Source organism: Streptomyces sp. T39 (assembly GCF_008042045.1).
GTDB lineage: Bacteria > Actinomycetota > Actinomycetes > Streptomycetales > Streptomycetaceae > Streptomyces.
On record NZ_RDBP01000040.1, the window covers coordinates 1 to 43,928 of the forward strand.

The following is a 43,928-nucleotide window of genomic DNA, read 5'->3' on the forward strand; positions in this document are numbered from 1 at the left end:
GGTTCGTTCGGCGCCGTCTACGGACCGCTCACCGCGTTCGTCGCCCTGCTGCTGTGGGCCAATGTGACCGGGGTCGCGCTGTTCCTCGGCATCGCCTTCGCCGCGCAGCTGGAGGCCGCGCGTGCGGGCCAGACGGAACCGGTCCGGCCGGACCGCGTCGCAGGGCCGCGGCGTGTCACGGACCGGCGCCCCCGTACCGGTCTGGAACGATCGGACGCGTGCAGGCGGACGGGGAGCGGCGAACCACACCCGACGGTCACTTCGTCGTCATCCGCGGCCGCAAGTGGCGGGCGACGGACCCCGCGATCCCCGAGGACCCCGCGGCCCGCCTGCGCAGCCACCTGATGGCCGCGCGCCGCGCGGTGCGTGCCGCCCTCGCCGACGGGGACCCGGGCGCGGAGCGTGCCGCACGGGCGCGGGTGCACCGCGCGAAGACCGCGCTCGGCGAGCGCGGAACGCCGTGGTGGGAGCAGTCGGACGAGGAGCGCCGGCGCCGATGGCGGGACGGGCTCTCGGCGCTCGACGACGGCTGACGGCGGGCTCCGGTCCCGCCGCCGGGCCTCATCCGCCGGGGTCCGGCCGGACCGGTTCCGTCTGGCCCGCACGCGCGGCCTCCAGCTGCGCGGCGAAGGCGATGCCGAGGAACAGCGCGACCCCGGTCACATTGGCCCACAGCAGCAGGGCGACGAACGCGGTGAGCGGTCCGTAGACGGCGCCGAACGAACCGCTGCGGCCCACGTAGAGCGCGAGGAGCCAGGTCGCGCACACCCACAGCACCAGATGGATGCCGGAGCCGAAGGCGAGCCAGGTGTAGCCGGGCTGGCGCCGGCGCGGCGCCCAGCGGAAGATCACGGCCGAGGCGACGCAGGCCAGTGCGACGCCGATCGGCACGTGCAGCGCCTCCCACCAGTCGAGCAGTGCCGGCGGCAGGCCGAGAGCGGTGACGACGGGCTCCCCCACCTCCCCGCCCGCGACGACGGCGAGGAAGCCGCCGCCGAGCGGCAGCCCCGCGCCGAGGGCGAGCAGCACGCCCCTGCCGTACTTCAGGGGGAAGGCGCGGTCGCGCTCGATGCCGTAGATGCGGTTGCAGCCGCGCTCGATCTGCCCCATCGCGGAGGCCAGATTGAGGACGGCGAAGGCGAGGCCCGTCCACATCGCCACCGCCCCGGCGATGTCCGCCCCCGCGCTGCGGCGCGTGTCCGCGAGGGCCTGCTCGACGAGCGGGGCGCTGGCGCCGGGCACGATGCGGGAGAGCACCTGGTCGACGACGCGCCCCACGGCCTCCGTGTGGAGGGTGGTGGCGACGCCGACGAGCGCGATGACGAACGGCACGATGCCGAGCACCACCTGGAACCCGAGGGAGCGGGCGGAGCTGAAGCCGTCCGCGTACCGGAAGCGGGCGAACGCGTCGAACAGGAGCCTGCGGCCGCCGTAGCGGCGCAGGGCGACGAGCGCCTCGTCACCGGAGAGCTCCTCGCCCACCATGTCCCGGGTCTGGGGTACATGCACCGCGGTTCCCATGGTCCCCCCTTCGTGCGTTGCCGCTCGTGTGCCCCGGTATCCGCCGGACAGACGTGCGCGAGGGGCCGCGGTCGCACCCGGCCCCCGCTCCCGGGCCGCGGACGGCACGGTACCCGTTCCGAGGTGTCACCTCCGCCAGAACAGGTGGTGCACCACACCGCTCGCACTGGGCACGACCTCGAGATGGAACCGGTCGAGCAGTTCGTCGGGTGACTCCCAGAGCCGGATGCCGGTACCGAGCTCCACCGGTGCGACGGCCACGTGCAGGGTGTCGACGAGATCGGCGTCGAGGAACTCCCGGACGGTGGTGACCCCGCCGCCGAGCCGGACGTCCTTGCCCCGGGCGGCCTCCCGCGCCCGGCCGAGGACCGTGAGCGGGTCGCCGTCGACGAAGTGGAACGTGGTGTCGGAGAGGGTGATCGGCGGACGTCCGTGGTGGGTCATGACGAACACCGGCGTGTGGAACGGGGGCTCGTCGCCCCACCAGCCCTGCCAGTCGTGGTCCTGCCAGGGCCCGCGCTGGGGGCCGAACTTGTTGCGGCCCATGATCTCCGCACCGATGTTGCGCGCGAAGTCCCGGGTGAAGTAGTCGTCGAGGCCGCGGCTTCCCCCGGCGTCGGTGCGCATGGGCCAGCTCGCCGTGGCGCCTGCCCAGGCGAACAGCCGCTCGGCACCGGCGAGGCCGAACGGGTTGTCGAGGCTCTGGTGCTCACCCGCCCCGATGCCGTCCCGCGAGACGTTGAAGTTCATGACTCTCAGCAGCTGCTGCACGTGTCTCTCCCCAGAAAACGATGTATCGATGTTTCGATGTGTCGCCCTGCCGCGCGGCGAGGTGCCCCGCATCCCTGCGTCGAACGGGACGCGGCCGGATCGACAGCGTCCCGCGGATTTCTCGCGACGCGGTCGTGGCAAGGGGACTGTCGGTGCCTGTTCGTACGATCGGCGCAGGCCCGACGCCTTCACCGCGCCGTGGTCCGCACCGGCCCGTCTCGTCGCGCGCCCGGCGGGGGCCGCCGCAGGTCCGCAGCCCTGCACCCCTTGATCCACAGCCCCGGCCGCCGTTGGATGGGCGGATGAGAGACACGGATGCCCGGGACCCCTTCGCCGCGCTCGCCGAGGGCCGTCCGCTCTCCCGCTTCCTGGCCGGGTCGTGGCTGGTGGGTCTCGGCACCAACCCGGCCGCCCCCGCGGAGGTCCTGCTCGGCCTGCTCGACGCCGGCCGCGGACCGCACCTCTACTTCCTCCACCGCATTGACCTTCCGCCGCAGGTCCTGGACGCCGCCGCCGTCCACCCGGCGAGGCATGTGCGCGGCTTCGCCGCCGAGAGCGGCAACCTGTCGGCCGCCCAGTGGTCCCGGCTCCTCGCCGCCACCCCGGAAGGGGCCTTCCGCACCGCCCTGGAGGAACTGGCGTCAGAGAGCACGCGGCACCGGACCGGCCCGGCCGGCAGACGCGGTGTGGAACCCCCTCCCGGCCCGGCGCCCGTCCGCCGCGGGGCCGGGAGGAGATCGATGCCATGGCGGCCACCGTCGAGGACATCACCCCCGACGACCGCACCTACGCGGTGTGGTGGATCGCCGCCCTCCACGACGACGCCGAGGCGATGCGCCGGCTCGCGCGCTCGCCCAACCTCCGGATCCGGCGCAGCGTCGCCCGCGCCCGCCACCTGCCGCCCGACGTCGTCGACCTTCTCGCCCACGACGAGGACCGCGTGGTGCGCCTGTTCCTCACCGAGTCCTGCGAGGACGCCACGGCCGAGGTGCTCCTCGACGTGTGGAGCTGGTGGTACGGCAGCCTCTCGTTCCCCGGACGCCCCCGCAACCACCCGCACTTCCCCCGCCACGACCTGCTCCGCTTCGCCGGACACCACGAGCCCCGCCTGCGCCTGCTGGCACTCGACGACCCCGCCTCCGACGCCGGTCTCGTGGAGCGGTTCGGCCGGGACGCCGACACCGACGTACGGGCCGCCGCGGCCGGGGACCCCCGGCTGTCACCGCAGTCCGCGGCCCGCCTCGCGGCCGACCCCGAGTTCGCCGTCCGCCGCAGGGCCTGGCTCAACCCCGCGCTGCCGCCCCACGCCCTCGTGGCGCGTCTCCTCGACGAGGAGAGCGCCGAGGACGCGGCGCGGAACCCGGCCGTCCCCGCTGCGGTCATGCACCGCATGACCGCCCTGGCCGCCCCGCACACCGGGGCCGGGCACGGGTGAACGCTCCGGGGCCGGCGTCGGACGGGCCCCGACCCGGTGCCGGGGTCGGTGCCCCTCGGGCGATGAGTTCCGGACCGGATCCCGGTCTCCTCCTCCGTACGGCAGACCTACCGAGGAGAGACCATGGCCGAGCCCGAGACCCGCACCCTGGACGCGAACGGCGCCACGCTCCGCTACGACATCCGGACGGGGGCGGACGAAGCCCCGGGCGGCGAACCCGCCCTGCTGCTGATCGGCTCGCCGATGGACGCGAGCGGCTTCGTCACCCTGGCGTCGTTCTTCACGGACCGGACCGTGGTCACGTACGACCCCCGGGGCGTGGGCCGCAGCACGCGCACCGACGGCGCCACCCGGTCGACCCCCGAGGAGCACGCGGACGACGTGCGGCGGGTCATCGAGGCACTGGACGCCGGCCCGGTGGACGTGTTCGCCAGCAGCGGGGGAGCGGTCAACGCGCTGGCCCTCGTGGCCCGGCACGGGGAACTCGTCCGCACCCTGGTCGCGCACGAGCCGCCCGCGGCACCCGTCCTTCCGGACGGCGAGGCCGTGCTGGCCGCGTGCACGGACGTCCACACGACCTATCTGCGCGACGGCATGGGGCCCGCCATGGCGAAGTTCATCGCCCTGGCCGGCCGCAAGGGCCTGTTCCCCGACGACTGGGCCGGCGAGCCCGCCCCCGACCCCGCCTCCTTCGGCCTCCCCACCGAGGACGACGGTTCGCGCGACGACCCGCTGCTGGGCCAGAACATGACCAGCTGCACCGGCTTCCGGCCCGACGCCGACGCCCTGAGAGCGGCCACGACCCGCATCGTCGTCGCGGCCGGCAAGGAGTCCGCCGGCGAGTTCCCGGCACGCGCCGCCGCCGAGATCGCCACCGCCCTGGGCAGCGAGCTCACGCTCTTCCCCAGCCATCACGCGGGATTCCTGGGCGGCGAGTTCGGCCGGCACGGCGCCCCGGCGGAGTTCGCCCGGACGCTCCGGGAGGTTCTGGGCGCCGACGGGTGACAGGGGCGGAGCCCTCCCGGGCCGGCCGGGCGAGGGTCCCCGGCGGGACGCGCAGGACACCGCCCGCGGACGGCCGCCCGCCTCGCGCCGGCCCGGGCGCGGCCACCGGCCGGGGGGTACGTCATCAGGAGGCCGCCGGTGCGGCTCCCCGTGTCGCGCCCCGCAGCATCGCGGCGCCGACCGGCGTCAGCGTGTGCAGCACGGCCGGTCCGTGACGGACGGTCGTGACGAGTCCCGCGTCGCGCAGCGCGGTCGCGTGCCTGCTGGCGGACGACGCCGAGACCCCCGCGGCGCGGGCGATCTCCCCGGTCGTGGCACCGGCGGCCGCGGCGCGCAGGGCGGTCGCCCGCGCCCGGCCGAGCAGGACGGTCAGGGGCCTGCCGGGATCGTCGCCGCCGGCCGGGGGCGGTTCGTGGAGCATCGAGTACCAGAGCACGGGCGGCAGTTCGGGATCGGCGAAGGCGACCGGTTCCGCCCAGTTGAAGTACGAGGGCACGAGGGTGAGCCCCCGCCCGTGCAGATGGAGGTCCCGGTCCGCCGCCTGGGTGGGGTAGGTGACCTCCAGGACCGGAGGACGCCACCGCATCATCGGGCCGAGCCCGGCGAGCATGCCCTCGACCCCTCCGTCGAGCAGGCCGCGGCAGCGCGCCGCCCGCTCGGCCTCCAGTGTCGTCAGGGCCATGTCCTCGTACGGGACGACGACGGCCTCGTGGTACGCGCGCAGCAGTGCGACGAGTTCTCTGCGTGCCCCCGTCTCCGCCAGCCGTCCGACCCACGACGGCGCACCCACCGTCCGGTCGAGCAGGGTCACCTCCTCCAGGATCCGCCGCGGCGGCGTGGCCAGGATCGACTCCGCACCGGCCTCGAAGCCGTCCAGGGCGCCGGCGGGTGTCAGGAAGTCCGGAAAGTACTCGGCCCGCGGATACAGACGCAGGAGGACGTCCCGCACCTGTCGTTCCAGCTTCTTCTCCCGCAACCGCTGCCGCGCCATGCGGCTCCACCCGGCGAACGCCCACGCCCCCTTCCGCGACTGCAACCGGTGCAGACTCGCGGCGATCTCCCACAGCGGGTCCGGCCTGGCGGCGACGGTGGTCCGTCCCAGGTCTGCATCGTCGAAATGAATGCGGAGCATCGCGTTCTCCCCCGTTGCGCGCGGCTGTGCACTCAGCCGCACCAGCATGGCCCGGCACCGCAGGCGGCGGCAAAGCTGCTGCGGGGCGTGTCGGACGCCGGCAGGGGAGGGCGAGCACCGGCCTGATGCCGGTCCGCGGGGGTGAGGCCGGATTCCACGGCCGGCCGCCGCTGCACGCGGCGGCCGGACACCCGACGCCCCCGGCTGCGGCCCTCTTGCCGGGGTGGTCCCGGAGTTCTACCTTACTCCAAAGTAAGTTTACTTCGGAGTAAGGGAGTTGGCGTGGTGACCGTCTACCGGACTGTCATGGTGGGCACGGACGGATCGGCCTCGTCGTTCTCGGCGGTCGAGGCGGCGGCCCGTCTCGCCGCCGTCTGCCGGGCCGAACTCGTGATCGTCTGCGCGTTCGTGCCGATGCGCGGGCGTGAACTTGCGGTGGCGCAGGACCAGTTGGGGGCCGAGGCGTATCAGGTGGTGGGCTCCGCACCGGCCGAGGACACCCTGCGTGCCGCCGGTGACCTGGCCCGCGCGCAGGGCGCGCAGGACGTGCGCTCCGTCGCGGTGCAGGACGAGCCGGTCGCCGCCCTCGTGCGGACCGCCCGCGACTGCGCGGCCGATCTCCTGGTCGTCGGGAACCGGGGGCTGCGCTCGCTCGCCGGGCGCCTCCTGGGCTCCGTGCCCGCGGACATCGCCAGGAAGGCCGACCTCGACGTACTGATCGTGCACACCACATGAGTGCGCCGGAACCACCGGAGGCACCCGTGGCACCCTCCGCCCCCGACGAGGCGGGACGGGCGATCGAGGAGGTGCTCCTCGGCGGCCGCCGTGTCCGGACGAGGCAGGACATCGCCGAACGGGCCGGGGTGGCGCCCGAACGCACCGTGGAGATCTGGCACGCGCTCGGATTCCCGGAGGTCGACGACGACGCGCGGGCCTTCACCGACGCCGACGCCGAGGCGCTGCGCGCGGGGGAGCGGCTCATCGCGGCCGGGCTCATCACCGAGGCGAGCGAGACGCTGATGGCGCGCGCCCTGGGGCACCACCTGTCCCGTCTCGCCGAATGGCAGGTGCACACCCTCTGGGTCTGGATGAACCGTGACGCGGGCGCCCCTCCGGGCGCCGCGGCGCTCGCGGAACACGCCGCGGCGCTGCTGCCGGAGATGGAACTGCTGCAGCGCCACGTGTGGCGCAGGCACCTCGCCGCGTACGCCGAACGGATGCTCGTCGACGCGGAGGAGGCCGCGCGCGCCGGGAACCCGCCCCGGCCGGCGGAGGGGAAAGGCGGCACGGAGCCGTCCCGCGAGGCGGCCGGCGTCCGCGAACGCGCGGTGGGCTTCACCGACATGGTCGGGTACACCCGGCTGACCCGTGGGCTGGACAACGCCGAACTCGTCCGCGTGCTCGACCGGTTCGAGAGCCTGACCGGTGACACCGTCGCCGAGGGCGGGGGCCAGGTGGTGAAGACCATCGGCGACGAGGTGCTCTTCGTGTGCGACACGGCAGGCGCGGCCGCGGACATCGCCCTGGAGCTCACCGCCCGCGCGGAGGCGGAACAGGGGCTGCCCCAGGTGCGCTCCGGGCTGGCCCACGGCGCCGTGCTCAGCCGCTTCGGCGACGTCTACGGGGCGACGGTCAACGTCGCGGCCCGGCTCACGGCCGTCGCCCGCCCCGGCACCGTGCTGGTCGACACGGCGTTCGCGGGCGAGTTGGCGGGTGCGGCGGCCTATACGCTCAGGGCGCTCCGCCCGGTGTCGGTGCGCGGCTACAGCAGGCTGCGCCCGGTCCTGCTGCGGGCCGCCCGGCAGCGTGCGGGAGGGCGGGCCGCGTGAACCCGCCCCCGCACGCCCGCCGTCCGTGCCGGAGGGAGCCGGCACGGACGGCGGACGGGGCGACGGGCCGGATCACGCGGTGGCGGTTCCCTCGAGTTCGACCAGCTGGCCCGGGACCGCCAGCCGTGCCACCCCGAGCATGGTGGTGGTCGGCGCGACCCCGGCGGCGCCGAGCCGCGCGGCCAGCACGCCGTAGTGCACGAGCAGCAGGTCGACATCGGTCGTGTAGACGTTCAGGCGGACGAGGTCCGCGAGCGACATGCCGGCCCTGGTCAGCACGGCCTCCACGTTGTCGATGCTCAGCGCCAGCTGCTTCGCCATGTCGCCGTCGTGCTGGGGCGCCCCGTCCCCGTTCATCGCGGTCTGCCCCGAGATGTACAGCGTCCGTGTGTGCCCGGACACGACCTCGCCCTGGTTGAAGCCCAGAGCCGCCGACCACGTCACGGGGTTGACCGCTGTTCGTTCCACTGCCACATCAGCTCGATTCGCTCGGTTCGGTTCACGTCGAGGACGCACGCCCACCTGCCTGCCGGCGGCCGCGACGTCGTGTTCACGAGCCTGGCAACGAATCACGACACCCTCGGTCATGTATTCCGTTACCGTTCCCGCATGCGTGCCGACCGACTGGTCTCGCTGGTGCTGCTGCTGCGTCAACGCGGCCGGCTGACCGCGGAGACGCTCGCCCGTGAGCTGGAGGTGTCCACGCGCACCGTGCTGCGGGACATCGAGGCGTTGTCCGCGGCCGGCGTGCCGGTCTACGCCGAGCGCGGCCGGCACGGCGGCTTCGCGCTGCTGCCCGGTTTCCGGACCGATCTCGCCGGTCTGAACCACGACGAGGCCCTTGCCCTCCTGACCGCCGGATCGGGGCGCGGCGAGCTGGTGTTCGGCCTCGGCTCGGCGCTCGCCTCGGCGATGCGGAAGGTCGTCGACGCGCTGCCCGCGGGCCACCGGGCCACGGCGAGCGACGCGGCGCAGCGCTTCCTCGTCGACCCGCAGACCGATCTGCTCTCCCGCCGCCTGGTCACCGACGAGATCCCCGGCGCCACCATGGGCGAGGTCCGGCGCGCGGTGCTCGCCGGGCACAAACTGCGCATCCACTACGCGGCCACCGGCCGGGCGCCGCAGTGGCGCACGGTCGACCCCGTCGGCCTGGTCACCGTGCGGGACCGCGCCTACCTGCTGGCCACGAGGTCCGGCGAGGACCGTACCTATCGGCTGTCCCGGGTGCTCGCCGCCGAGGAGCTTCCCGAGCCGGCCCTGCGGCCGGACAGGGTCGACCTCGACCGCATCTGGCGGGAGCGCTCGGCCCGCTTCCTCGCCGGGGGCGACCACCTCACCGTGCTGCTGCGGGTGGAGCCGGCGCGGCGCGAGGAACTGCTGGACGCCGCGCTGGCCGTCCGCGCGGAAGCACCGGACGCGGACGGCCGGCTGCGGCTGGAGGTGACGTTCCAGGACACGCGGCATGCCGAATGGGCGCTGTGGCAGCTCGGCACGGACGCGGAGGCCCTGTCCCCGCCGTCGCTGCGCACCGCCCTGCGCGAGCGCGCCACCGCGATGGCCGACCGCTACCGGGACCCGCCCTGAGCGCCTGCGCCCCCCCGGGCGCAGCCGTGCCCCCCGGGCAGCCGGCTGGGCGGCCCGGCGGGCGAGCCCCCGTCGCCCGGCTCAGATCAGCGAGCGGCCCGTGGGCGCCAGACGCAGCGTTGCCGGCGGCGCCGTCAGGTGTTCCCCGATGCCCGGCAGGATCTCGTCCCGTACGAGGGGGTGGGCCATCACCTCGGCGTGGTGCCGCAGGCGGGCCCCCTCGTCGGGGTGGGCGGTGAGGACCACGGCGACGTTCTCCCCCGTCCGCACCGGCAGCCGGGGAAAGGTGTTGCGCGCCGTCGTCGTGGTGAGCGCGGCGAGCGGCGCGGGCCCCGTCGCGCGGAGCACGGGCAGGAGCGCGTCGCGGATCAGCGCGACGCCCTCGTGCCGTCCGGGACGGAAGGACCACACCGTCGCGGACACACGGCGGTCCGGTGCCGGAGATCCCACTGCGGGCCGCTCGGCCGGCCGGACGGTGAAGCCGCACCCGTCGGACAGGGGCCGCAGGAGGAGGACGTCGTCGGAGTCGAGCATGGTGGTGTTGGCCCGGGGGCCGTGCTCGGCCCAGACGGGGCCACCGTAGAAGGCGGTCAGCGCCCGGTGCCGGGCCGCCATGTCACGAAATCCGCGCAGCCAGACGAACCGGTCCGGATCGTCCTCGTCCCGGAACTGACCGAGCACGGCCGTCCCGGCCTCCTCCTGCGACTCGACGAACTCCCGGTCGAACAGCTCGACGAGTTCGTCCCCCCGGCCGGGGCGCAGCGTGTACCGGCGCAGCTCGATGACGGCAGGGTCGGTGACGGCAGGGTCGGTGACGTACACGGCAGGTTCCTCCTCGGTTCGCTTCCCGGGGGCGGGTCCGCTTCGCTGCTCCCGCAGCCGGTGTGAGCCGACGGTAGGGCGGGCGTGTGCCAGGAGCTGTCAGTGTTTGCGGGGAGAATGCGCTCATGTCTGCCGGTCGACTGCTGTCGGTGCTGCTGCTGTTGCAGTCCCGCGGCCGCATGTCCGCACGCGCGCTCGCCGACGAGCTGGGCGTGTCCGTCCGCACGGCCTACCGCGACCTGGCCCGTCTGCAGGCCGCCGGAATCCCGCTCTACGCGGAGCCCGGCAGAGCCGGCGGCCACCAGCTGGTCGACGGCTACCGGACCCGCCTGACCGGCATGAGCGAGGCCGAGGCACGCGCGCTGCTCTTCGCCGCACTGCCCGGCCCCGCCGCCGATCTCGGACTCGCCGACGAGGTGACGGCGGTACGCCTGAAGCTGCTGGCCGCGCTGCCCACCGCCCTGCGCGAACAGGCCGCGCGCACCGCGGCCGTGTTCCACCTGGACGCCCCCGGCTGGTACCGGGAACCCGAACGGACACCGCACCTGCCCCTGCTCGCCGACGCGGTGCTCGGCCGGCACGCGGTCGACGTGCGCTACCGCCGCTGGCGCGCGCCGCAGGAGGTGCGGCGCCGCCTGCGGCCCTACGGTCTGGTGCTCAAGTCCGGCGTCTGGTACCTCGTGGCCGCCTCGGCGTCCGGGACCGCGACCTACCGCGTGACCCACGTCCTCGAAGCGACGGTGGCCGACGAACGGTTCGACCGCCCGGCGGACTTCGACCTCGGCGCGTACTGGACCGCCTACCTCGACGACTTCCGCACCCGCCGCCACACCGGCACGGCGACCATCCGCCTCTCCCCGCACGGACGCACGCGGCTGCCCGACAACGTGCCCGAGGACATCGTGCGGGCGGTCGACCGGACGGCGACCACCGTCGGCGACACCGGCTGGATCGAGGCGGTCATCCCGACCGAGAGCACCGACCACGCCTGCGGTGAGCTGCTGCGCCTGGGCGCCGACGTCGAGGTCCTCGGACCGCCCGCGCTGCGCCGGGCCATGGCCGGCATCGTGAACGCCCTCGCCGTCGCCTACGGATCCGCCCGCACGCCGGGGACGGCCGGTCCGGACACCGGAGAAGCCCCCACCTGGCAGGACCGGCCGGCGGACGGGGCACAGCGCTGAGAGGGACGGGCCCTATTCGACGGTGACGACGACCGAGTGCCATCCGGAGGCCCCGTCGGGGCTGGGGCGGGTCCGCTTCCCGGTCTGGGTCCGGCCGGTGCGGTCGGTGGCCCGGACGGTGAGCGTGTGGCTGCCCGGCGCGGCCTTCCACGGCCAGGACCACTGGCGCCAGGTGTCGGTGGTGTGTTCGGCGGCGAGGTCCGCCCTGTGCCAGGGGCCGTCGTCGACACGGACCTCGACCGTGTCGACGCCCCGGTGCTGCGCCCACGCGACGCCGGCGACCATGACGGTGCCCGCGCCGGGCCGGGCGAAGGGCTTGGGCGTGTCGATGCGGGACTGTGTCTTGACCGGCGCCTCGCGTGCCCAGTCGCGTTTCACCCAGTAGGCGTCGTAGGCGTCGAAGGCGGTGAGTTCGATGTCCTCGATCCATTTGCAGGCGGACACGTATCCGTAGAGGCCCGGCACGACCATCCGGACGGGGAAGCCGTGGTCGAACGGCAGGGGACGGCCGTTCATGCCGACCGCGAGCAGTGCGTCGCGGCCGTCCATGACGTCCTCGACGGGAGTGCCGATGGTCATGCCGTCGACCGAGCGGGACACCAGCTGGTCCGCCCGGCCGCCGCGCGACGGCGGCCGGACTCCCGCCTCCCGCAGCAGGCCGGCCAGGGGCACGCCGATCCAGCGCGCGTTGCCCACGTACGGGCCGCCGACTTCGTTGGAGACGCAGGTCAAGGTGATGTCGCGCTCGACGAGTTCCCGCCGCAACAGGTCCTGGAAGGTGAGGGAGAGGGGGGTGCGCACGCCCCGGCCGTGGATCCGGAGGCGCCAGGTGGAGGCGTCGACCTTCGGCACCACGAGCGCGGTGTCGACCCGGTAGAAGTCCTCGGTGGGGGTGACGAACGGCTGGAGCCCCGGGACGCGCAGCGCGGCTCCGGAGGGGACCGGGGTGGCCCTGGAAGCCGGACGGGGCAGGGTGACGGCGTCGCGGGACGCGACCGCGTCACCACCGCGGGAGCCGGCCGCCGCACGGGCCAGGGCGCCCGCACCCGCGGAGGCGAGGGCCGCCGCGGACGCGGCGACCAGGAAGCCCCGCCGGTCCCAGCCGGCACCGGTGTCCGGGGCGTTTGCCCGGACCGTGTGCAGGCGGCCCGCCAGCAGATGGAGGACCAGGGCGCCGGCCAGGGCCCCGGCGAGGGAGGGCAGCGCGTCGGTCCACGACGAGGAGTCCGGGCGGGAGAGGGCCGCCGCCGCGCCGACCAGCCCGAACAGCAGCACCCCGGCTGCGCCCGCCCGCCGGTGGCGCAGCGCGAGCAGCCCCAGGGCCACCGCGAAGAGCGCCAGCACCACGAGGATGCCGAGCTGGAGGACCAGCTTGTCCGCCTCGCCGAAGGTGCGGATCGCCCAGTCCTTGACCGGCCCGGGCGTCCGGTCGATCGCGCTCCCGCCGACCGCCACCAGCGGTCCGGCCTCCGGACGCACCGCTACGGCGGCGAGCTCCGCCACCGCCAGGGCGGCGCCCCCGGCGATCAGACCACTGAGACCGGCCGCGGCGCGGCGGGCGAGAACTGCTCCGTCGATCGTCACACCCCTCATTCGGAACGCCGCCCCGGGCGGATTGGTCCGCCCCGCGACGAGGTGACCGCGGCGCACGCCCAAGCCGTGCGGCCGAGGTGACCGCGGCGCACGCCCCCGCCGCGCGGTGGTGCGCCGGGCGCTCCTGCACCGTGTCGGCGTTCCCCGTCCCGTGTCCTCGGCGCCCGCGGTCCGGTGCCGTTCAGCCGGTGACCGGGTAGGGGTGGTCGCTCAGCAGGCGGGCCAGGTGGACCGCGTTCGCCGCCAGTGTCCGCGTCGTCGCCGCGACACTGTCGGGGGTCCGGTCGAGGTCCCGGTAGTCGGTGGTGTGCTGGGCCTCGCCCACCCAGTAGGTGACCGCGTTCGCCGGCAGGGAGAAGCCGACGTCGTTCAGCCCCTGGAAGACGTCGGCGCTGACCTTGTGCGCGCCGTCCTCGTTGCCCACCACCGCCACGACGGCGACCTTGCCGAAGAGCAGTGGCCTGCCGTCGTCGCCGGTCTCGGAGGAGTCCGCGTTCAGCCTCTCCAGCACGCGCTGGCAGACGCTCGACGGGTGACCCAGCCAGATCGGGGTCGCCAGGACGAGGATGTCGGCGGCGAGCACCTTCTCCCGCAGGGCGGGCCACCCGTCGTCCGGCCCGAGGTCGGCCGACACCCCCGGGAGCACGGGGTGGTCCGCCACCCGGACGGTCTCTCCCCTCACACCCTGCGCGGCGAGCTCCTCCAGAACCTGTTCGGCGAGCAGCTGGCTGCTGGAAGAGGTGGGGGAGGAGGTGAGAGAACACACCAGGGCGATGGCACGCATACGAGTTCCGCTCCGTTCGTTCGGCAGAGGCCGGGCACGGCCCGCGAAGAGATGTCCCACGTTCGCGGCGCCGCCACTCGTCTTCCCCGAAACGGACGACGGACCCGGATCGCGCGGGCAGGCCCACGAGCCCGGCCGCGGACGCCGCTTCGCGGCGGTGGCGTCCTCCCGGCTGCCCGCTGCCGAGCGCCCGGCGCTCGGCGGTCCCCGCGGCCGGGCGGGTCCCGGGTCGCGGTGTTCGCAGGTCCGGCCGGGTGCCCCCGCTCCAGGCCCCGGCCGCCGAGCGCCCGGCCCACCCGGGTCCCGGTCGCGGCAGGGGCCGGGCCCGACCCGGAGGGCGGTGGTCGGGGCGCGCGTGGCCGCCGGAGCCGTCACGGCTGCCGCCCGAGGCGCCCCGCCGCACGGCCGGACGGCTCCCGGCTCAGCTCGTGCGATCGTGGAGCCGCGTCAGCAGGTCGTCGATCGTGTGCGCCGCCTCCGGAGCGAGCGGGACCGCGTGCAGGCATGCGCGCGCGGCGGTGAGGCGGCGGCCCGCCTCGGCCAGCGCGGCCGCCCGTCCGCCCGCCGCCTCGGCGAGCGCCGCGGCCCGCGCCGGCCGGCCGTCGTCCAGGTCGAGGTCGGGCGGACCGTCCGCGCGACGGCCCGGCCCGCCGGATGCGACCGGCCCCGGTTCGTCCAGCAGTGCCAGCAGTTCACGCGCGGCACGGCCCCCGTCCGAGAGCGCGGCGAGGACCGGGTAGCTCTTCTTCCCGCGCCGCAGGTCGCCGTACACGGGTTTGCCCGTCACCGCCGGATCGCCCCAGATGCCGAGCACGTCGTCGACGAGCTGGAACGCCACCCCGGCGTGCCGGCCCATCAGGTCGAGGGCGTGCACGGTGTCCCCGTCCGCGCCGCCGAGCAGAGCGCCCGTCGCGACCGCGCAGCCCAGCAGCGAACCGGTCTTGAGCTCCGCGGTGACCCCGTACTCCTGCGGGCTCACCGCGCCCGCCCCCTGCCAGGGGCGGCTCTCGGAGAGCAGGTCCCGCGCCTGTCCGCGGACCAGTTCGGCCAGCGCCACGGACAGCCGGCGCATCGCCGCGGGCGCGACGGGGTCCGCCGTGAGCGCCACCGTCCGCACCGCGAGCGCGAACAGCGCGTCGCCCGCGAGGACCGCCGGGCCGGGCCCGTACGCCCGCCAGACGGCGGGCCGCAGGCGCCGCGTCTCGTCGCCGTCCATGAGGTCGTCGTGCACCAGGGAGAACGCGTGGACGAGTTCGACCGCGACCGCTCCCGGCKCGGCGGCCTCGCCCGGAGCGCCGGCCGCCTCCGCGCCGAGCACCGCGAGGGTCCGGCGCACGCCCTTGCCCGGAGAGGCGCCGGGCGCGGGGGTGCCGTGCACGTCCTGCCAGCCGAACGCGTACGCGGCCATCTCCCCGGTCCACGGCTCCAGTTCGCCCAGGGCCCGTGCCAGGGCGGGGACCACCAGCCGCCGGCCGCGGTCCAGCGCCGCGGCTGCCGCGCCGCCGGGCGCGGGCGTGACCACGGGCGGGGCGGCGGTGGCGGAACGGCCGGCGCTCATCGGACCGTCCCCGTGCCCGCGCCCGTCGCCGTCCCCTTCGCCTCGGCGGCCGACGGGACGGGGGATGCGCCGGGGGGCACCTCGACCCCCAGTTCCGCCGCCGCCCGCACGACCACCGCGTCCGCGTGCAGCAGGCCGATCCGCCGCAGTTCCCCGTGCAGCTCGGCCAGCTCGGCGGCGGTCTCCCCGGCGTCCCGGCCCAGCCGGGCCCGGCACTTGAGGAGACCCAGCCGGGACAGTGCCGTGCCCCGTGCCTCCTCCATCTCCCGGAACTCCGCGAGGGCACGCGTGTACTCCTGCCGCGCCTCCGCGTGGCGCCCGGCGCGGTAGAGCACGTTCCCGCGCATCTTGCGGTTGTACGCGAGAGCGCCGACGAGGCGGATCTCCCGGCACAGGCCCTCGGCCTCGGTCAGCAGGCCGAGGGCCCGCTCCACGTCGCCGTCGCGTGCGGAGAGCACGTCGGCGACCCCGCGCAGCGCCCAGGCCCGTCCGCGCCGGTCGTCCGCCCGCTGCGCCGTCTCGGCGGCCTCCTCGAAGAGCGCGAGTGCCGTGTCGTAGGAGCCGCTGTTGCGGTGCATCTGTGCGATGCCCTCCAGCGCCCACACCGCATGGCGGGCCTCGCCCCGGCGACGGGCCTCGGCGAGGAGCTGCTCGTGCAGCCGGCCCACGGCCTCGTAGTCGCCCTGGATCCGGCCGGTCTCGGCCAGCCCGGCGAGGGAGTAGCCACGGGCGACCACGTCCCCTCCGCGTTCGGCGAGGTCTGCGGCGATCCGCAGCAGTCGGTACGCGAGGGGGAGCGCACCGCGTTGCCGCGCCAGGGTGCCGCCGCTCCAGGCGGCCCATGCCATGCCGCCCAGGTCGCCCGCCGCGCGGGCGGTGCGGTAGCTGGACTTCCAGATCCGCTCGGCGTCCTCGACCCGTCCCAGCCGGCGGTACGCCTCCGCGACGGCTATCCCGCAGCGGGCGGCCTCCCGGTGGTCGCCGGACGCCTCGGCGGCGCGCAGCTCCGCGAGACCGCGCTCGACCACCTCGTGGAGGGAGGAGTTGACCGACAGGGCGCCGAGCGCCCCCTGGTACTCGGGCGCGAACGCCCGGCCCGGAGCCCGCCCGTCGGGGCTCTCCTCGTCCGGGGCGGCGGGCACCGCGTCCCTCCGGGCAGCCGTCGTCTGATGAACCGTCATGTATCTGCCTTTCACAGCTCGGTGATCATGACGGTAGGTGGGGGAGGAGGCTTCTGTAGTCCCCCTGCGTGACCGTCCTGCGGTCCCTCTGGAGTCCTACCGGGGAGTGGCCCGTAGGCACTCAGGAGTACGCCTGCGGGCCGGTCCCGGCACCGCGGCGGGCCGTCGCCCGTCGGACGGACGCGTGCGACGGGCGCTCGCGCCGGAGGGGGCACGGGTCCGTTACGACGGCGAGGGGAGGCCGCCAGTCACCGAAGGGCCGTTCGCCGGGACGAAGGCCGTCCCCAGCCCGCAGGCCCTACCGTTGGCCCATGCCCAACACGCCGCCACGGGTCGACCTGCACCCGCTCACCCTCTCCGACCAGGACGCGTTCTGCGCGCTCGTGCGAGCGAGCGCCGAGCTGCACCGGCCCTACATGCAACTGCCCGCGTCGAAGGAGGAGTTCCGCAACTGGATGCGCCGGTTCGACGACGGCACCAACCAGGGCTTCCTGGTGCGCGTCCGGGAGACCGACGCGGTCGCCGGCTCGGTCAACATCAACTCGATCATCCGGGGCCGCTACCAGGGTGCGTCCCTCGGCTATGCGGCCTTCGCCCCGTCGGCGGGGCGCGGTTACATGACCGAAGGGGTCGCCGCCGCCGTGCGGTACGCCTTCACCGAGCTGCGGCTCCACCGGCTGGAGGCCAACATACGGCCGGGGAACACGGCATCGCTCGCCCTGGTCCAGCGGCTCGGTTTCCGCTACGAAGGCATCTCGCCCTCGTACCTCTACATCGGCGGAGCCTGGCGCGACCACGAGCGCTGGGCCGTCACCGCACCGGACCCCTGGACGCCCGACCCGTCCCTGCCCGCCTTCTGAGCCGCCCCCCGGGTCGTCACCGCAGACGCCGAGCGCCTGCGGCACCCGCACCGGGTGGGCAGGTGCGGCCTCCGGCTACCTCGGGGCCGGGGGCGCTGTCCGCGGGGCGTGGGTCCGCTCCTCCGGCGGGGCCGTCCGTGCCCGGTACTCGTCCAGGAACCCGACCGCGATCAGCATGAGCAGCGCGGTCAGGGCGAAGGCCGCGGTCAGGGCGTTGAGCAGGGTGTAGGGGCCGTCGGCCGCGACGACGCGGCCGCCGTGCAGCAGGCAGTCGAAGCCCAGCGGGACGTAGGACGGTTCGTGGCCGGTGAGTTGACCGAGTGTCTCGGGCGGGAGGGAGCGGCAGGGGACGGCGGGGGCGGATCCCGCGCCGGACTCGGCTTCGCTCGCGTCCCACTGGACGAGGCCGAGCCCGATCGTGTAGACGATGACGGCCGCGACGGCCGACATCCCCCCGCTCCACAGCAGCAGGTCCCTCGCCCAGTCCGGCCGGCGTCCGGGGAGGACGACCGAGATCAGTTTCACCACCACGGCGACGGCCCAGAACAACGCGGCGAACACGGCGCCGTACATCAGCAGGACGAACACAGCGCAGCCGCCTTTCGAGCCGTCCCCTGCTCGTCGAGGATCCGGTCGTTGCCGGACCGGCGTGCGCACCGCGCACGTCCACGACTGCCGCGCGACCCCCCTGGTGGCGCCGGTGACGGTGATCTGGCGAGTCACGATAGCGGACGCCGATCAGGCGCCGTCGTCCCGGCGGACGGAGAAGGCTCCCGCGGCGGCCGCCGACACCGCCGCCCCCGCGGCCCGTTCGGGGAGCAGGGGGTCGGGTTCGGTGCGCAGCAGCACCAGTTGGTGGTAGAGCGGCGCGGTGGCGGCGATGAGCAGACTGCGTGCGTCCGTGTGCCGCGAGGGGAGTTCACCCCGCTCGGCGGCGCGCCGGACGAGCACCTCGCACTGGGCGTACCGGTCCGCCCACAGCTTCGTCTGCGCCCGCGCGGCCTGCTCGGAGTGGAACGAGGCGGCCATCAGCGCGACGGCGAACGACGGCTGGACGACCAGGGACTCCTGGATCTCCTCGTTGAGGGCCGTCAGATCGCCGTGCAGCGATCCGGTGTCCGGCGGCTGCCAGTCGATCTCGCCGGCGGCGTCGATGACGTCGGCGAGCAGCCCGCCCACGTCGCGCCAGCGCCGGTAGACCGTGGTGCGGTGCACTCCCGCGCGCGTCGCGACGCCTTCCATGGTGAGGCCCTCGTGGCCGCCCTCGGTGAGTTCGGCGCGCACCGCGTCGAGGACCCGGGCGCGGACCCGTGCGGTGCGGCCGCCCGGACGGCGGTCCGGCGCCGGTGCCGACGGGTCTGTCATCGCGGTCCCCCATCCGGTCGGTCGACGTGCGGTGACGGGTGCCGGCATCCTAACGCAACAGTTGTCGCTCCGATGGGTGAGCGCGGGAGACCGCCGTCCGGGGTCGCGGCCGCCCCCGACGTCCGGGCCCGTGCGGGCTATTTCATGGTGGCGAGCTGGATGAGGTTGCCGCAGGTGTCGTCCAGCACGGCCGTGACGACGGGCCCGAGGTCCGTCGCCTCCTGGGTGAACTCGACGCCCAGGCCCTTGAGCCGTTCGACCTCGGCGTACACGTCGTCGACGGCGAACTGGGTGAACGGGATGCCGTCCTCGACCAGCGCGTGCTTGAACGGGCCCGCGGCCGGGTGGCCGTCGGGCTCCAGCAGCAGCTCCACACCGTCCGGGTCGGCCGGTGAGACGACGGTGAGCCAGCGGGCGTCACCCGCCGGCACGTCGGTCTTCTTGGTGAACCCGAGCTTCTCGGTGTAGAAGGCGAGGGCCTTCGCCTGGTCGTCGACGAGCACACTGGTGATGTTGATCCGGATCACGGACTCGGTTCCTCTCGGTCGATCGGCCACCGTTCGACGATCGAGCGCAGCGGGCCCGTGTCGAGGTGGTGGAACTTGTACCGGCCCTGTCGCCGGGTGTGCACGAGGCCGGCCTGTTCGAGGACGGCGAGGTGCTGGGATATGGCCTGACGCGACGAGGCGAGGCCGTGCTTCATGGTGAGCCGGCCGCAGATCTCGAACAGCGTCTGCCCGTCCTGCTCGGTCAGCTCGTCGAGGATGATGCGTCGCGTCGCGTCGCCGAGGGCCTTGAACAGGTCGGGTTCGGCGCTCATGACACCGTTATAGGCAAGTGGACACTTGCCTGTCAAGGAGGGTCCCCGCCCGGACGTGGACTGCCCCTGACATCCTCGCGCCGTCCCCGGGTAGGCGGACGGTACACGGCACCGAGGAGGAACCATGTCCGGACGACTGATCGCCCGTCTCACGCAGTTCACCCGCAGCCCCCAGGGGCAGCGGACGATCGCGTCGGCACGACGCGCCGCCGCCGACCCCCGCAAGCGCGCCCAGGCCCGCAGCCTGCTCGGCCGGGTGCGCGGACGTCGCTGATCCGCCCGGCACCCCGTGTGCTGCCTCTCCCGCCCCGGAACGCCCGCCGACCGGGGCGGGAGCCGCGTCAGTCCGCGCTGGCGGCACCGCGGTCCGGTGCGCCCATGTCCCCCGTGGCGGGAACACCCTCGGCGAGTCCGTAGCGCAGGTACACGGTGCCGCTCGGGGAGGCGGCCGGCGGCGCGAGGAGCGTGATGTTGGTGGGCACCGCGCCGCCGTCGAACACCTTCTTGCCCACGCCCAGCACGATCGGGTGCAGCCAGAGATCGAGGCGGTCGAAGAGCTTCTCGCGCAGAAGGCTCTGTACGAGGTTCAGGCTCCCGACGACCTTCACGTTCTCGTGGCGGTCGCGGATCTCGCGGACCGCCCCGGCCAGATCCGGGCCCAGCTGCGTGGAGCGGTCCCACGGCAGGTCGGGCGTGCCGCGGGAGGCCACGTACTTCGGGACGCGGTTGAAGAGCGTGGCGATCGCGTCGTCCTCGCCGCCCTCCTGGTGCGGCCAGTAGGCCGCGAAGATGTCGTAGGTCCGCCGGCCGAGCAGCAGGGCGTCCGTGCCCTCGTAAGCGGCGGCCACCTGCGCCCCGGCCACCTCGTCCAGCAGGGGCGCCTGCCAGCCGCCGAACGGGAAGTCGGCCGGATCCTCCTCGGGGCCGCCGGGCGCCTGCCCGACGAGGTCGAGGGTCGCGAACATCTCGATGTGGATGAGGCCCATCGCTGTCTCCTGACGCGTCGGTTGTCTCCGTCAGGAGACAGACCTGCCCGGCTCCGCGGACTCATCGCCGCGACCGCCCCCCGCCGCGCCCGGGCACACCCCGGTCCCCGCGGCACACAGGTGCCGGGCGGACGGCCGCAGCGGTCCCGGGGCGACGGTCAGCGCCGGCGGGCCGGGCCGGAGCGCTGCCCGTGCATCTCGGACCGGCCCTGATCGATCAGCCGCCGCCCCGCCGTACGCAGCCGGGCGTCCATCAGCGCCTTGCCGTCGGCCTCCTGCTTCATGCCGCGGATCACTTTGATCCCGCCGCGGATCCTGCTCATGAACACTCCTCGGAACGGATGCTCCGGCCCACCATGACCGTGACCGGCGCACAGGCGTTATTACCCACACATACCGCCCAAAACATTGCGAAGGGGAGCAGATGTTCCCCGGGGGGCCTCGCCCGGCGCGGGTGCGGGAACGGCGTGCGAGGACAGCTGTGTGCCCGGTCGCGTGCACCGTGCGCACCGAGACGGCTCACTCCGCCCCCGGCCGCGCCGGATGCCGGACGCGGGAGGGGAGGAGGAGCCCGGGGCGCGCCTTGTACGATCGACCGGCCGGGGAGGCGCAGCAGGTGGGAGGGCATGATGACCGGTCAGGTCGCCGCGGTGAGCCGCAACGGGACGTATTCCTTCAGCAAGCCCACCCGTGACTCCGTCACGCTCCTCACGGGCCTCGGCGTGGAAGGGGACGTGCACGCCGGGGAGACGATCCGCCACCAGTTCCGCATGACCTACGAGCCGGATCTGCCCAACCTGCGCCAGGTCCACCTGATGCACGAGGAGCTCTTCGCCGAACTCCGCGCCAAGGGTTTCGCGGTGTCCGCGGGCGAACTGGGCGAGAACATCACCACCCGCGGCGTGGACCTGCTGGGCCTGTCCACCGGTGCCCTGCTCCACCTCGGGGAGCAGGCCGTGCTCGAGGTGACGGGCCTGCGCAACCCGTGCTCGAAGATCAACGACTTCCGCAGCGGGCTGCTCGGTGAGGTGTTCACCATGGACCCCGTGACCGGTGGGTTCACCTTCAAGTCCGGCGTGATGGCCGTGGTCCGCCGGGGCGGTACCGTCCGCCCCGGCGACTCCGTCCAGGTCGAGCCCCCGCCCTTCCCCCACCGCCCGCTGGAACGCGTCTAGGGCCTTCCGTCCGGATCAGGCCGGCCCGCGCCTGCCCCGGACGCGAGGCCCGGTGTCCCGGGGCGCCGCACGCGCCCGGCGCCGGCCCGGCCCTGCCGTCACGCGGCCGTGGCACTCCCGGTCTTCTCGGCCAGCAGCCCCGGCAGGGCGTCGAGCGCCGGTGCGTCGCCGCACGCCGAGGCCACGAGCAGTTCCTCCAGCGCCATCAGATGTCCCCGGATCGCCGCCGGCGGCAGATACGCCGTGTCCGCGGTCAGCGTCACGGCGGGCGTGCCCTCCTCCTCGGTCACATGCACGCAGTACCGGCAGCCCAGGTGCTCCTCGGCGCCGGGGAAGCCGAAGCGCGACCGCCGCTGCTCCTCCCGCAGCTCCCGGGGCCCGAGCCGCGGGCCCGGGGGGCGCTCGACGAACCGCTGGTCGTTGTAGCAGCAGTACGGGTGCACCGGGGTGCCGCGCTCGGAGCCGACCCGCTCGCGCAGCGCCTCCCAGGCCACGGGATCGTAGGCGCCCGCCCGGTAGCCCGCCATCGCCGCCCGCCAGGCCGTGGGCAGCAGGTCCGTGAACCGTCCCCCGCCGGACAGGTCGAGCAGGAACGGTGCGTCCTGCGACAGCATCGCCACCAGGCCCCGCCTGTCGTCCGTGGTCCGGTTGGCGACGATGGGCGTCATCGCGGCGGCGCCGTGCCCGCCGGCCGCCCCGGCGAGGGCCGCGAGTCCCGTCATCAGGACCGTGGAGCCGCTCACCCGGTGCTCGGCGGCCAGGGCGTCGGTCGCGGCGGCCAGCGCCCCGGAGACCAGCCGGCCGCGCCGGAACCGCGGCGCGAGCGGCTCCGCGACCTGCTGGGGGAACATCGTCGGCGGCATGGCGCGGTAGAAGGACTCCCAGCCGGCCAGCGCCCGATCGCTGCGCCGCACCCCCTCGGGTCCGTGCTGCCACACGGCGATGTCGAGGGGCGTGGTGCGCGGTGCCCGGCCGGCGGACCCCCGGCGCACCAGGAGGAGCAGGTCGCGCACGACCTGCTCGGCACCCTGCCCGTCGGTGGCCACATGGCACATGACCAGCACCGCGTGGGTCACCGACCCTTCGTGGCACACCGCTCCCAGCCGCAGCGGCCACTCCCGCTCGTAGTCGAACCGGCGTGCCGCCAGGGCCGCGAGCAGCCGTCGCGCGCTCTCCGCGCCCGCGCCGGGCACGGGCTCCTCCAGCACGGTGACGTCCAGCGTCCCGGCGTCCGCGACGACCTGCCGCGGCGACTCGCCGGCGGTCTCCAGGCGGGTGCGCAGCGCCTCGTGACGGGCCATCAGAGCCGCGGCCGCCGCGGTGAACCGCGAGAGCCCGACGGGCCGGCCCCGGTCCCCGAGCGGCAGCAGCCGCGCGATGTTGAAGTAGACGTCGTTGGGCGCGGTCCGGACGATCGCGTTCCAGATCGCCCGCTGGCCCCAGGTGAGCGGCGCGCTGCCGGCCCGGCCGCCCGCGAACGGGACCGCGGCCGACGACCGGCCCGCGCCGGCCGGCGCGGGGTCAGCCACGGGACCCGCCGGCCCCGGCGTCCCCGAGACCGCCACCGTCCGCGGCGCCCCGGGACCCCGGATCGCCACCGGGCTCCCCGCCGCCCGGCCGCTCCGCGCCCGGTGCGGCGGCCACCCGCGCCAGCAGGCCGTCCAGGTCCTCGCGGTAGAAGGACGGGTCGGCCAGGTCCAGCACGGTGCCGAACTCCTCCTCCAGCGCGTCCGCCAGGCGCAGCAGGCCCAGCGAGGTGACCCCCAGCTCGGTCAGCGTCGCCCGGGAGGCGAGGGCCTCACCGGCGCCGACCGCCCCGTCCGTGGACTCCTCGACCAGGGCGGCGAGACGGACGCGCAGCGCGTCCGCCGTGCCCGCGGTCCTCATGCCCCGTCCCGGGCGGCGAGCCGGCGGCGCAGGCTCAGGGGCCTGATGTCGGGCCACACCTCGTCGACGTGGGCCGCGCACTCCTCCTCGGTGCCGCTGAAGCCGTCCGGCAGCCAGCCCGCCGGCGGGGGCGTGTCGGCGGGCCACAGGGCGTGCTGCTCCTCGTCGTTGACGACCACCTGGTAGCGGCCTGCAGTGCTCACTGGTTCTCCTCCATGAGGTCGGTCACGCACGCGGCGACGCCGTGTGCGGTGGGGCTGTCGAAGAAGACGTCGAAGGGGACGCTCACGCCGAACTCCTTGCGGATCCGGCCGGAGATGGACGTGATCGTCAGCGAGTGGCCGCCGACGTCGAACAGGTCCTCGTCCGGGCCGAGATCGTCCAGCTCCAGCACCTGCCGCCAGATCGCGAGCACCCGGCCGGTCACGTCCGCGGTGGCGGCCGGGGCGGGCGCCTCGCCGGCCGGCGGGGTCTCGCGGGTGCGCGGCGGCGCGGGCAGCGCCGCGCGGTCGAGCTTGCCGTTCGGGGTGAGCGGCAGGGCGTCGAGCACGACGAAGGCGCCGGGCACGGCGGCAGCGGGCAGCGTGCGGACGAGACGGCGCCGCAGCTCGTCCGTACCGGGCGCCGCGTCACGCCCCGCGGGCACCACATAGGCGACGAGGCGGTCCGGTTCGCCGTCCGCCCCGTCGGACCCCTCGCACAGCACCACCGCCGCACCGTCGACCCCGGGGACGGCGGCGAGCACCGCCTCGATCTCGCCCAGCTCGATCCGGTGCCCGCGTATCTTGACCTGGCTGTCGGAACGGCCCGTGTACTCCAGCGTCCCGTCCGCCCGCGACCGCACGAGGTCGCCCGTGCGGTACAGGCGCCCGCCGGGCGGCCCGAACGGGTCGGGCACGAAGCGCGCCGCGGTCAGGCCGGGCCGCCCCCGGTAGCCGTGGGCGACGCCGGCGCCCCCGATGTACAGCTCGCCGGTCAGCCCGACGGGCAGCGGCCGCATCCGCTCGTCCAGCACGTATGTCCGGGTGTTGGCGATCGGGCGGCCGATGGTGACGGGACGGCCGGGGACGATCTCGGCCGCCGTGGACCAGATCGTCGTCTCGGTCGGCCCGTACACGTTGACCAGCCGTCCGACGGCGGCACGCAGCGCGGCGGCGAGCGGAGCGGGCAGCGCCTCCCCGCCGCTGAGGGCGACGAGGCCCGGCGCGTCCAGGCCCGCCGCGAGCATCAGCCGCCAGCCGCTGGGGGTGGCCTGGACGTGGGTGAGACCGTGGCGCTCGATCAGAGCGGTGAGTCCGGCGCCGTCGCGGTGGCCCTCCTCCGGCACGAGGACCACCCGCCCACCGGTGACGAGCGGCAGCAGGATCTCGAGGGCGGAGATGTCGAACGACAGCGAGGTGAGCCCCAGCCAGCGGTCGCCCGGCCCCGCCCCCGTCGTCCCGCCCAGTGCGGTGAGCAGATTGGTGAGCGCCGAGTGGGGCACCTCCACGCCCTTCGGCACGCCGGTGGAGCCCGACGTGTACAGCACGTACGCCGGGTCGCCCGGAGCAGGCGGTTCCGGGGCGGGCGGCGGCGGGCCGGGCCGGGAGCGGAACGGCTCCGGGACGAGTCCTGTCCCGTCCGGGCCGGTGACCTCGACGAGGGGCCGGGCGTCCGCGCGGATGAACTCCAGCCGCTCGTCGGGGTAGCCGGGGTCGAGGGGCAGATAGGCGGCACCGGCGGCGAGGGTGCCGAGCACGGCGACCAGCTGGGCCGCCGACCGGGGCAGCGCGATCCCGACGAGCGAGCCGGGGCCCGCGTCCCTCTCCCGCAGCCGGTGGGCGAACCACCGCACCTCCGCGTCGAGTTCGGCGTAGGTCAGCCGCTCGCTCCCGTCGACGACCGCGACGTCGTCCGGCGCCGCCGCGGCACGCGCCGCGAACAGGGCGGGCACGGTCCGCGCGGTGACCGGTGCGGCCGTGGTGTCGGCGAGCAGCGCGGCCCGCTCCCTGGGCGGCAGCAGCGGCAGATCACCGATCGCGGTGTCCGGGGCGGCCGGGATCCCGTCGAGCAGCGTGGCGAAGTGGGACAGGAGACGCTCGGGAGCGCCGGGGACGAAGGCGTCGGTGCGGTACTGGAGGCTGAGCTCCAGGGCGTCGGGGCCGTCGACCATCTGGAGGTGGGCGATGTTGCGCGCGGTGCCCGCGAAGCCGGTCCACTCGGTGCGCGCCGCGATCGCGGGCCCGAAGTCGGCGGGCCCGGAGGCGTCCCGCCGCCGGTAGCCGAGAGCCAGCGGGCACAGCGCCGTACGGGGGGTCAGTCCGCGCACCGCGCGGCCCAGGGGCACCGGCCGGTGCCGGTAGACGGCGCGGAGCTCCGCGCGCACCGCCCGGGCGAACTCCGCGAACGGCGTCTGCTGCCGGGGACGCGTGAACAGGGGCAGCTCGTTGACGTGCAGCCCGGCGCGCCGGGGCGCACCCGGGACCCGGGTCGACAGCTCGACGGCCGTGGCGGGGGAGGGGTTGCCGTAGCGCAGCAGCAGGGCGTGCCAGGCCGCCGCGAGGAGTTCGAAGCGGGTGACGCCGAGCGCGCCGGCGCAGTCGGCGAGGCGCCGGTGGACGTCCCCGTCGAGCCGCAGGCCCGCGGCGGCGCCGGGGGCGGGGGCGACCGGCTCCCCGGGCGTCGGGAGGAGACCCGGCAGCACGGGCGCCGCGCTCTCCCGCCAGCGCTCGGCCCAGAACGCGGCGGCCGCCGTCACCTCGCGGGCCGCGGGCGCGTCCGCTGCGAGCGGAGCCGGCTCCGGCGTCCGGGGCGTGCCGCCGACCGCCGCCCGGTATGCCGCGGACAGGCCCGAGACGACCACGTCCTTGGACTCGCCGTCGAAGACGAGGTGGTGGGCGACCAGCAGCAGCAGATGGCGGTCCGGTCCGGTGGTGAACACGGTGGCCCGCACCAGACCGGCGGCGGGGCCGAACACGGCGGCGGTCTCCGCGGCGCGCAGGGCCGCCAGCTCGCCGGGGGAGCAGTCCACCCGCCGCAGCCCCGGCACCGGGCCCGGCAGCAGCCGCGGTCCGTCGGCGTCGATCCGTGCCGCGAGGGCGGGGTTCTCCCGTACGACGTGGTCCCACGCCGTGTCCAGCGCGTCCGCGTCCAGCGGGCCGTGCAGGTGCAGCGCCAGGCTCAGGTGGTACGCCGAACCGGCCGACAGGGCCTGCTCGGTGACCCACACGCCGTGCTGGGCGGCGCCGAGCACGGCCGGAGCGGGACCGGCGCGGTGCGCGGGAGGGGTGGGGATGCTCAGGGTCATGATGTCGTCCCGCCGTCGAGGAGCTGGTGCAGTTCACGTTTGAGGACCTTGCCGCCCTCGTTGCGGGGCAGCGCGTCGCGGAAGAGGAAGCGGGCCGGCAGTTCGTGCGCGGCCAGCCGGTCCAGCAGGAACGCGCGCAGCGACGCGGGGTCCAGCGCGTCGTCCGACGGCACCACCGCCGCCACCACCACGCTGCCGAGCACGGGGTGCGGCACACCGAAGGCGGCGGCGTCGGCGACCCCCGGGTGGGCGTGGAGCGCGTTCTCCACCTGGAGGGTGGAGACCTTGTGGGCACCGGACTTGACGACGTCGCGCTCGCGGTCCAGCAGGTGGAGGTAGCCGTCGCCGTCCAGGACGCCGATGTCCCCCATCCGTACCCAACGGCCCTGGAAGACCTCCGCGTCGGACGCGGTCGGCCCCAGGTAGGAGCGGGGCGGGGCGGAGGACCGCAGCCAGATCTCACCCGGCTCGCCCGCGGGCAGCACCCGGCCGTCCGGTCCGGTGATGCGCAACTGGTCGAGCGCCGCCGGCAGACCCGGCGAATCCGGGCGGCGGGGGTCGTAGAGCAGGGTGACCTGCGCGGGCGCGGCCTCCGTGGAGGTGTAGTAGTTGACGATCTGCGCACGGTCGAACACCTGCGACAGGCGCAGCGCCACCGGCTGGGGCAGCGCGGCCGCGGTGGACCCGACCAGCCGGACCGAGGACAGGTCGCAGCGCGACAGCGCGGGCGACGCGAGCAGTTCGATGGCGGTCGCGGGCACCAGGAACACGCTCCCCACGCCGTGCTCCTCGATCAGCCGGGCGAAGCGCAGCGGCGTGAAATGCGGGACCGCGACACCGGCCGCGGCCGTGTTCAGCGCGTTGACCAGCATGGTCTGCCCGGCGTTGGTGCCGATCGGGAACCCGTGCAGGAAGGTGCGGGAGTGCCGCAGCGGCCTGCGCCGCTCGTCCAGCGTGCAGCCGTGGACGAGGTTGGCGTGGGTGGCGCGGACGCCCTTGGGCAGTCCCGTGGTGCCGGAGGTGTACAGGTACTGGGCGTCCGCGGACGGGTCGGGCGGCGCGGGCCGCGCCGCGGCGGCGCCGTCCGCCTCGACCTCTGCGGACCCGTCCGCCCGCACGCCACCGGGCAGCCGGGGCGGCGGCCCGGCCGCGGCGTGCAGCACCCCGGCCGCCCGGCAGTCGCCGAGGATGTGCTCCGCGGCGGCCGGCGCGAGACGGTCCGAGAGCGGCACGGCGATCCCGCCGGCCCACTGGACGCCGCAGTAGGCGACCGCGTACTCGGTCCACTCCGTGCTCCGGTACCGCAGCGCCACCGGGTCACCGGGCCGCAGACCGCGGGCGAGCAGCCCCGCGGCGAGGGCCGCGGACCGCCGTCGCCAGGTGCCGAAGTCCAGCGTCCGCCCGTCGTCGTGCAGGGCCGGCCGCTCGGGGTGGAGGTCCGCCCGGTGTTCCAGGAGTTCGATCAGCGAACCGGGCGGACGAACCGCGGCCGGACGCCGCACGGCCGTCACCGGTCCGCCCCCGCCCCTGCGGCAGCGACGGCCGGGGCGCCGTCCTCGGCGTGCGCACGGGCGGCCGCGAGAGCCCGGGCACGCTCACGCAGGCCGACGAGGTCGTCCGGCTCGGCGTCCGGCACGTCCCGGTCGAAGCGGGCGAGCACCGGCCAGCGCAGGGCGAAGACCACCAACGCCAGCATGACCAGGCAGAACAGGAGATACATCAGGCCGATGCCGCGCCCCGGTCCGGTGCCGAGGACCTGCCCCACACTGTCCGCGAGCGGACCGTCGTGCGCCAGCAGCGGATCGAAGACCCGGGCGCTCAGGGGCGCGACGAGACCGTGTCCGATCGGCAGCGTGGACCAGGCGATCATCGTGTTGAGCGCGAAGACCCGGCCGTGGAACCGCTGCGGGACCTTCACCTGGACGATCGTGGAGTAGACGCCGTTCACCAGGGCGATGGCGCAGGCCATTCCGAAGGCGCCCGCACCGATCCACCACAGGTCCGCCCGCAGGCCGGTGACCGCGCCCGCCAGGGCGAAGACGGCCGTCAGCGCCAGCATCCCCCGCAGCCGGTGCCTGCGGGGCCCTCCCCACAGGCCCATGAGCAGGCCGCCGGTGAGCGCGCCGGCCCCGCTCGCCATCGCCACGCCCGCTGCCCCGTCGAGCGTGTCGAAGGCCAGCACCAGCGGCGTGACCAGCAGGAAGAGCGGGGACAGGAAGAGGTTCAGCGCGGCGAACCAGAGCAGCATCGAACGGAAGCCCCGCTGGCGCCAGGTGTACGCGAAGCCCTGCCTGATCTCCTCGGCCAGCGGCTCCCGGCGGCGCCACGGCATGGTCCGCGGGAACCGGACGCACAGCAGCACGGCCACCGCCACCCCGTAGCTCGCGACGTCCAGGATCAGCACGCCCCGCAGCCCGATGCCCGACATGAGCGCCACCGCCAGCAGCGGTGCGACGAACTGCGCCGTGCCGAAGGCGAGTTGGACGATGCCGTTGGCGTGGCCGAGATACCGCTTGGGCACGAGCTGCGGCACCGCCGAGCTGTACGCGAGCCGCTGGAACGTCAGAGCCATCGACAGCGAGGCGAGCAGCACGTACAGGTACCAGGAGTCGAGCCGTCCGGTGAGGAGCAGCACCAGCATCGCGACCTGGCTGGCTCCGGCGGCCACATCGCTGAGCAGCATCACCCGGCGGCGGTCGTGACGGTCCACCACGGCCCCGGCGAGCGGCCCGACCAGGATGCCGGGCAGCATCGCGACGACGGAGTAGAGCGCGAACCGCGCCAGCGAACCGGTCTCCAGCAGGATCCAGATCGGCAGCGCGAACTCGGTGAGCGCGGAGCCCATGATCGAGGCCAGCTGGCCGAAGGCGACCGTCAGGAAGCGCCCCATGCCGGGCTCCGGTCCGCCGGAGTCGTCCCCGCCAGGGGCGCGTCCGCCGCCCGCCGGGCCGGTCGCCTCGGGCGGGTCGGCGGCCCCCGGCGAGCCGGCAGACATGTCGGCGGGCCCGGAGGCCGGCCCGGGGGCCGGCTGCCCCGTGGCGGCCTTGCCCGGCGCGCCGGTCTCGGCGTGGAACCACCAGGCCGCGTCCGCCGTCCGGCCGGGCAGGTCGCCGGTGGTGCCGCCGAGCACGGCCCGGTGCACGGAGGTGACCGCCTCGGCGACCTCGGCCGCCCGGTACTTGACGAAGAAGTGGCCCCCCTGGTCGATCACCGCCACCGCCGACCGCTCGGCCAGCAGCAGCCACTCCCGGTAGCGCTCCTGGTAGAAGTCGGCGGCCGGGTCCCGGTCGCCCACCAGGGACACCAGCGGAGCCCGCAGCCGCGGCGCGCCGGCGGCCACCTCGGCGATCGCCCCGGTGAACCACTCCTCCGCCGCACGGCTGTCGCGGCGCATGTTGCCGACGATGAACGCGGCCTGCTCGCGGTCGAGCCGGGAGGTGTCGACACCCATCCCGGTCAGCCAGTTGACGTACACCCGGTCGCCCAGCAGCGCCTCCGGCGAGGCGATCCTGCTGAGCGCGGCGAGGAGGCGGTTGCGGGGACGGGCGAAGGGGAACTGGGCCCCGGCGTACACCGCCTCCGGCTCGCGTCCCGACGCCTCCAGCAGCCGCGCCGTCGCCACCGCCAGGGCCGTGCCGACACCGCAGTGCCCGTAGACGACGAACGGCCCCTCCACCCGCTCGGCGATCTCCTCGGCGAGCTTCGCCGCCAGCACGCCGAACGGGAGGTGCTCCTCGGTCACCCCGACGTCGTGGCCCGGTATCGCCACCGACCACAGCTCCCAGCCGTCGGGCAGCAGATCGGCGACCGGCTGGTAGACGACCGCGCTGCCGCCGCCGTACGGCACGCACACCAGCGTGCCCCGCCGGGACGCGGCCGGTCGGCCGGTCACCCGCACGCCCGGGGCGTCCCCGGCCCCGCCGGCCAGGTCGCGCAGACGTGCGGCGAGGGCCGTCCGCAGCTCCGCGGCCGGCGAGACCGCCGCGATGCCGGGCCCGCCCGCACGCTGCACCAGCACCACCCCCAGCGCGCCGACCCGGGCCACCCGCACCGCACCCTCCGGCGCTCCGCGCCCCAGCAGCGCGACGGCCTCCAGTCCGACGTCCGTCCCGGGACGCCCCGCCACCGCGACCACCCGCAGCGGACCCGCCGGGGAAAGACCCAGCAGCCGCAACGCCCGGATCCGGTCGGGCGCGTCCTCGCGCCCGGACAGCACCAGCTCCACCAGCGCCGGATCGACCGCCCGCGGCGCCCGGCCCGGCCGGGGACGGCCGGCGAGCACCCGTGCCGTGATCGCCATCCACTCCAGCACCAGCTCGTCGAAAGGCCCCGGCGTGCCCGGCCGTTCCAGCCACACCCGCCCCACGGGCTCCAGGTCGACCCGGCCGGAGACCCGGGCCGGAGCGCCGGCCAGGGCCCCGCCGTCCGGCCCGGACCGCGCCGACCGGCCGTCGGGCAGTTCGAGGCCGGCCGGGCACCCGGCCAGCCCCGCCGTCGACCGGGCCAGCGACGACGGATCGAGACCCCCGCCGAGCAGTGCCTCGAAGTGCGCGATGACCCGTACGGCGGTGGCGGCGTCCGCGTCCAGCGCGGACAGCCGCAGCAGCAGTCCCTTCACACCGGGCAGTCTAGAAAGGACAGGAACATGACCAACAGATCCCCGTACCCGCCCGCCCTCCCCAGGCGGTCGKCGGCGGCCCTGCTGACCGCGCTGTTCGCGGGAGTGCTGCCGATGGTCTCGGCGCTGCTCCTCGCCGTCGCCGCGCCTCCCGCACAGGCGGCCGCCCTGACCGAGGTCACCTCCTTCGGCAGCAACCCCAGCAATCTGCGGATGCACCTGTACGTGCCCGACACCGTGCCCGCCCGGCCCGCCGTCCTGGTGGCCGTGCACTACTGCACGGGCTCGGGCCCCGCGTTCCACAGCGGAACCGAGTTCGCCGCACTGGCCGACCGGTACGGCTTCATCGTCGTCTACCCGTCGGCGACCAGGAGCGGCAACTGCTTCGACGTCTCCTCGCCGGCCGCGCTGCGGCGGGACGGCGGCAGCGACCCGGTGGGCATCCGCTCCATGATCGGCTGGGTCCAGCAGCACCACGGCGCCGACCCCGGACGCGTCTACGTCACCGGCGCCTCGTCCGGCGCCATGATGACCAATGTCCTGCTCGGCAACTATCCGGACGTGTTCCGGGCGGGCGCCGCCTTCATGGGCGTCCCGCACTCCTGCTTCGCCACCACCGACGGCTCGGGCTGGAACAGCGCCTGCGCGGGCGGCACCGTCGACCGGACACCGAGGCAATGGGGCGACCTGGCACGCGCCGCGTACCCCGGCTGGACCGGGCCTCGCCCCCGCATCCAGATCTGGCACGGCACCGAGGACACCACCCTGCGCCACCCCAACCTCGTCGAACAGATCGACCAGTGGACCGACGTCCACGGCGTGAGCCGCACACCCGCGTCCACCGACAGCCCCCAGGCGAACTGGACCCGCACCCGCTACGGCTCGACCGGCGCCCAGGCCGCCGTGGAGGCCGTCAGCATCCAGGGCGCCGGACACACCCTCCCCGCGGTTGGCATGGCCGCCCGGGCCGTCGCCTTCTTCGGCCTCGACGGCACCACCCCGGGGCCCGGGCCCGGACCGGGCCCCGGCACCTGCTCGGTGGCGTGGACCACGAACGCCTGGTCCACCGGACTGACCGCCGCCGTCACCCTGACCAACACCGGGACCACCGCCCTCGCCGGCTGGACGCTCGCGTTCACCCTGCCGCCGGGGCAGACCATCGTGTCCGGCTGGGGAGCCTCCTACAGCCCGGCCGCCGGCGCGGTGACCGCGAGGAGCCTGGCCTACAACTCCGCGCTGCCCGCCGGGGCCAGTACACAGATCGGCTTCCAGGCCACCCACACCGGACAGACCGGGAGGCCCGCCTCCGTCACCCTCGACGGAACGCTCTGCGACCCCGCCTGACGGAGCACCGGTCCCGGCCCGCCCCGCCGGGACCGGTGCGGTCGGCACCGAGGCGCCGGGAAGACGGGGTGCCCGGGAGCGCGGCCTTGCGGCCCCGCGGCGCGGCTCCCCGCGCGGCGCCCGCCGTCAGGCGGACTCGCGGCGGACCAGCTCGGTCGGCAGGATGACGGCCGCCGGGTCCTCGCCGCCGATCCTCGCCATCAGCATGCGCACCATCTCCTTGCTGATCCGGTCGAACGGCTGGCGGATCGTGGTGAGACGGGGCACCGCGGCCAGCGCGGCCGGCGAGTCGTCGAAGCCCCCCACCGCCACGTCCCCGGGCACCGAGCGCCCGGCGCGTGCCAGTGCGTCGAGCACACCGTCCGCCATCAGGTCGGAGGCGACGAACACCGCGTCGATGTCCGGGGCGTGCTCCAGCAGGTGCTCCGCCGCCCGGCCGCCGCTCGCCCTGCTGTAGTCGCCGACCGCGATCAGCGCCTCATCGACGGGCAGTCCGCACTCGGCGAGCGTCTCGCGGTAGCCCGCCAGCCGCTCCACACCGCCGGGTGTGTCCGGGGGACCGGACACGGTGGCGATCCGGCGGCGCCCCGACTCGTACAGGAAGCGGACCATCTGCCGCGCCCCGTCCCGGTCGTCGGCGGCGACGTAACTGATCCGCGCCTGCTGCCCGATCGGCTTGCCGCACGCGACCACCGGAATGCCCGCCGCGTCCAGCTCACCCGCCACCGGATCGCCCGAGTGGCTGGAGACCAGCAGCACCCCGTCGACGTGCCCGGCCTGGATGTAGCGCAGGTTGCGGCGCCGTTCGTCCTCGTTGCCGGCGATCATCAGCAGCAGCGGAATGTCCTGCGAGGCGAGTTCCTGGGTGCAGGAACGCAGCAGCACATTGAAGTTGGGGTCCTCGAAGAACCGCTCCTGCGGCTCGGTGAGCAGGAAGGCCACCGAGTCGGACCGTCCGGTGATCAGCGAGCGGGCGTGCCGGTTGACGACGTAGCCGGTCCGCCGGATCGCGTTGTTCACGGCCGTCTGCGCCGCGGGACTCACGTAGTGCCCGCCGTTGAGGACACGTGAGACCGTGCCGCGCGAGACCCCGGCCTCGCGTGCCACGTCGTGGATGGTGACCGGCCGGCGTCTGCCCTCTGGGCCGCGGTTCATGGTGCTTCCCCTCGTTCCCCGGAGCTCATGACTTTACGGCCCCCGACAGCAGGTCGAGGCTCCAGAACCGCTGGACGACCAGGAAGAGGGCGATGAGCGGGACGATCGCGAGGAGGGCGCCGGTGATCACCAGGGTGTAGAGGGCCGGTGTGTTGCTGCCCTGCGCCAGCAGCGTGAACAGGCCCACCGTCATGGGGAACTTCCCGTCGTCGCTCAGCATGATGTAGGGGAGCAGGAAGTTGTTCCAGATGGCCACGAACTGGAACAGGAAGATCGTCACCAGACCGGGGGACATCATCGGCACGCCGATGCGCAGGAAGATCCGCCACTCGCCCGCGCCGTCCATGCGCGCGGCCTCGACCAGCTCCGACGGCACGGCTGCCTGGGCGTAGACGCGCCCGAGGTACACCCCGTACGGGGACAGGATCAGCGGCAGCAGCACGGACAGGTACGAGTCCGTCAGGTCGGCCTTCGCCATCAGCAGGTACTGCGGGATGGCGAGGATGACCGGGGGCATCAGCACGCCCGCGAGGAGCACGTTGAAGATCACCTCGCGGCCGCGGAAGCGGTACACGGCGAGCGCGTAGCCGGAGACCGCCGACACCACGGTGGACAGCACGGCCCCGAGGCCCGCGTAGAGCCCGGAGTTGGCCATCCACTGCCAGTAGATCCCGTCGCGGTAGGCGTGGAGACCGGTCAGGTTGTCGGCGAGACCGCTGCCGGGCAGGAAGGTGAACGTGGAGAACAGCTCGCTGCCGGACTTGGTCGCGGCGACCAGCACCCACGCGACCGGCAGCAGACAGTAGACGGCTCCCAGCAGCAGCGCCGCGGTGGGCAGCAGGGCCGTCCGCCGGCGTCGCGGCGGTCCCTGCGCGGAGCCGGGGGTGGTGCCCGCGGCCGGCGCGGCCTTGCGGCGGCCGCCGGCGAGGGTGGACGTGCTCATCGGGTTCCTCGGTGCTCGGAGCGGGAGTTGGCGAACCGCAGCAGGGCGAAGGAGAGCGCGAAGGTGGCGAGGGCGAGCACCACGGCGGTCGCGGACGCCGCGTACACGTTCCCGGCCACGAAGGCGTCGTTGTACACCTTCATCAGCGGGCTCCAGGTCGTGGAGATGCCGTTCGTCAGCGGCTTGAGGGTGGTGGGCTCGCTGAAGACCTGCAGGGTGGCGATGACGGAGAAGAAGCAGGTCAGCACCAGCGAGGGCGCCACCATCGGGATCTTGATCCGCAGCGCGATCTGCAGCGGGCTCGCACCGTCCAGCCGCGCCGCCTCGTACACCTCGGCCGGGATGGACCGCAGCGAGGTGTAGATGACGATCATGTTGAAGCCCGTGCCGCCCCAGACGGCGATGTTGGCCAGGGAGCCGAACAGCGGCGCGCCGTCCATGAGGTCGGGGAGCGGCAGGCCCGCCCGGTCGAGCAGATAGTGGAACGGGCTGACGTCCGGCAGGTACAGAAAGCCCCAGAGCAGGGCGGCGACCACGCCGGGGATCGCGTACGGCAGGAAGATCGCGAGCCGGGAGAAGGAGCGGGCGCGCACCCGCTCGGTGTCCAGGAGCAGGGCGAACAGCAGGGCCAGCCCGAGCATCACGGGCACCACGACGGCGCCGTAGCCGAGCACCCGCAGGGCGCCGTGGCCCAGCTCGGAGTCGGTCAGGGCGGCGGTGTAGTTCGACAGGCCCGCCCAGACCTCGCGCCGGGCGTTGCTGCCGAGTCCGAGCCCCTGGACGTCGACCCGGTGGAGGCTCAGCCAGAGCGCGTAGCCGATGGGCAGCGCGAAGAACAGCAGGAAGAGCACGGCGGCCGGCAGGAGGAAGCCGTACGGGGCGCTGCGCACCCCGTTCGGCACGCGGCGCGTCGCGCGGGGTGTGCGCGGTGCGGTCACTGGGCGGCCTCGAAGCCCTGCTTCTTCAGGTCCGCGACGGTGGCGGCCTGCATGGTGGCCAGGGCGTCGCCGAAACCGGACTTCGCCTTCGCGGCCTTGCCGAACGCGTCCTTGAACGTGGCGTAGGCGACGTTCACGTTCGGGCCCCAGTAGGCGGGCGCGGCGGTCTCCGCTATCTCCGCCGCCTTCGCGTAGAAGTCGGCCTGGCCGGCGAAGAATTCGTGGGACGAGGCGAGGGCGCCGCTGGTCTGGGCCGAGGTGGCCGCCGGGTAGATGCCGCCCTCCTTCACCAGCGCGGCCAGCGCCTCGGGGTCGGTGTTCAGCCAGGTGGCGAACGTCGCGGCCGCTTCCTTGTGCCGGGAGTCCGTGGTGACCGCCGTGGTGGAGCCGCCCCAGCTGCCGGTCGTGTTCGAGCTGTCGTCCCACTGGGGGAGGGGCGCCATCCGCCACTTGTCCTTGGTGTCGGGGGCGGCGGTGGTCAGTGTGCCGGGTGCCCACACCGCGCTCACCCAGGCGATCTGCTCACCGGTGTTGAGCGCCTTGTTCCAGGCCGGGGTGTACATGGGCTGGTTGTCGATCGCCCCCTCCTCGACCAGGCCGCCCCAGAACTCGGCGACCTTGCGGGTGGCCGCGTCGTCGATGCCGACCTTCCAGGTCTCGCCCTCGACCGTCCACCACTTGGCACCGGCCTGCTGGGCGAGTCCCGCGAAGAGCCCGGAGTCGTTGGCGGAGAACGTCGTCAGCGACTTCTGCGGCGCCTTCTTCTTCAGCGCGCGGGCGGTCTCGGCGAATTCGTCCCAGGTCACCGGGACGTTCAGTCCGTACTGCTCGAACAGGTCGGCGCGGTAGTAGAACATCATCGGCCCGGAGTCCTGCGGCACCGCGTAGACGGCGTCCGTGCCGAGGGTCGTCTGCTGCCAGACGCCGGGGGCGAACTCCTTCTCGATGCCGCCGACCTCGTCCGAGATGTCGGCGAGCGCGTCGTTGCTGACCAGTGTGGGCAGCGCCTGGTACTCGGCCTGCACCAGGTCGGGGGCCTTCCCGGCCTTGGCGGCCGTGATGATCTTCGTGACCAGGTCGTCGCCGGAGGCCTGCTTCTGCACCGTGACCTTGATCTCCGGGTGCTTCTGGTTCCACAGGGCCGCCACCTTGTCCATGCCGGGGGCCCAGGCCCAGTAGGTGAGGGAGACCGGCCCGGAATCCGCCTCGGCGTCCCCGTCGGACGAGCCGCAGGCGGTGAGGGCGGACGCGCCGAGGACGACGGCCGTGGCGGTCGCCGCGAGGCGGCGGTGCAGCGTGTGGGACATGGATGGTCTCCCTGACCGAAGGGCGTCCCCGCGCAGGGTGCGGGGCCGGCTCTGCATCTGTGAGCGTTCACAGTAGAGAAACGTCCTGGACACTTGTCAATGGTTGTTCCTGTGCGCTTATGTTGCGTCATCGCATCGATTCCATTGTGTGCACGTTCCCAGAATGTCTCAGTCTTTGAGGCGTTCACGCTGTCGACCCAGGAGAAGATTCATGCCGGAGACCACTGACCGGGGCGCCCGCCGGCTCGCGTTCGGCGGGGACTACAACCCCGAGCAATGGCCCCAGAGCGTCTGGGAGGAGGACGTCCGGCTGATGCGCGAGGCCGGCGTCACCATGGTCAGCGTCGGGATCTTCTCCTGGGCGCTGCTCGAACCGGAGCCCGGCGTCCACGACTTCGGCTGGCTCGACCGGATCCTGGACCTGCTGCACGAGAACGGTGTCCAGGCCGACCTCGGAACCCCCACCGTCTCGCCGCCCGCCTGGTTCTACCGCGCCCACCCCGAGGCACTCCCCGTCACCCGCGAGGGCGTCCGCTACGCCTTCGGCTCACGCGCCGCGATCTGCCACAGCAACCCCGCCTACCGCGAGGCCGCCGCACGGATCACCACCGAGCTCGGCCGCCGCTACGCCGGCCACCCCGCGCTCGCGATGTGGCACGTCCACAACGAGTACGGCGTGCCCGTGAGCGCCTGCTACTGCGACACCTGCGCCGCGCACTTCCGCCGCTGGCTCGGCGACCGCTACGGCACGGCCGAAGCCGTCAACGACGCGTGGGGAACCGCCTTCTGGGGCCTGCGCTACCGCTCCCTCGACGAGATCGACCCGCCCCGCCTCACCCCGACCGTCGGCAACCCCGCACAGCAGCTGGACTACCGGCGCTTCGCCGACGACACCCTGCGCGAGAACTTCCGCGCCGAACGCGACATCCTCCACCGCCTCGCCCCCGGCGTCCCCGTCACCACCAACTTCATGACCGCGCTCAGCCAGTGCGACACGGTGGACTACTGGGCCTGGGGACGCGAGGTCGACCTGGTCACCAACGACCACTACCTGATCACCGACGGCCGCCGTACCCACGTCAACCTCGCCATGGCGGCCGACCTCACCCGCTCGGTCGCAGGCGGCGCGCCCTGGCTGCTGCTGGAGCACTCCACCAGCGGCGTCAGCTGGCAGCCCCGCAACCCGGCGAAACGCCCGGGGGAGATGGCCCGCAACTCCCTCGCCCATGTGGCGCGCGGCTCCGAGGGCGCCATGTTCTTCCAGTGGCGCCAGTCGAGGAAGGGCGCCGAGAAGTTCCATTCGGCCATGCTGCCGCACGCGGGCACCGACTCCCGGGTCTGGCGGGAGGTGGTGGAGCTCGGCGCCGGCATCGCCTCGCTCGCCGCCGTGCGCGGCACCCGTACCGTTCCCGACGCGGCGATGGTCTGGGACTGGCAGTCCTGGTGGGCCCAGACCCTGGAGTGGCGGCCCAGCGAGGACCACGACGCGCGCGAGCGTGCCGACAGCTTCTACGAGACCCTCTACGACCGGCACCTGACGGTCGACTTCGCCCACCCCGAGGCCGACCTCTCGCGCTACCCCCTCGTCGTCGTCCCCGCCCTGTACCTCGCCTCCGAGGAGACCGGCCGGAACCTCCGCGCCTACGCCGAGGGCGGCGGCACGCTGGTCGTCTCCTACTTCTCCGGCATCGTCGACCAGCACGACGCCGTCCACCCCGGCGCGTATCCGGGTGTCCTGCGCGACGTGCTGGGCCTGACCGTCGAGGAGTGGTCGCCCCTGGGGGAGGGGGAGACCGTGACCCTCACCGGGCCCGGTGGCGCGAGCCTCACCGGCGACGTCTGGAGCGAAATCGTGGTGCCGCGCGGCGCCGAGACGGTATGGGCCTACGCCGACGGCCCCGCCGAGGACCGCCCGGCCGTCACCCGCCACCGCATCGGCGACGGCACCGCCTGGTACGTCTCCACCCGCCTCGGCGCACCCGCCCTGGACACCGTTCTGGACGCCGCCTTCGAGGACGCCGGCCTCGCCCCCCGGAGCGAGCTGCCCCGGGACGTCGAAGTGGTGCGCCGTGAAGGCGCCGGCGGCGCCTATCTGTTCGCCGTCAACCACACCGGCCACGACGCGAAGGTGCCCCTGGACGCCCCCGGGACCGAACTGCTCACCGGGGAACGCGCCGACGGGCACCTCGCCGTCCCGCCGGGCGGCGTCCGCGTCGTCCACCTCGACGCCTGAGCCGGGGGACCGGCCCGCACTGGGTCCCCGGCCCGCTCATGGGTCCCCCGCGACCACCGGTCCTCGGTGCCGGGCGGGCCGCCGGGCCGGTGCCTCCCGGTCCCGCGACCACGGTTCCCGCTCCCGGGCGGGCCGCCGGGCCGGTGCCTCCCGGACCCGCGACTTCGGGACCCGCGACGCCCGGAGCGTGCCTCCGGGCCCGACTCCCGGGGCGTTCCTCCGGGCCCGCCCGGGGCGTGTCTCCGGGCCCCCGACTCCCGGGGCGGCCGCCGAGCTGCCGGCCGCCCCGGGCGCACCGCACCATCCGCCATCCGACCTTCTCCCGTCACCGTCGAAGGGACCGACGATGCACGCAGCCTCCTCCCGCCCCCGACCCCCTGCCCGCGGACTGCTGCGGGCCGCCGCGCTGACCGCGCTCGCCGCCCTGCTCTCCGCGGCACTGCCCGCCCAGAGCGCCCGAGCCGCCGCCACCCTCACCAACACCGGCTTCGAAGCCGGCACCACCGGCTGGTCCACCTGGTCCGCCACCGGACAGGACGCCGCCTCGTACACCGAGGCCGGCGGCCGCAGCGGCAGCAGCCGCCTCACCCACTGGTCCGCCTCGGCCTACCGGGTCGAGACCTACCAGTACCTGTCCGGTCTCGCCGACGGTGCCTACACCCTCACCGCCTGGGTCCGTTCCAGCGGCGGCCAGAACTCCGCCTACCTCGCCCTGCGCAACTGCGGTGCGGCCGAGCAGCGCACCGATCTTCCCGTCACCTCCGACGGCCGGTGGATACGGCTGGTCACCTCCGTGTCCGTCGCCGGCGGCGCCTGCACCGTGAGCATCAACTCCGACGCCCGGGCCGGGAACTGGATCAACGTCGACGACCTCTCCTTCACCCCCGGCTCCACCGGGTTGTCCGTCAGAGGCGTCGACGTCTCCTCGCTGAACAAGAGCGAGGACCTCGGCGGCGTCTACCGCGGAGCCACCGGCACCGCCGGGGACGCCATCGGTCTGCTGAGGTCGGCGGGCGCCGACTACGGGCGCCTCAAGGTCTGGGTCGATCCGGCCGACGGCTACAACGACAGGAAACGCGTGCTCGAGACGGCGAAGCGCCTCAAGGCCCGCGGCATGAGACTGCTGGTCGACTTCCACTACTCCGACATCTGGGCCGACCCCGGTGCCCAGAGCAAGCCCGCTGCATGGTCGGCGCACACCTACGACCAGCTGCGGACCGACGTGTACGCCCACACGTACGACGTCCTGAACGCGCTGAAGGCGCAGGGCACCACGGCCGACATGGTGCAGATCGGCAACGAGATCAACACGGGCCTGCTCTGGCCCGAAGGGTCCACGGACGACTGGGACCGCACCGCCGGACTGCTGCGCTCCGGGGCCGACGCCGCCAGGGCGGTCTCCCCGTCCACGCGGATCGCCCTCCACCTGGCCCACGGCGGCGACAACGCCCTCTACCGCTGGTGGTTCGACAACGCCTCCGCCCGGGGCGTCCCCTTCGACGTCATCGCCGTCTCCTTCTACGGCTACTGGCACGGCTCCCTGTCCGCCCTCCAGGCCAACCTCGACGACGTCTCCGCCCGCTACGGCAAGCAGGTGATGGTCGCCGAGACCGCCTATCCGTTCCGCCTGGACAGCAAGGACGGCCACGAGAACATCATCGACCTCCCCGGCGAACTCGTGTCCGGCTACCCCGCGACCCCGGCCGGCCAGGCCCAGTGGCTGCGCGACGTCATGAACGTCGTCGAGGCCGTGCCCGGCCGCCGCGGACTGGGCGTCTTCTACTGGGAGCCCACCTGGACGGCGGTGCCGGGCAACGGCTGGGACCCGGCCGACCCGTCGTCCGGCAACGGCTGGGAGAACCAGGCGCTGTTCGACTACGCCGACCGCCTGCTGCCGGCCGCGGCCTGGCTGCGCCACCGCTGATGCGGCGGGGGCGGGGCGGTGCCGCGGCCTCGCGTGACGGACCGTCATGGCACGGGCCGGCAGGGGGACATGGGGTGAATCGATTCACGATCTTGTCCGTGGGCCGATCCATCCTGTTCCCGGCGGCCGCGGAGCAGCCCCGTTCCCGCCCGGCGCCCGTGCACTCCGGCCCTGCCGGGGCGCACGGGGCGGGCGCCCCTCGGCCGTGCCCGGGGGCGATGTCGTCCGCGGGCACGGCGGGCCGGGGCCGGCCACGCCGTGGCGGGCGTGCCGCGCAGGGACGCGGCCCGGTCTCGCGGCTCAGCGGCGCGCGCCCGGCCGCACGGAGGGCAGCAGGACGGAGGACCGCGCGGAGCGGCTGCGCGCCCGTGCGGGGCTGCCGCGGGCGGTACGGAGCGCCGGGGCGGGGGGCGGTCCGGGGCACTCTCGCCGTCCTCTCCGGGCGGTGGGTCCCCCTCCGGAGGAAGTCCGCGGCACCGGCCCTGTCGGCACACCCGGCGACGCCGCTGGCGACGCCCCCGCCGGGCTCGGCGCCTTTGGTGGGAGGCCGGGAGGTGCCTTCGCGCGTCCAGCCGTGCCCCGGGAGCGGGCGGGTGTGCCGGGGCGGGCACGGGTGCGTCCGCCCGGCGTGCCGGCCTCCCTCCCCGGTCGTCGGATCGCCCCTGTGCGCGCTGCCGTCGGGGCCGCCCGAGCCCCGAGCCCCGAGCCGCGGGACGCTTCGGTGCGAACGCAGCCGCTCCTCGGCGCCCTGCGCCGGTCGGGCCGAGGGCGATGCTCGGGGCGCCTCTCCCGCCCCTCGCCGCTCCTCGCCGGACCCGTTGGTGGGAGCCCCGGCGAGGGCGGGCTTCCCGCGACGGCTCGCAAGGCCCGGCGGCCCGTGTCCGACCTCGCCCGTTCGGGCCTCCAGCGTGCCTGCCCCCCGCCTCGGCGCCGGATCCCGCACGCCCCGGACGCGTGCGACCTCGGCCGGCGGCCGCCCGTGTCTGCCCGCGCCCGCCCCGCCCTGCGCGCGGAGCCCCGGGCCGGGCCGCCCGGCGCGCGCCTCCCGGTGGCCGGGGACGGGACCTGCGACGCCGCCCGAGGGGAGGCCCGCACACCCCCGCGTCCGGAGTTCTGGCGCATGTTCGACATGACGGACTGCTCAAACCGTTGACGCGGTCTCACTGCCGCCCCTACATTGCGGGGCAAGCGCTTTCCTGAAACGTTTCATTAATCTCCCCCACACATCGACGAGAGGTGCATCATGCGTATGTCCAGGCACATGGAGCGGCGGTCCTTCCTCAAGGCCACCGGTGTGACGCTCGCGGGCGCCGGGCTCACCGCCGCCGGCTGCGGTGGGGGCAGCGGCTCCTCGGGCGGCACGGTGACCATCCGCTACGCGTGGTGGGGCGCCGACGACCGGGCGAAGAAGATCAACGAGACGATCGCCCTCTTCGAGAAGAAGCACCCGAAGATCAAGGTCAAGACCGACTTCCAGCAGTACGCCGACTTCTGGAAGAAGTTCAACACCCAGGCCGCGGGCGGCAACCCGCCGGACGTCTTCCAGAACGCCATCGGCTTCCTGCGCAAGTACGACGCCAAGCGCGTCCTGCTCGACCTCTCCCCGCAGGCCGACAAGGGCAACCTGGACCTGCGCAACTTCCGGGCCGGTCTGGAGAAGTTCGGCGAGGTCGACGGCAAGCTCCTCGGCATCCCCGTCGGCTCGAACTCCATGGGCTACGTCATCGACGAGAAGGTCTACGAGAAGGCCGGCGTCACCCCCGAGCCCGGCTGGACCTGGGACGACTGGCGGAACGCCCTCATCGCCATCCACGACAAGGGCGGCACCTCCGGCGACTCCGGCGCCTACGGCGTGATGTACCTCTACGACCTGATCCTGCGCCAGCAGGGCAAGGCGTTCTTCACCGAGAAGGACCTCGGTTTCACCGAGAGCGAGCTCGCCGCCTACTGGGACGAGGCGCAGAAGGGCATCAAGTCCGGCCTCTACGCGGACCAGAAGAAGGTCGAGCAGGTCAAGCCCAAGTCCGCCCTCGCCGCGGGCCTCGCCGGCGGCGAGTTCACCTGGGACAACTTCACCGCCCGCTACTCCGCCGAGGGCAAGAGCTCCTACGCCATCGCCCCCATCCCCACCCTCGACGGCAAGCGCACCGGCCAGTACCTCGGTTCCCTGATGCTCAGCGGCAGCGCCCGCACCAAGCACCCCGCCGAGGTGGCCACCTTCATCGACTTCATGGTCCACGACCCCGAGGCCGGCCGGATCATGGGCTACGACCGGGGCGTGCTCTCCACGACCGAGCAGTACGAGGCGTTCCAGCCGACCGACCCGGTCAGCAAGAAGATCGCCGCCTACGAGCAGCAGATAGCCGACGCCGGAGTCCTGGAGCCCATCACCCCGCACCCGGCCGGCGCCGACATCGTCGAAGCCGCCTTCCTGCGGATCGCGGGCGACATGGCGCTGGGCAAGGCCTCCGCAGCGGACTCCGCCAAGCAGTTCTTCACCGAGGCGAAGACCGCCCTCGGCGCCTGAGGAGAACTCCACCCGTGACCCATCTCCAGGAATCCGTACGCCGAGCCGAAGATCTGGAACGAGTGGATCGTCTCCAGCAGGACGTTGAAGAACATCACCGGCGAGATCATCGGCAGGGTGATGTTCCAGAAGCGCCGCCACGGGCCGGCGCCGTCGACCTGCGC

Annotated in this window: 39 protein-coding genes and 1 pseudogene; 14 read left to right on the forward strand and 26 right to left on the reverse strand. The window is 74.5% G+C overall.

Features of this window, described 5'->3' with window-relative positions; translation table 11 throughout:
- The first annotated feature begins 218 nt into the window (after positions 1–218).
- Positions 219–533: a hypothetical protein gene (locus EAO77_RS28185; protein ID WP_147991152.1), complete on the forward strand. Its 315-nt coding sequence runs from the start codon at positions 219–221 to the stop codon at positions 531–533.
- A gap of 28 nt (positions 534–561) precedes the next feature.
- Here EAO77_RS28185 and EAO77_RS28190 read toward each other — a convergent pair whose 3' ends face one another.
- Positions 562–1,521, reverse strand: a complete 960-nt coding sequence (locus tag EAO77_RS28190) for a YihY/virulence factor BrkB family protein (protein WP_147991153.1) — start codon at positions 1,519–1,521, stop codon at positions 562–564.
- 126 nt (positions 1,522–1,647) lie between these two features.
- Entirely contained in the window at positions 1,648–2,292 is a 645-nt protein-coding gene (locus EAO77_RS28195; RefSeq protein WP_147991154.1) for a dihydrofolate reductase family protein, read from the reverse strand.
- Positions 2,293–3,037: 745 nt separating this feature from the next.
- Here EAO77_RS28195 and EAO77_RS28200 point away from each other — a divergent pair.
- Together EAO77_RS28200 and EAO77_RS28205 are read left to right on the forward strand one after the other, a co-directional pair.
- Positions 3,038–3,727 (forward strand): hypothetical protein, encoded by a 690-nt coding sequence (locus EAO77_RS28200; RefSeq protein WP_147991155.1) that lies wholly within the window; start codon positions 3,038–3,040, stop codon positions 3,725–3,727.
- Between the two features lie 123 nt (positions 3,728–3,850).
- Entirely contained in the window at positions 3,851–4,732 is an 882-nt protein-coding gene (locus tag EAO77_RS28205; RefSeq protein WP_147991156.1) for an alpha/beta fold hydrolase, read from the forward strand.
- A gap of 124 nt (positions 4,733–4,856) precedes the next feature.
- On the opposite strand, the gene EAO77_RS28210 is transcribed toward EAO77_RS28205, so the two are convergent.
- Positions 4,857–5,864, reverse strand: a complete 1,008-nt coding sequence (locus EAO77_RS28210) for a helix-turn-helix domain-containing protein (RefSeq protein WP_147991157.1) — start codon at positions 5,862–5,864, stop codon at positions 4,857–4,859.
- Between the two features lie 285 nt (positions 5,865–6,149).
- Between EAO77_RS28210 and EAO77_RS28215 the strand changes: the two genes are divergently transcribed.
- Entirely contained in the window at positions 6,150–6,599 is a 450-nt protein-coding gene (locus EAO77_RS28215; protein ID WP_147991158.1) for a universal stress protein, read from the forward strand.
- The gene (locus EAO77_RS28220; protein ID WP_147991159.1) at positions 6,596–7,693 is read left to right on the forward strand and encodes an adenylate/guanylate cyclase domain-containing protein; all 1,098 of its coding nucleotides are present in this window, start codon (positions 6,596–6,598) and stop codon (positions 7,691–7,693) included. The genes EAO77_RS28215 and EAO77_RS28220 overlap by 4 nt, the downstream gene beginning before the upstream one ends.
- A gap of 72 nt (positions 7,694–7,765) precedes the next feature.
- Here EAO77_RS28220 and EAO77_RS28225 read toward each other — a convergent pair whose 3' ends face one another.
- A complete protein-coding gene (locus EAO77_RS28225; RefSeq protein ID WP_147991160.1) occupies positions 7,766–8,161 on the reverse strand; it encodes a RidA family protein in 396 nt (131 codons plus the stop codon).
- Positions 8,162–8,302: 141 nt separating this feature from the next.
- Between EAO77_RS28225 and EAO77_RS28230 the strand changes: the two genes are divergently transcribed.
- A complete protein-coding gene (locus EAO77_RS28230) occupies positions 8,303–9,277 on the forward strand; it encodes a helix-turn-helix transcriptional regulator (RefSeq protein WP_147991161.1) in 975 nt (324 codons plus the stop codon).
- An 81-nt stretch (positions 9,278–9,358) separates the two neighbouring features.
- Here EAO77_RS28230 and EAO77_RS28235 read toward each other — a convergent pair whose 3' ends face one another.
- The gene (locus EAO77_RS28235; RefSeq protein ID WP_147991162.1) at positions 9,359–10,099 is read right to left on the reverse strand and encodes an NIPSNAP family protein; all 741 of its coding nucleotides are present in this window, start codon (positions 10,097–10,099) and stop codon (positions 9,359–9,361) included.
- 125 nt (positions 10,100–10,224) lie between these two features.
- On the opposite strand from EAO77_RS28235, the gene EAO77_RS28240 reads away from it, so the two are divergent.
- Complete coding sequence (locus tag EAO77_RS28240; protein WP_147991163.1) at positions 10,225–11,280, forward strand: helix-turn-helix transcriptional regulator; 1,056 nt, start codon at positions 10,225–10,227, stop codon at positions 11,278–11,280.
- A gap of 12 nt (positions 11,281–11,292) precedes the next feature.
- On the opposite strand, the gene EAO77_RS28245 is transcribed toward EAO77_RS28240, so the two are convergent.
- From EAO77_RS28245 to EAO77_RS28260, 4 genes are all read right to left on the reverse strand, one after another.
- Positions 11,293–12,873: a molybdopterin-dependent oxidoreductase gene (locus EAO77_RS28245; protein WP_147991164.1), complete on the reverse strand. Its 1,581-nt coding sequence runs from the start codon at positions 12,871–12,873 to the stop codon at positions 11,293–11,295.
- A 181-nt stretch (positions 12,874–13,054) separates the two neighbouring features.
- Complete coding sequence (locus EAO77_RS28250; RefSeq protein ID WP_147991165.1) at positions 13,055–13,657, reverse strand: flavodoxin family protein; 603 nt, start codon at positions 13,655–13,657, stop codon at positions 13,055–13,057.
- A gap of 421 nt (positions 13,658–14,078) precedes the next feature.
- On the reverse strand, positions 14,079–15,215 hold the full coding sequence (locus EAO77_RS28255; RefSeq protein ID WP_147991166.1) for a polyprenyl synthetase family protein: 1,137 nt from the start codon (positions 15,213–15,215) through the stop codon (positions 14,079–14,081).
- Positions 15,212–16,396: a tetratricopeptide repeat protein gene (locus EAO77_RS28260; protein WP_147991167.1), complete on the reverse strand. Its 1,185-nt coding sequence runs from the start codon at positions 16,394–16,396 to the stop codon at positions 15,212–15,214. Before EAO77_RS28260 ends, EAO77_RS28255 begins: the two co-directional genes overlap by 4 nt.
- Positions 16,397–16,707: 311 nt before the next feature.
- Between EAO77_RS28260 and EAO77_RS28265 the strand changes: the two genes are divergently transcribed.
- Positions 16,708–17,256, forward strand: a complete 549-nt coding sequence (locus tag EAO77_RS28265; RefSeq protein WP_147991168.1) for a GNAT family N-acetyltransferase — start codon at positions 16,708–16,710, stop codon at positions 17,254–17,256.
- 75 nt (positions 17,257–17,331) lie between these two features.
- Here the strand turns inward: EAO77_RS28265 and EAO77_RS28270 are convergent, their stop codons facing one another.
- From EAO77_RS28270 to EAO77_RS28285, 4 genes are all read right to left on the reverse strand, one after another.
- Entirely contained in the window at positions 17,332–17,844 is a 513-nt protein-coding gene (locus tag EAO77_RS28270; protein WP_147991169.1) for a hypothetical protein, read from the reverse strand.
- A gap of 150 nt (positions 17,845–17,994) precedes the next feature.
- The gene (locus tag EAO77_RS28275; protein WP_147991170.1) at positions 17,995–18,621 is read right to left on the reverse strand and encodes a TetR/AcrR family transcriptional regulator; all 627 of its coding nucleotides are present in this window, start codon (positions 18,619–18,621) and stop codon (positions 17,995–17,997) included.
- Positions 18,622–18,758: 137 nt separating this feature from the next.
- The gene (locus EAO77_RS28280; RefSeq protein ID WP_187283457.1) at positions 18,759–19,145 is read right to left on the reverse strand and encodes a VOC family protein; all 387 of its coding nucleotides are present in this window, start codon (positions 19,143–19,145) and stop codon (positions 18,759–18,761) included.
- Positions 19,145–19,441 carry an ArsR/SmtB family transcription factor gene (locus EAO77_RS28285; protein WP_147991172.1) on the reverse strand — a complete coding sequence of 99 codons (297 nt, stop codon included), beginning with the start codon at positions 19,439–19,441 and terminating at the stop codon, positions 19,145–19,147. Before EAO77_RS28285 ends, EAO77_RS28280 begins: the two co-directional genes overlap by 1 nt.
- Positions 19,442–19,565: 124 nt before the next feature.
- Between EAO77_RS28285 and EAO77_RS38945 the strand changes: the two genes are divergently transcribed.
- Complete coding sequence (locus tag EAO77_RS38945; RefSeq protein WP_187283452.1) at positions 19,566–19,715, forward strand: hypothetical protein; 150 nt, start codon at positions 19,566–19,568, stop codon at positions 19,713–19,715.
- A gap of 67 nt (positions 19,716–19,782) precedes the next feature.
- On the opposite strand, the gene EAO77_RS28290 is transcribed toward EAO77_RS38945, so the two are convergent.
- A complete protein-coding gene (locus tag EAO77_RS28290) occupies positions 19,783–20,427 on the reverse strand; it encodes a dihydrofolate reductase family protein (protein ID WP_147991173.1) in 645 nt (214 codons plus the stop codon).
- Between the two features lie 158 nt (positions 20,428–20,585).
- Positions 20,586–20,750 (reverse strand): hypothetical protein, encoded by a 165-nt coding sequence (locus tag EAO77_RS38950; RefSeq protein ID WP_187283453.1) that lies wholly within the window; start codon positions 20,748–20,750, stop codon positions 20,586–20,588.
- A 306-nt stretch (positions 20,751–21,056) separates the two neighbouring features.
- Between EAO77_RS38950 and EAO77_RS28295 the strand changes: the two genes are divergently transcribed.
- Positions 21,057–21,602, forward strand: coding sequence for an MOSC domain-containing protein (locus EAO77_RS28295; RefSeq protein WP_147991193.1), 546 nt, complete (start codon positions 21,057–21,059; stop codon positions 21,600–21,602).
- A 98-nt stretch (positions 21,603–21,700) separates the two neighbouring features.
- Here the strand turns inward: EAO77_RS28295 and EAO77_RS28300 are convergent, their stop codons facing one another.
- From EAO77_RS28300 to EAO77_RS28325, 6 genes are read right to left on the reverse strand one after another with little or no spacing between them, the layout of a single operon-like run.
- The gene (locus tag EAO77_RS28300; protein ID WP_147991174.1) at positions 21,701–23,131 is read right to left on the reverse strand and encodes a condensation domain-containing protein; all 1,431 of its coding nucleotides are present in this window, start codon (positions 23,129–23,131) and stop codon (positions 21,701–21,703) included.
- A complete protein-coding gene (locus EAO77_RS28305; protein WP_147991175.1) occupies positions 23,124–23,489 on the reverse strand; it encodes an acyl carrier protein in 366 nt (121 codons plus the stop codon). Before EAO77_RS28305 ends, EAO77_RS28300 begins: the two co-directional genes overlap by 8 nt.
- Positions 23,486–23,692 carry an MbtH family protein gene (locus EAO77_RS28310; protein ID WP_147991176.1) on the reverse strand — a complete coding sequence of 69 codons (207 nt, stop codon included), beginning with the start codon at positions 23,690–23,692 and terminating at the stop codon, positions 23,486–23,488. Before EAO77_RS28310 ends, EAO77_RS28305 begins: the two co-directional genes overlap by 4 nt.
- Positions 23,689–26,775 (reverse strand): non-ribosomal peptide synthetase, encoded by a 3,087-nt coding sequence (locus EAO77_RS28315; RefSeq protein WP_147991177.1) that lies wholly within the window; start codon positions 26,773–26,775, stop codon positions 23,689–23,691. The genes EAO77_RS28310 and EAO77_RS28315 overlap by 4 nt, the downstream gene beginning before the upstream one ends.
- Positions 26,772–28,286 carry a class I adenylate-forming enzyme family protein gene (locus EAO77_RS28320; protein WP_410088728.1) on the reverse strand — a complete coding sequence of 505 codons (1,515 nt, stop codon included), beginning with the start codon at positions 28,284–28,286 and terminating at the stop codon, positions 26,772–26,774. Before EAO77_RS28320 ends, EAO77_RS28315 begins: the two co-directional genes overlap by 4 nt.
- Positions 28,283–31,393 (reverse strand): MFS transporter, encoded by a 3,111-nt coding sequence (locus EAO77_RS28325; RefSeq protein ID WP_410088729.1) that lies wholly within the window; start codon positions 31,391–31,393, stop codon positions 28,283–28,285. The genes EAO77_RS28320 and EAO77_RS28325 overlap by 4 nt, the downstream gene beginning before the upstream one ends.
- A 27-nt stretch (positions 31,394–31,420) precedes the next feature.
- Between EAO77_RS28325 and EAO77_RS28330 the strand changes: the two genes are divergently transcribed.
- Entirely contained in the window at positions 31,421–32,737 is a 1,317-nt protein-coding gene (locus tag EAO77_RS28330) for a PHB depolymerase family esterase (RefSeq protein ID WP_147991178.1), read from the forward strand.
- 126 nt (positions 32,738–32,863) lie between these two features.
- On the opposite strand, the gene EAO77_RS28335 is transcribed toward EAO77_RS28330, so the two are convergent.
- From EAO77_RS28335 to EAO77_RS28350, 4 genes are read right to left on the reverse strand one after another with little or no spacing between them, the layout of a single operon-like run.
- Complete coding sequence (locus EAO77_RS28335; RefSeq protein ID WP_147991179.1) at positions 32,864–33,892, reverse strand: LacI family DNA-binding transcriptional regulator; 1,029 nt, start codon at positions 33,890–33,892, stop codon at positions 32,864–32,866.
- Between the two features lie 25 nt (positions 33,893–33,917).
- Positions 33,918–34,835: a carbohydrate ABC transporter permease gene (locus EAO77_RS28340; protein WP_147991180.1), complete on the reverse strand. Its 918-nt coding sequence runs from the start codon at positions 34,833–34,835 to the stop codon at positions 33,918–33,920.
- A complete protein-coding gene (locus EAO77_RS28345) occupies positions 34,832–35,737 on the reverse strand; it encodes a carbohydrate ABC transporter permease (protein WP_147991181.1) in 906 nt (301 codons plus the stop codon). Before EAO77_RS28345 ends, EAO77_RS28340 begins: the two co-directional genes overlap by 4 nt.
- Before the next feature lie 32 nt (positions 35,738–35,769).
- Complete coding sequence (locus tag EAO77_RS28350) at positions 35,770–37,080, reverse strand: ABC transporter substrate-binding protein (protein ID WP_147991182.1); 1,311 nt, start codon at positions 37,078–37,080, stop codon at positions 35,770–35,772.
- A 211-nt stretch (positions 37,081–37,291) separates the two neighbouring features.
- On the opposite strand from EAO77_RS28350, the gene EAO77_RS28355 reads away from it, so the two are divergent.
- The 3 genes from EAO77_RS28355 to EAO77_RS28365 all read left to right on the forward strand — a co-directional run bounded on the left by EAO77_RS28355 (position 37,292) and on the right by EAO77_RS28365 (position 43,764).
- Positions 37,292–39,313, forward strand: coding sequence for a beta-galactosidase (locus EAO77_RS28355; RefSeq protein WP_147991183.1), 2,022 nt, complete (start codon positions 37,292–37,294; stop codon positions 39,311–39,313).
- 346 nt (positions 39,314–39,659) lie between these two features.
- Positions 39,660–41,237 (forward strand): arabinogalactan endo-beta-1,4-galactanase, encoded by a 1,578-nt coding sequence (locus tag EAO77_RS28360; RefSeq protein WP_147991184.1) that lies wholly within the window; start codon positions 39,660–39,662, stop codon positions 41,235–41,237.
- 1,249 nt (positions 41,238–42,486) lie between these two features.
- On the forward strand, positions 42,487–43,764 hold the full coding sequence (locus EAO77_RS28365; RefSeq protein WP_147991185.1) for an extracellular solute-binding protein: 1,278 nt from the start codon (positions 42,487–42,489) through the stop codon (positions 43,762–43,764).
- A gap of 35 nt (positions 43,765–43,799) precedes the next feature.
- Here EAO77_RS28365 and EAO77_RS40470 read toward each other — a convergent pair.
- Positions 43,800–43,928: pseudogene (locus EAO77_RS40470) on the reverse strand (ABC transporter permease subunit); the annotation flags it as partial.

Excerpts from the sequence above, each read along its gene's own strand:
- EAO77_RS28190 (WP_147991153.1), bottom strand. The coding sequence starts at position 1,521 with ATGGGAACCGCGGTGCATGTACCCCAGACCCGGGACATGGTGGGCGAG.
- EAO77_RS28200 (WP_147991155.1), top strand. The coding sequence starts at position 3,038 with ATGGCGGCCACCGTCGAGGACATCACCCCCGACGACCGCACCTACGCG.
- EAO77_RS28205 (WP_147991156.1), top strand. The coding sequence starts at position 3,851 with ATGGCCGAGCCCGAGACCCGCACCCTGGACGCGAACGGCGCCACGCTC.
- EAO77_RS28210 (WP_147991157.1), bottom strand. The coding sequence starts at position 5,864 with ATGCTCCGCATTCATTTCGACGATGCAGACCTGGGACGGACCACCGTC.
- EAO77_RS28220 (WP_147991159.1), top strand. The coding sequence starts at position 6,596 with ATGAGTGCGCCGGAACCACCGGAGGCACCCGTGGCACCCTCCGCCCCC.
- EAO77_RS28230 (WP_147991161.1), top strand. The coding sequence starts at position 8,303 with ATGCGTGCCGACCGACTGGTCTCGCTGGTGCTGCTGCTGCGTCAACGC.
- EAO77_RS28240 (WP_147991163.1), top strand. The coding sequence starts at position 10,225 with ATGTCTGCCGGTCGACTGCTGTCGGTGCTGCTGCTGTTGCAGTCCCGC.
- EAO77_RS28245 (WP_147991164.1), bottom strand. The coding sequence starts at position 12,873 with ATGAGGGGTGTGACGATCGACGGAGCAGTTCTCGCCCGCCGCGCCGCG.
- EAO77_RS28250 (WP_147991165.1), bottom strand. The coding sequence starts at position 13,657 with ATGCGTGCCATCGCCCTGGTGTGTTCTCTCACCTCCTCCCCCACCTCT.
- EAO77_RS28260 (WP_147991167.1), bottom strand. The coding sequence starts at position 16,396 with ATGACGGTTCATCAGACGACGGCTGCCCGGAGGGACGCGGTGCCCGCC.
- EAO77_RS28265 (WP_147991168.1), top strand. The coding sequence starts at position 16,708 with ATGCCCAACACGCCGCCACGGGTCGACCTGCACCCGCTCACCCTCTCC.
- EAO77_RS28275 (WP_147991170.1), bottom strand. The coding sequence starts at position 18,621 with ATGACAGACCCGTCGGCACCGGCGCCGGACCGCCGTCCGGGCGGCCGC.
- EAO77_RS28285 (WP_147991172.1), bottom strand. The coding sequence starts at position 19,441 with ATGAGCGCCGAACCCGACCTGTTCAAGGCCCTCGGCGACGCGACGCGA.
- EAO77_RS38945 (WP_187283452.1), top strand. The coding sequence starts at position 19,566 with ATGTCCGGACGACTGATCGCCCGTCTCACGCAGTTCACCCGCAGCCCC.
- EAO77_RS28290 (WP_147991173.1), bottom strand. The coding sequence starts at position 20,427 with ATGGGCCTCATCCACATCGAGATGTTCGCGACCCTCGACCTCGTCGGG.
- EAO77_RS38950 (WP_187283453.1), bottom strand. The coding sequence starts at position 20,750 with ATGAGCAGGATCCGCGGCGGGATCAAAGTGATCCGCGGCATGAAGCAG.
- EAO77_RS28295 (WP_147991193.1), top strand. The coding sequence starts at position 21,057 with ATGACCGGTCAGGTCGCCGCGGTGAGCCGCAACGGGACGTATTCCTTC.
- EAO77_RS28305 (WP_147991175.1), bottom strand. The coding sequence starts at position 23,489 with ATGAGGACCGCGGGCACGGCGGACGCGCTGCGCGTCCGTCTCGCCGCC.
- EAO77_RS28315 (WP_147991177.1), bottom strand. The coding sequence starts at position 26,775 with ATGACCCTGAGCATCCCCACCCCTCCCGCGCACCGCGCCGGTCCCGCT.
- EAO77_RS28335 (WP_147991179.1), bottom strand. The coding sequence starts at position 33,892 with ATGAACCGCGGCCCAGAGGGCAGACGCCGGCCGGTCACCATCCACGAC.
- EAO77_RS28340 (WP_147991180.1), bottom strand. The coding sequence starts at position 34,835 with ATGAGCACGTCCACCCTCGCCGGCGGCCGCCGCAAGGCCGCGCCGGCC.
- EAO77_RS28350 (WP_147991182.1), bottom strand. The coding sequence starts at position 37,080 with ATGTCCCACACGCTGCACCGCCGCCTCGCGGCGACCGCCACGGCCGTC.
- EAO77_RS28355 (WP_147991183.1), top strand. The coding sequence starts at position 37,292 with ATGCCGGAGACCACTGACCGGGGCGCCCGCCGGCTCGCGTTCGGCGGG.
- EAO77_RS28360 (WP_147991184.1), top strand. The coding sequence starts at position 39,660 with ATGCACGCAGCCTCCTCCCGCCCCCGACCCCCTGCCCGCGGACTGCTG.
- EAO77_RS28365 (WP_147991185.1), top strand. The coding sequence starts at position 42,487 with ATGTCCAGGCACATGGAGCGGCGGTCCTTCCTCAAGGCCACCGGTGTG.